Raw genomic sequence first — 57,671 nt, 5'->3', positions numbered from 1 at the left:
ATTGATCACTGAACGGCAACCTAGCAGGTTGACGGCCTGCTGGATCGAGGCGATGCGGTTGGCGAGGCCGAAGAACGGAGAGTTAACCGTTTTCAGCAAGGCGCCGGACAACCCTGGATCCTGGCTGATCAGGCGGGCAATGGCGCGCAAGTCAGGATCAGGCATGACCTGTTCCATCTGCAGGTCGACCATGATCTGGGGCTGCGGCGGCACGCTGATCCCCTGCAGCACGCTGCGGATCTGCTCGTCGGTGAGTTCAATGGACATAGAAAGCGGCTCGACCTTGTCGATAGCACAAGGCCACCAAGGAAAGAGTGCGAACTTTGGCTGAGATGGCGGTCGGATTTCAAGTAGATCAATTTGAAATCCGACGAGGAGGAAAACGAAATGGCCGATTCCCTGAAAGGCAAACGCATCGCGATCCTGGTGACAGACGGTTTCGAGCAGGTCGAGCTGACTGGGCCAAAGGAGGCGCTGGAAAAAGCCGGCGCGACCGCTGAGATCATTTCGTCATCGAACGGTGAAGTGACCGGCTGGAACCACACCACGCCCGCCACCAAGTTTCACGTCGATAAGACGTTCGACACCATTCACATGGAAGACTACGACGCCGTATTGCTTCCAGGCGGCGTAGTGAATTCCGACACCATCCGCACCGACGAGATGGCCCAGGAGCTGGTTCGCGATGCGGCCCGCACCAACAAGACCATAGCCGTGATCTGTCATGGCGCCTGGTTGCTGGCCTCCGCTGACCTGGTCAAAGGCAAGAAGATGACCAGCTGGCCGTCGCTGACCGACGATTTGAAGAATGCTGGCGCCCAGTGGGTCAACGAGCAGGTCGTAGTCGACGGCCATCTGATCAGCAGCCGCAAGCCGGACGACATTCCGGCGTTCAACGAAGCGCTGATCAAAGCCCTCGCGGCCTGACGCCAGCTAGGTAACGCCGAGGCATCGCGAATACCGGTCGACCGCGACAGGCCGATGCCTCTTCTGAGCCGCCTGCTGGGGCAACTGCTCCCAGCAGCGATGGCTAACCCCAACTCCCCTCCTCCATCCAGCCAGCGCTTTTGTCAGCCCTCTGGCCTATAATCGCGCCCTTTTCCCGGAGCCCTCCCGATGAGCCTGCCCAGCCTGCGCCTCAAAGCCAACGCCGACCGCCGCCTGCGCGCCGGCCATCTGTGGGTCTATAGCAATGAGGTGGACACCGCAGCCACGCCGCTGAGCGGTTTTGCCGCTGGTGATCAGGCCGTCCTCGAAGCGGCGGGAGGCAAGCCCCTGGGCATTGTCGGCGTCTCGCCGAACAACCTGATCTGCGCGCGCCTGCTGTCGCGCGACCTCAAGCACAGCCTGGATAAATCACTGCTGGTGCATCGCATTCAGGTCGCTCTGTCGCTGCGCGATCGCCTGTTCGATCAACCTTGCTACCGCCTGATCTACGGTGACTCGGACCTGCTGCCGGGGCTGGTGGTGGACCGCTTCCATGACCATCTGGTGGTGCAGCTGGCTTCAGCCACCATGGAGCGCAACAAGGATGCCGTGCTCGAAGCGCTGGTTCAGGTGCTCAAGCCGCGCGGTGTGCTGTGGAAGAACGACTCCAGTGCCCGCGATGCCGAAGGGCTGGAGCGCTACGTCGATACCGCGTTCGGTGTAGTACCGGAATGGGTTGCGCTGGAAGAGAACGGCGTCAAGTTCGAAGCACCCGTGTTGCAGGGCCAGAAGACCGGCTGGTTCTACGACCACCGCATGAACCGCGCACGCTTGGCGCCCTACGTCAAAGGCAAGCGCGTGCTCGACCTGTTTAGCTACATCGGCGGCTGGGGCGTACAGGCCGCCGCCTTCGGTGCCAGTGAAGTGTTCTGCGTGGACGCTTCGGCGTTTGCATTGGATGGTGTGGAGCGCAATGCGGCCCTCAATGGTGTTGCCGAGAAGATGACCTGCGTAGAAGGCGATGCCTTCGAAGCGATGAGAGAGCTGAAGAACGCCGAAGAGCGCTTCGACGTGGTCATCACCGACCCGCCCGCCTTCATCAAACGCAAGAAAGACATCAAGAACGGTGAAGCCGCCTACCGCCGCCTCAACGAAACCGCGATGCGTCTACTGAACAAGGACGGCATCCTCGTCAGCGCCAGCTGCTCGATGCACCTTGAGGAAGACAACCTGCAGAACATCCTGCTCGGCAGCGCCCGGCATCTGGATCGCAATATCCAGCTGCTCGAGCGGGGATCGCAGGGCCCGGATCACCCGGTGCATCCGGCGATTCCCGAGACGCGCTACATCAAGAGCATCACCAGTCGCATCCTCCCTAACAGCTGATAGCTGTCGCCAGACGAACGAAGCCCCACGTCAAAACGCATGCGGGGCTTCGTTAACCGCCTTACTCGATTCCCTTGCGCTGCTCCGTCCAAAGGACACTGGTGCACAACCCGCAGAAGCGACCATAGAAGGTGCTGCGCGCCGTCTCATCCTCCATCAGGTGATAGCGGAACCAGGCGGTCGACGGGCCGCGGTAGGCGCCACCGTCACCGACTGGCTCGAAGTGGCTGACATAGCGCCGCTCCCCCCAAAACACCGGCACGTTGGTTCGCGTATAAACCGGCTGCGCGTTCAGGTAGGGGAACGCGATGGTGTCGCCCCCGCCTGACATCAGGAACATCGGTCCCTTCTGATTTCGCTGGGAAGACGGGTCATGACCCAGCCCGATGGTGTAGGGCTGGATGGGCGCGGTCACGCTTACCCGATCATCCTGCCCAGCCATGATCGATCCACCGCCGCCCTGGGAATGACCTGACGTGCCGACCCGACCGGTGTTGAGCACGCCAACGTAAGTGCCATAGGTGCGATTGCTTTCTTGTACCAGATAGTCGAGGCAGGCCAGCATGTCCCGTCCAGTCCCGGCGTTGGACGTCTCCGCCGCTGCGACAACGAATCCATGGCTGGCCCAGTGCGATAACAGTCCCGAATACGCGGTCGGCCCTGTCCCGGTACCGTTACCCCAGAGAATCACCGGATGCCGGACGCCGTTCTGCCCCAAGCTACTGGGACGGTAGACGCGGCAGTTCGGGCCTTCGCTGCGACTGGTTGTGGCATAGGGGCCGGAGCGCTCGAAGTTCGATACCGCAGGAAAGGGCGCGCCGGGCGTATCCGGCAGCGGCGCAGCCAAGGCAGACCCGCAGATCGCAAGGCCCAGCGCAGCGGCAATGCCGCTAAGTTTGATGTCCAGCATGTGTGTTTCCTCTTGTTGTTCTGATCATGTGTATGGACGTTCGCACCAGCTCGCGATGTGAGTCGAACGCACTGCACCTCCTATGTTTCCCGCGTAACCATCGGCAGAGCGGGTGGCCAGTTGGCCCGAATCAACCCTAGCCAGCTGAAACCACCACGCCACCTGATGCGCCCTTGCAGCGGACGAACGGCCGCGCTTCGCCCCGGCTGAATAATTCATCATTAGCTTCGGTGTTGATGCGCCTGACTCACCGTAGGATGAGCGCCGGTAATCGTGCCGTTTGGCTCGCCAGAGGGAACGGGCGTAGAATCGGCGCATTCCTCGCCATTATCCCCCGGCGGGCCATGAGCCCAGGCCGCCCGAGCGATACCCCGCCTCGATCCGGCCCCTCCGCACGCACGGTCACCTGCCGTTGCACGCGGCACAGGTGACGCTCACCATAAGCACTATTCGAACCGCTGATTAGCCGCAGGAACCGTCATGCCCGATTACCGCTCGAAAACTTCCACGCACGGCCGCAACATGGCCGGTGCCCGCGCGCTGTGGCGTGCCACCGGCATGAAGGACGAAGACTTCAAGAAGCCGATTATCGCCATCTCCAACTCCTTCACCCAGTTCGTGCCCGGTCACGTGCACCTGAAGGACCTGGGCCAGCTGGTCGCCCGTGAGATTGAAAAGCACGGCGGCGTCGCCAAGGAATTCAACACCATCGCGGTCGACGACGGCATCGCCATGGGCCACGACGGCATGCTCTATTCGCTGCCCTCGCGCGAAATCATTGCCGACTCGGTGGAGTACATGGTCAACGCGCATTGCGCCGACGCCATCGTCTGCATCTCCAACTGCGACAAGATCACCCCCGGCATGCTGATGGCCGCCCTGCGCTTGAACATCCCGGTGGTGTTCGTTTCCGGCGGCCCGATGGAAGCCGGCAAGACCAAGCTGGCCAGTCACGGCCTGGACCTTGTCGACGCCATGGTCATCGCTGCCGATGAAAGCGCCTCGGACGAGAAGGTCGCCGAATACGAGCGCAGCGCCTGCCCGACCTGTGGCAGCTGCTCCGGCATGTTCACTGCAAACTCGATGAACTGCCTGGCCGAAGCCTTAGGGCTAGCCCTGCCCGGCAACGGCTCGACACTCGCCACGCACAGCGACCGCGAGCAGCTGTTCCTGCGCGCCGGGCGCACCATCGTAGAGCTGTGCCAGCGATATTACGGCGAGGGCGACGAATCCGTTCTGCCGCGCAACATCGCCAACCGTCGCGCCTTTGAAAATGCCATGACCCTGGATATCGCCATGGGTGGCTCTACCAACACCATCCTGCACCTGCTGGCTGCGGCTCAAGAAGCCGAGGTGGACTTCGACCTGCGCGCCATCGATGCGCTGTCACGCAAAGTGCCGCAGCTGTGCAAGGTTGCGCCGAACATCCAGAAGTACCACATGGAAGACGTGCACCGCGCCGGCGGCATTTTCTCCATTCTCGGCGAGCTGGCCCGTGGCGGCCTGCTGCACACCGATGTGCCCACCGTGCACAGCCGAACGCTGGCTGAAGGCATCGCTAAATGGGACATCACCCAGACCCAGGACGAAGCGGTACACACCTTCTTCAAGGCAGGCCCGGGCGGTATCCCAACGCAGACGGCGTTCAGCCAGTCGACCCGTTGGGACACCCTGGATCTGGACCGCGCCGAAGGCTGCATCCGCAGCGTCGAGCACGCCTATTCGCAGGAAGGTGGCCTCGCTGTGCTCTACGGCAACATCGCCCTGGATGGCTGCGTGGTGAAGACCGCGGGCGTGGATGAATCCATCCATGTCTTCGAAGGCACCGCCAAGATCTTCGAAAGCCAGGACAGCGCCGTGAAGGGCATCCTCAATGACGAAGTAAAGGCCGGCGACATCGTCATCATTCGCTACGAAGGCCCGAAAGGCGGACCGGGCATGCAGGAAATGCTCTACCCGACCTCGTACCTGAAGTCCAAGGGACTGGGCAAGGACTGCGCCCTGCTCACCGACGGCCGCTTCTCCGGTGGCACCTCGGGTCTGTCCATCGGCCACGCTTCGCCAGAAGCCGCTGCGGGCGGCGCCATCGGCCTGGTACGTGACGGTGACAAGGTGCTGATCGACATCCCCAACCGCAGCATCCAGCTGCAGGTCAGCGATGAAGAACTGTCCCACCGTCGCATCGAGCAGGACAAGAAAGGCTGGAAGCCTGCCGCTCCACGCCCGCGCAAGGTGACAACAGCGCTCAAGGCCTACGCCCTGCTCGCCACCAGCGCCGACAAGGGCGCGGTGCGCAACAAGGCGATGCTGGACGGCTGATCAGCGTCGAAGAAAGAGCCCGGCTTCCCGCCGGGCTTTTTCATGGTTCGCCGATGGCCGGTTCCAGGCGAGCACCATCGATCTCGATTGCACTGAATCGGGGCGCGACCAATTCAAATTCACCACGCTCCAGAAGCCCATCAAGCGCCTCGCCGTCCGGCAGCGCGCCTGCGGTGACGCGCAGCTGGCCGAGCCAATGCCACCCTCCTGCCGCGCCACGCCCCAGAACTGGAACAACCCTGGGTTCACCGCGAAGCAGCAGCACTTCGGATTGGCCGTCCCGGTCCAGATCCACCGCAAACAACCGGCACTCTGCTAAGCATCCCTGATTGCTGACGGCACGTGCCAATGAGCCATCTTCATCCGTTACAGGTTCGCCAATCCAGGGCACTGGCGGCGCGGTCGCGACCTCCTGCTCGCGTTTCCACGCCCAATAGTGGTCAGCCTTATCAAGCCGTTGCAGATCGGCTTGCAGACCCGTGCGCCTAGCCTCGTCTTCCCAAGGCTCGTCTAGTTGCTGACGCAGCGCTTGCAGGTATCGCCGTCCCGGCTCGCCCAGCTGAAAGCGAAGCGCGCCCATGTCGGTTCGTTCGACTGGCACTTCGTCACTCAGCAAACGCTGATACTGACTGGCCGCGCTCAGTTGCAGCGGGCTCAGCGCCGGCACATGCATGAGCACCAACAGGCAGGCGGCGAACAGTGCCAGAGGCGGGTTGCTCTGTCGGAGCCCGCTCAGCCAGGCGGCATCACGCCGGATCACTGCTCTCACCAGTGCCAGGCCGTGCACCATTGCTACGAGCGCCAGGAGCGCAGCCAACACGCGATCCGGCGTCAGCCCGTACTGGTCGATCCGCAGCCACAACGCATGCATCGCGAGGCCAGCCAGTAACGGCAGGCACAGCGAACTGGCATCCGCCAGCAACCGTAAGGGTCGCGGGTAGTGGGACCTCTGCAGCCCGTCCTGCACCACCCCGTTGAGCAGTGCGATATGCGCGAACACCAATGCCAGCAAGATCGGCGTCGCGTGGCGTGTCGCCCAGAGCGGAGCAAGGCCGGTGAAAGGCAGGAAGACCACGAACAGCAGCAGGATCACCACCGTCAACGGCAGCAGAAAACGACACATGGCCTGCAGCACGTTGCGCAACGCATCGATGACCTGGCCACGTTCCTGCCCAATGCGCAGCCCAGCAGCGACAACAGTCGCGCTGGCGACCCAGACGAAGCCGGACGAATTGAAGAGCCGCTTGAACTGATCGACCCCAAGCATGCTAAACAGGCCCGCCCAGAGCCAGATCAACAGCCAGAACACCCCGAGCATCACGAGCGCCATGAACAGCAGCAAACCGTTGTTCCAGGCGTGACGGTAGAGCGCGCTGTAGTCGAAGCGCCAGCGATGCGCAGGGTCACGAGCCTGGATGAAGGGTGTGAGGATGTAAGCCAGTGCCAGATGACTCCACAGCAGAAGCGTGCCGGTCGTTTCATCGAAGTAGTACCAGCGCGGCTGGTCGAACTGAACCCCAAGCCACGCCGCCAGCGTCGCGGGCAAAAGAATCGCCGGGAGCAGCAGCTTCCAGCGATCCGCCTCGCACAACTGCCCCCATAGCATCTGCAGCTGCCAGCCCCCCACCACGACCAACACAATCAGGGCCGAACAGAGGGACCGCCAGACAGACCCGTGCGGCCAGCTCTCGCTGGCCATCCATAGCGTCAGGCCCTGCAACAGACCCACCGCCAGATAAACCATCAGGGGTCGATGCTCACTTGCTGGTTGCATGGTTGTTCCTTCAGGAAGTCGTGACAGCGCGATCAGGCGCAGGTTATGCGGTTGGAACGTCAGAATCTCAACATACCGCGCTGCGCCCGTGAGGCTGGCAGGTAATTCAGCCGTCAGCCACTGGCCGTCCCGCTTTTCGTAGGAACGTGCTTGCTCGCGATCAGGCCTGCTGCATCAGTCGACGGGTTCAGCTGTGCTCCGTCGACGTCGCCACGTAGAATCGCGCTCTTTTTTGGAGCATGCCATGAGCGCGCTGAAGTCCTCCCCCGAAGAGCCTCGTAACGATCTGGTCTACGGCCTCGACGATCGGCCCCGCCCCTGGATCGCCTTTCTCGCCGCGCTGCAGCATCTGCTGGCGATCATCGTGCCGATCGTTACGCCTGGTCTGCTGATCTGTCAGGCGATCGGTGTATCGCCCCGTGACACCAACATCATCGTCTCCATGTCGCTGGTGATTTCCGGCATCGCCACCTTCGTCCAGTGCAAACGCTTTGGCCCGCTCGGTGCGGGACTGTTGATCGTGCAAGGCACCAGCTTCAACTTCGTTGGCCCGCTGATAGCTGGCGGCGTGTTGATGGTCAAGCAGGGCACGCCGGTCGAAGCTGTGATGGCAGCGATTTTCGGCGTGGTGATTGCCGGATCCTTTATCGAAATGGGCGTCTCACGCGTGCTGCCGTTCATCAAGCGGCTGATCACACCACTGGTGACCGGCATCGTGGTGCTGATGATCGGCCTGACGCTGATCAAAGTCGGGCTGATCAGCATGGGCGGTGGCTACGCGGCCATGGGCGATGGCACCTTCGCCAGCCGCGAGAACCTGCTGCTCTCAGGCGTGGTGCTGGCCGCCATCGTCGTGCTCAACCGGCTGCCGGTCCAGTGGATGCGCAGCTGCGCCATCATCATCGCGCTGGGCATCGGTTATGCGCTGTCCGCTTATCTGGGCCGCCTGGATTTCACCGGCATGCGCGAAGCCGAGCTGTTCGAGGTGCCGATGCCATTGCACTTCGGCCTAGGCTTCTCCTGGAGCCTGTTCATTCCGATGGTGGTGATCTATCTGGTCACCTCGCTCGAAGCCATCGGTGACATCACCGCCACCAGCAAACTTTCACGCCAGCCGGTGGAAGGTCCGCTGTGGATGCAGCGCATCAAGGGTGGCGTGCTGGTCAACGGTGCCAACTCGCTGCTGGCGGGTTTCTTCAATACCTTCCCAAGCTCGGTGTTCGCGCAGAACAACGGCATCATCCAGCTCACCGGCATCGCCAGCCGCTACGTCGGCATGTGGATCGCCGTGATGCTGGTGATTCTCGGGCTGTTCCCAGCCGTCGCAGGCGTGCTGCAGGCCGTGCCCGAGCCCGTACTGGGCGGCGCCGCGATCGTGATGTTCGGTGCGGTGGCGGCTGCGGGCATCAACATTCTCGCGGGCATCCAGCTGGATCGCCGCGCGCTGCTGATCATCTCGGTCTCGCTGGCGCTGGGCCTGGGCTTTTCTCAGGTGCCGGAGTTCCTGGCAAACCTGCCGGGCGAGCTGCGCAACGTGCTGGAATCCGGGGTTGCAACCGGCGGCATTTGCGCCCTGGTGATGAACTGGTTCCTACCCGAGTCGCCGGCAACAGAACAAGACCCGGTCTGATCAACTGGTACGCGCCTCCTGAGCGAGGCGCTGGCAGACCTCATCGGCGATCGCCAGGGCCGCGGTAAGCCCGGGCGATTCGATGCCGAACAGGTTCACCAGCCCCGCAACGCCATGCTCGGCAGGCCCGTCGATACGGAAATCCGCAGCCGGTTCGCCGGGTCCACTGATCTTCGGGCGAATGCCGGTGTACGCCGGTTGCAACGCACCATCGGGCAATCCCGGCCAGTAACGGCGGATCGTGGCGTAGAAACGATCCGCGCGGCTTTCATCCATCGTGTAATCGAGGCCGTCAACCCACTCAACGTCCGGGCCGAAACGCGCCTGACCACCGAGATCCAGGGTCAGGTGCACGCCCAGCCCGCCAGGTTCGGGCAACGGATAGACCAGATGGTGGAAAGGCGTTGCAGACGCCAGGCTGAAATAGCTGCCCTTGGCGAAGTAGCGCGCCGGCACCGATTCGGCGGCAAGCCCCGCCGTGCGCGCGGCGATCTCAGGCGCGGCATGACCGGCGCAGTTGATGACGCTGGCGGCAAGCAGCGTCATGGCCGCGTCGCCGCCGACTTCGACGCGCAACCCCGCGTCCATCACCGCCATTGCCGTGACCGGTGCATGCAGCGCCAACAGCGCGCCCGCGGCTTCAGCATCGCCTTGCAGCGCCAGCATCAATGCGTGACTGTCGACGATTCCAGTGCTCGGCGAGAGCAATCCAGCCACGGCATTGAGCTGCGGCTCCAGCGTCTTCACCTCGTCCGCATGGAGTCTGCGCAAATCGTCGACGCCGTTGGCCAGGGCATGAGCCTGTAGCGCATCGAGCCCCGCCAATTGGGATGCGTTGGTGGCGACGATCAGCTTGCCGCAGCTTCGGTAAGGGACGCCGTGACTGTCACAGAACGCATACAGCGCATCGCGCCCGGCCACGCACAGCCGCGCCTTCAACGAGCCCTGCGGATAATAGATGCCGGCATGAATGACCTCGCTGTTACGCGAACTGGTGCCCGTGCCGATGGCGGCTTCGGCTTCCAGTATCAGGACCTCGCGTCCGGCCTGGGCCAGTGCCCGCGCGACCGCCAGCCCCACCACGCCAGCACCGATGACCACGCAATCGACCTGTTCCATTCCCGCTCCCCTGCAATTAAGCGAGCGCCAGACTGCCGCAAGATCGAACCGCGGCCAAGCCTCGCTTGCCCAACATCCATACACTCATGAAAAAGGGAGCCACCATGCGCATAGGCGTCATCTCCGACACCCATGGCCTGCTGCGCCCTGAAGCCATCGCTGCGCTGCAGGGTTGCGAGCGCATCATCCATGCCGGTGACATCGGCAAACCAGAGGTGCTGGACAGGTTGCGTGAGCTCGCGCCACTGGACGTCATTCGTGGCAACGTCGACAGCGGTGATTGGGCTACAGCGGTTCCGGAGCACCTGAATATGGAAATCGGCGGGCTGCGCATCCACGTCACCCATGACGTCAAGACGATGGGGATCGACCCGGTCGCCGAGCGGGTCGACGTGGTCATCGCCGGGCATTCGCACCAGCCCAAGATCGAGCAGATCAACGGCGTGCTCTACCTCAACCCGGGGAGCGCCGGGCGTCGCCGCTTCACACTGCCGATCAGCCTGGCCCTGCTGGACATCGAGGACGGCCAGCCGCGTGCGCAGCTAGTGACGCTGGGTTAATCGCTCAGCTGACGCCCATATAGCGATCGCTGCGGTGATTGATTGCCAGCACCAGATTCAGTGCCACCGCACCCAGCACCGAGAGCGCAACCTTATCCAGCGGCACGATGAACACCGCCGCCAGCACGATCAGCGCATCGATGCCCATCTGAAAGGTCCCAGCACGCACGCCGAACCGCTCCTGCAGGAACAGCGCAAGGATGTTCACGCCCCCGAGGCTGGCGCGGTGGCGGAACAGCATCAGCAGCCCGACGCCCATGGCGAAGCCGCCGAACAACGCGGCGTAATAGATGTTCAGCTCGGCAAAGCGAATCCAGTTCGGTGTCAGTTCGGCCAGCAGCGACACCAGACCCACCGCAATGACGGTGCGCAGCGTAAAGCTCCAGCCCATGCGCCAGATCGCCAACAGGTAGAACGGGATATTGAGGGTGAAGAACACCAGACCGAAGGGCCAGCCGGCGAAATACTTGAGCAGAAAGGCCAGACCGACCGTGCCGCCAGTCAAGAGCCCGGCATGGCTGTAGAAGGCAATGCCCAACGCCACCATCGCGGTGCCCAGCAGTAGCGCCAGCGCATCCTCCCAGAGCGGATGGCGGACGAAGATCGCGGCGATGGTTTCCGCCTGCTCCGCGTCCTCGCGTTCAGCGTCACGCTGGTTGACGTCCGCGTCCGCTACACCACGTTGCACTGCGCCACGTTGCACTGCGCCCTGTTTGTCGTTCTGCATGAAAGGTGTCTCGTGAGAAGCGGAGGGAAAGCATAGAAGCTGACGCCAGGCGAGGACTTGGCGTCAGTCAAGGAAGTCTGGGGATGCCTCGGGTCAGCGACGCTGCCAGGTCTCGAAGCGATAGCCGGGCGCCTCGCCCTCGGCCGGATGTGACTGGCTCTCGGTACGCTGCCATTCGGCTTCTTCGAAGGCGGGGAAAAAGGCGTCACCTTCAGGGGCCGCATCGATTCGGGTGAGGTACAGGCGCTGAGCCTGCCCCAATGCCTGGGCGTAGAGTTGCGCGCCGCCAATCAGCATCAGCTCCTCGACACCCTGCTCGCGCGCCCACTGCTCCGCGCGAACCAGCGCAGCGTCGAGCGTAGTAAAGGTTTCGGCACCGTCGAGCTGAAGGTCCTGCTGGCGGCTGACCACCAGATTCAGCCGACCCGGCAATGGGCGGCCAAGGGAATCCCAGGTCTTGCGCCCCATGATGATCGGCTTGCCAAGGGTCATCGCCTTGAAGTGTTTGAGGTCGGCCGGCAGGTGCCAAGGCATCGTGTTGTCGAGGCCGATGACGCGGTTGTCCGCCATGGCCGCGATCATAGCGAGGGGAAGTGAGGTCTGATTCATGGCGGCGAGAATAACAGAGCGCCCGCGGAGCAGTCAGCGCCGTCAGATACACGTCAACAACATCGAACGGTCATCTTCGCTTTACCAAAGCGTCAAGCTATCGTCATTGTCACGCTTCAGGCTTACCGCTCCCCTTCCACGGAGACGCCCACAATGGCCCGCCACAGCCGCCCTACCTTGCGCCACCTGTTTGCCGCCTGCAGCCTGCTGCTGCCGATCGCCGCGTTTGCCGCCACGCCCGACGCCTCGGTCGCTGCCAAGAACGGCCGCGACGAGCCCCATCCGCTGGTCATTGCCCACCGCGGCGCCAGTGGCTACGTGCCCGAGCACACCCTTGCCTCTTACGCGCTGGCCATTCTGCAGGGCGCCGACTATGTCGAGCCGGACCTCGTCATGACCCGCGACGGCGAGCTGGTCGCCCGTCACGACAACGAGTTGGGGTTGACCACCGATGTGTCACAGCACCCCGAATTCGCCGACCGCAAGCGCACGCAAATGGTTGACGGTGTGAAGCTCACCGGCTGGTTCAGCGAGGACTTCACCCTGGCCGAGCTGAAAACCCTGCGCGCCATCGAGCGCATCCCGACGATCCGTCCCGGTAACGCGCGGCTCGACGGCAGCCTGGAAATCCCGACGCTGCAGGAGATCATCGATCTGGTGAAAACCATGCAGCTGAGCGAGCGCCGCCGCATCGGTCTGTACCCAGAAACCAAGCACCCGACGCACTTCCAGAAGCTTGGCCTGGCTATGGAAAAACCACTGGTGCGCGTCCTCCACCGCAACGGCTATGCAGGCCGCAGCGCGCCGGTCTACATCCAGTCCTTCGAAGTGGAAAACCTCAAAACCCTCAGCGGCTTGACGCAGCTGCGCCTAGTCCAGCTGTTTGGCGGTGGACAGCCCTACGATCAGAAAGTACGCGGCAGCAAACTGACCTACGCGCAGATGGCAACCGCAGAAGGCCTGAAGGCCATCTCGCGCTACGCCGCGGGCGTCGGCCCGGAAAAGAGCTACATCATTCCGCGTGACGCCAACGGCAATCTCGGCCAGCCCACCGACTTCGTGCCGAACGCCCACGCCGCTGGCCTGAAGGTGCACCCGTACACCTTCCGCGCCGAGAACGTGTTCCTTCCGGCCAATCTGCGCAAAGGCGACTCCCCAACCGAGCGCGGCAATATCGAAGCTGACATACAGGCCTTCCTCGACGCTGGCATCGACGGGCTGTTCATCGATCAGCCGGATATCGCGGTAAAAGTGCGCGGGCAGTAATACCCAGCGCTACCCCGCCCGGCCAGGATGGCCGGGCACTCCTACGTCCGGGTTGTCATGCCAAGTGATCGGCGCTGAGCGAGCGAGTCAGCCGATCACGCCCGCTTGATGCAGCTCGGCCAGTTCCGCCTCGCTTTTGCCGAGCACACGGGTGAGCACGCTATCGGTGTGCTGACCGTGCAGCGGCGGCGCCTTGGCGACAACCGTTGGCGTACGCGAGAAGCGCAGCGGGCTGCGCACCATGCGCACCTCCCCGGCGACCGGATGCTCGGCGCTGATGACGAGTTCGCGATAGCCTGCCGTTTCCGACTCCAGCGCCTGAGCGACATCCTTCACTTCACCGACCGGAATCGCCTGCGCGCGCAATGCACCGATCAACGCCTCGTTGTTCCAACCCGCAAAGGCGTCCTGAAGTATCGGGAGCAACACCTCACGGTTCTCGGTGCGGCCCTTGTTCTGGGTGAAGCGCGGGTCGCTGTACAGCTCCGGACGCTTGAGCACGTCCAGACACAGGCGGCGATACTGCTCGTCGTTGCCCACGGCCAAGGCGACGCTGCCATCGGCGGTGTTGAACAGCTGGTAGGGCACGATGCTGGCGTGGGCATTGCCGTAGCGTTGCGGCACCTTACCCGTGTTGAGGTAGCCGGACGCGACATTGGCCAAAAAGTGCAGCGCACTGTCGGATAGCGCGATATCCACCGACTGACCGAGCCCGGACTTCTCGCGCTCGAACAGCGCCGCCAGGATGCCCTGAACCGCATTCATGCCGGTGACCAGATCGATGAAAGCCACGCCCAGGCGCATGGGCTCGCCCTCCTTATCGCCCGTGATCGACATGAAGCCGCTTTCGGCCTGGATGATGAAGTCGTAGCCAGGCCGGTTTTCCATCGGGTTGCCGCGCCCGTATCCGGTAATCGAGCAATGGATGAGCCGAGGATTGACCGCTGCCAGCGTTTCGTAATCCAACCCGAGGCGCTTGAGGCTCGCCGGCAGGAAGTTTTCGACCACGACGTCGGCCTGCGCGGCCAGATCAAGGATCAGCTGACGCCCCTCGGGTTTACGCAAGTCCACCGCCAGGCTCTGCTTGTTGCGATTGGCGCTGAGGTAGTAGGTGGAGATGCCGGCCTTGGCCGGCGGCATCCAGCTGCGGGTGTCATCACCCTCCAGGCTTTCGATCTTCCACACCTCGGCGCCGAGGTCCGCCAGGGCCATGGTCGACCAGGGCCCGGCGAGGATGCGTGTCAGATCCAGTACCTTGATGCCTTGCAGAACGCTCATCGACTCTCCTTCTAATCTGAACGGGCAGTGGAGTCGAAACTGGCGCAAGCGGGTCGAAACCACAACAGATGACCTGCAAACATCTGTGCGATTACCGAACCGTTTTGCGTTCATCGGACTCCCGTCAGGGTTCGATCCTTTTAAGGTGACAGCGTCGCCTGATCGCCACCCGCGCAGTCTTACAACAACTACAAGAAGAGAACACCACCATGCCCCTGACTATGAAGCGCACCCTGAGCCTGTTCCTCCTGGCCGCCACGCTCCCCCTCGCCTCGCTGGCCCAGGCCGCCGAATGGCCGACCGACACCGTCCGTCTGGTGGTGCCCTATGCACCGGGCGGGACCACGGACGTCCTGTCGCGCAAGGTTGCCGACCTGCTGCAGCAACAGATCGGCACGGTCGTCGTGGAAAACCGTCCGGGCGCTGGCTCGACTATGGCCACCGGACAACTGGCCCGCGGCGGGCGGGGCGCCGACCACACCATTCTGATGGCGTCTCCCGGGCATACCATCGGTCCGGTGATCTACAAGAAGTTGCCTTACGAGCCAGTGAAAGACTTCAAATTCATCCGCAACATCATCGAAATCCCCAACGTGATGGTGGTTCCGGCTGACAGCCCGTACAACTCGGTAGAAGAATTCATCGAGGCGGCCAAGACCAAAGAGATGACCTTCAGCTCCGCCGGCATTGGCAGCTCGATCCACATGTCCGGCGAGTTGTTCAAGACCATGACCGGCACCCAGATGACCCACGTGCCCTTCCGTGGTAGCGGTGAGGCACTGCCTGCGTTGCTCAGCGGCGACGTAGACGTCTCCTTCGAAAACATGCCGACCGTGCTCTCGCACATCCAGTCCGGCAAGCTCAAGGCCCTGGCCGTCACCTCGAAGGAGGCATCCCCCTACCTTCCGGATGTCGAGCCGCTGTCCAAAATCGGCGCGGACCTGGGCCTGGGCGAATTCGTCACGACCGCCTGGTTCGGGCTGATCGCCGATGATCAAATGTCCGACCAGGCTGTCCAGACGCTGCAGACCGCACTGGACAAAGTCATGGACGATCAGGGCTTCAAGGATTTCGCCGCACAGATCGGTGGCGAGCCGGCGTCCGAGGAAGGCGATGATTTCCGTGACTACGTCGCCGAGGACGTTCAGCGCTGGCAGCGTGTAGCTGGTCAGGCCGAGCTGAACTGATCGGAGGCCCGTGATGACCACCGATGCTGCGGTGAGCCGCCCGCCCTGGGCCAATCTCAACACATGGCTGGGCGTGTTCTGGTTGATCGCGGCGCTGGTGTTTCTGTTCTACCTGGTGCCGAACCATATCGACGAAGCCCCCATGGTCGACAACCCCATGCAGTCGCCACGCTGGCTGCCCAGCGTGGCGGGCTGGCTGATCGCGGCGTTGTCGCTGGCATTGATCGTTGAAGGCTGTTTGCGACCGCCGGCCCGGACCGCAGCCGTCGAATCCGAGCGTGCGCCGGCCCGGCGCTGGCTGCTGATGCTCGCCGGGCTGGGCGCCTATTGGCTGCTGTTCGATCTGCTCGGCGCCATCGTCGCCGGTATTCTCGGCACGCTGCTGCTGTTTGCCGCTCATCCGGTTCGCAAGCCCTGGCTGTATCTGCTGGCGATCGCATTGCCGTGGCTGGTAAGCCTGCTGTTCATCCACGTACTGAATGTCCCGCTGCCCTCCGGCACGCTATGGAACTGACAGCGCCCTTACGCGAGTAACCGAATGGAAGGTTTTTCCGAAGTCCTGGACTTGTTTCTCAGCGTTGACAATTTCATCGCCATCTTCATCGGCGTGTTGATTGGGGTGGTCATCGGCGCGATTCCTGGCCTTACCGCGACCATGGCCGTTGCGCTAGCCCTGCCTTTCACCTTTTCGCTGGAGCCGGTGACGGCGATCCTGCTGCTAGTGGGCATCTACAAGGGCGGCATGTACGGCGGTTCGATCACCGCCATTCTGATCCACACGCCCGGTTCGCCGGCCGCCGCCTGCACGTTGCTCGACGGCTATCCGTTGACGCAGCAGGGCAAGGCGAAGAAGGCGCTGCAGATGGCGCTCTACTCGTCATGCATCGCCGATGTGTTATCGAACCTGGCGCTGATCCTGTTCGCCTCCTACCTGGCCAAGGTCGCGCTTAATTTCGGGCCGCCAGAGTTCTTTTGGCTGATCTGCTTTTCGCTGACCATCATCGTCTCCATCGCAGGCGACTCGCCGGTCAAGGGTCTGATCGCGGCCAGCTTCGGCGTCATCGTGTCCATGATCGGCATGGATGCGGTGTACGGCAGCCAACGCCTGACGTTCGATAACTACAACCTGATGGACCGGGTCTCTTTCGTGCCGTTACTGATCGGCCTGTTCGCTATCCCCGAAGTGATCGATTTCTATCTGAAGAAGGCCGGCCCGCATCTCCGCGCTGCCTCCAGCGGGGCTGGCCTGACGCTTGCCGAACTCAAGTCCAGCCTGGTCACCATCGTGCGCGGCTCCTTCATCGGCGTGATCATCGGCGCCATTCCAGGCGCCGGCGCCACCGCGGCGTCTTTTATCTCCTATAGCGAAGCCAAACGGCGCTCGGCCAACCGGGCGAACTTCGGCAAAGGCGAACTCGAAGGCGTCGCCGCGGCCGAGTCAGGCAACAATGGCGTGGCCGGCGCAACCCTCATTCCGCTGCTGTCGCTAGGCATCCCGGGCGATGTCATCACTGCGATCATCCTCGGCGCTTTCATGATCCATGGGCTGACGCCCGGCCCGGTGCTGTTTCAGGAAAACCTGACGCTGGTCTACGCGTTGTTTTGCGGGATCATGCTGAGCTCGGCGGTGCTGCTGTTCGTCGGTCACGGCGTGATCAATTATTTCTCACTGATCGCCGAGATCCCCAAGGCCATCCTGCTGCCCATCGTGCTGATGTTCTGCGTTTACGGTGCCTTTGCGGTGAACAACAGCCTGTTCGACATCGGCCTGATGCTGCTCTTCGGCGTGATTGGCTATCTGTTCAACCGTACCGGGTTCGCGACAGCGCCCTTTCTTCTAGGCTTTATCCTCGGGCCAATGTTCGAGGACAACCTCAGGCGCACGCTGTTGATCGGCCGCGGCGACCCGATGATCTTCTTCCGCGGGCCGATTACCTGGATCTTCATCGTGCTCACCGGCTTGTCGCTTTTCTTCGCCGTTCGGCGTTATTGGCAGGAGCGAATCCGGGCTCGTTGACCATTTCACCCTTGTGACCGGCAACGGTTATCCTCAGGGCCGAGCCCTTCTACGAGAAACCGTGTGCCTGCACCTCTCCCAGCCTCACCGAATCCCCTCGACCGCCTCTGGCTGACCGAAGCCGTGCGCCTGCGGGAAGAACATGCCGGCCCGCTCGATGATGCCGAGGCCAACCGGCAAGCCCGTGCGCAAGGTGGGGCACTGCCAGACCTGATCGAGCACCGGGCGCTGTGGCTGGCGCGCCGCGACGGACTGGTCGACGCGCTGCATCATTGGCGGCAGGGCGCGCGGCTGGCCGGGTATGCGCTGATGCTACTGGCGTTGGTTACCGGGGCCGGATTGGCGCTTGCGGCGCTGGGCGACGGAATACGGCCGGTCAATGTGTTCTGGGCACTGGGCAGCCTGCTCGGCCTGAATCTACTGACGCTGCTGGGCTGGTTGCTGGGCTTTCTCTTCGCGGGCGACGCTGGCGGTGCATTGGGTCGGTTGTGGCTCTGGCTCAGCGAAAAACTGGCCCGCGACGCCCGCGCGGTGCAGTTGGCGCCGGCCCTGCTGACGGTGCTGGAACAGCGACGGCTCGGGCGTTGGCTCTTGGGGCTTGGCGTGCACGGCTTATGGCTGGTTGCCATGAGCAGCGCCCTGGTAACGCTGCTCGCGCTGCTCGCCACGCGGCGTTACGGCTTTGTCTGGGAAACCACCATCCTTGGCGAAGGCGCATTCGTCGGTCTGACGCAGGCGCTCGGCGTGCTGCCGTCGCTGCTGGGTTTCAGCGTGCCGGACATCGAACAGATCCGCGCCAGCGGTGATCTGGCCAACGGTGTAGAAAGCGCGCGTCAAAGCTGGGCGGGCTGGCTGGTTGGCGTGGTGCTGATCTATGGCCTGCTGCCGCGCCTGCTGCTGGCATTGCTCTGCCTGTGGCGTTGGCGACGTGGACGGGCACAGCTGCGGCTCGACCTGCAACTACCGGCCTACCGGCTGCTGCGTGAGCGCCTTCAGCCGCCCAGCGAACACCTTGGCATCACTGACGCGGCGCCGGCAAAGTTGCATGCACCGAATGCCGGTGCGCAACTGGACGGCAGCGAGGGCGCGGTGCTGGTCGGCATCGAGCTGGACCAGAGCCAAGCGTGGCCGCCAAAGCTGCCAACGTCCGTGGCTGATGCGGGCGTGCTGGATGACCGCGAGCAACGTCGGCGATTGCTCGAGCAGCTGACCCGCTTCCCACCGCAACGCCTGGCCATCGCCTGCGATCCGCGTCGCTCGCCGGACCGTGGCACCCTGGCGTTGATCGGTGAGCTAAGCCGTTGCGCGGCCCAGAGCCGTGTCTGGTTGCTGCAACCGCCCGCTGGCGAAGCGCTGGATAGCCATCGGTTGCATGATTGGCATCAGGCGCTCGATAGCCTCGGTCTGCCTCATTCGGGCAGCGCGCCCATGACTTGGTTGGAGACTGGCCATGATTGAGTACGCGGGCAACACGCTCCAGACCGTGAGCTGCATGGGAATTATCCGTAGGGTGGATGACGCTCTTTTCATCCACCGAAATGGCGGCCTGCCCGAAGGTGGATGGGTAAAGCGCCATCCACCCTACGCCACCGGAGCGACCCCTGCGGAGCAAATCCGCTCACCCATCGCAGGGCGGGTGAAATTCGCTGATCGGGAGCTTTCGCTAGACAATCCTGGCGAGGAGCACTCGCTCCACTGCCGTGCAAACCATTACGCAGGTTGCAACCGCAGGGTGGCGGAAAACCAGACGAGACTCATCAAAACGCCCGGAAGACCACGCCCATGAGCGCACCTCTAAAACTCGCGCTGGTCGGACACACCAATGTCGGCAAGACCTCGCTGCTGCGCACCCTGACCCGCGACGTCAGCTTTGGCGAGGTCTCGCATCGGCCGAGCACCACCCGCCACGTCGAAGGTGCACGACTGTCCGTCGACGGCGAACCGCTACTGGAGCTCTACGACACGCCCGGTCTGGAGGACGCCATCGCTCTGCTCGATCATCTCGAGCGCATCGAACGCCCCGGCGAGCGCCTCGACGGGCCGGCCCGCACCGCCCGTTTCCTCGACGGCAGCGAGGCGCGCCAGCGCTTCGAACAGGAGGCCAAGGTATTGCGCCAGCTGCTGGCCAGCGATGCCGGGCTCTATGTGATCGATGCCCGCGAACCGGTGCTCGCGAAATACAAGGATGAGCTGGCGGTGCTGGCCGGCTGTGGCAAGCCGCTGTTGCCGGTGCTCAACTTCGTCGCGCAAACCGGACACCGCGAAGAGCAATGGCGCGAAGCGCTGGCGCGGCTGGGCCTGCATGCGCTGGTGCGCTTCGACAGCGTGGCACCACCGATCGATGGCGAGCGCCGACTTTATGAAAGTCTGGCGCTGCTACTGGAACAATCGCGGCCCAAACTGCAGCGGCTGATCGATGACCACGAGGCCCAGGCAGCCGCGCGGCTGAGCGAAGGTAACCGGTTGATCGCCGAACTGCTGGTCGATGTGGCCGCCTGCCGCCGCAGCGTTGCGGCGCAGCCAGACCTGGAGCGCGGCGCCCTCCGTGAATTGCACGACGCCGTGCGTTCCAGCGAGCAACGCTGCGTCGAAGCATTACTGCGGCTATACGGGTTCCGCCCACAGGATGCGGCGGCTGCCGATTTGCCTCTACTCGACGGCCGCTGGGGTGATGACCTGTTCAATCCCGAAACACTCAAGGAGCTGGGGGTCAAGATCGGCGGCGGGATGGCGGCCGGCGCGGCCGCCGGTGCTGGGGTCGACCTCATGGTTGGCGGTATCACTATGGGCGCGGCCGCACTGCTGGGAGCGCTTGCTGGCGGCGGAGCGCAAACGGCAAGACACTATGGCAATCGCCTGCTGGGCAAGCTCAAGGGACAACGCGAACTCACCGTCGATGATGCCGTGCTGCGCCTGCTCGCTGTACGGCAACGCCAGCTGCTCGTCGCCCTCGCCGCTCGTGGGCATGCCGCAATGGAGGCAATCCGTCTCGATGCACCGGACGACAAGACGTGGCGCGAAGGCAAGCTGCCCGAGGCCTTGCATCGTTGCCGCGCACACCCGCAATGGTCATCGCTGAACCCCGGTGCGCGGCTGGAGCAGGCCGAACGGCAGCAGCAACTGATGGAACTGGTGCGGACTCTGCAGCGCAGCTAAGCCGTTGCGGCAGTCCCTGATGTGCGGAGGAGCCCTGGGATTCTGGTGGGCTGAAGCCCACCCTACATGAAGAGAAGACACCACACTCGGCCGTAGGGTGGGCTTCAGCCCACCGTAGCGCTACCGCATAAGTGTTTCACTTCCCCTAATTCACGGACGCGCCTGGATGGGCGGTCTGCGCTTTGCCCTCGCCCACGACTGGCGCCGCCACGCTACCGAAACGCAACGTGCCCAGCGTCGCCAGCATGATCAGCAGCCCGCCGGACCATTCCGTCAGCGTCAACCGCTCCCCCAGCCAGAGCCCGGCGATAATCGCGCCGAACAGCGGCTCGGACCCCATCAGCAGGGACACTCGCGTCGCGCTGGTCCGGCCAAGCGCCAGGTTCTGTGCATAGAGCGCAAACAACGTGGCGAAGACCACCAGGTACAAGGTCGCGGCCCAGAATGCCGGACTCTGCGGCAACGTCGGCAAGCCACCCGGCAGTGATAGGCCCAGCAGCAGGCAACCAGACATCACGACCCCGCTTTGCACCGCCGTCAGAGCGAGCGGCGGCACCTGCTGATCAGCTGTCAGCCGTCGCGTCAGGCACACCAGCACGGCGCGCAACACTGCGGCGGCTAGCATCAGTCCATCTCCCGAATTGAGCGAGATTGCCATGCCTCCGGTCAGCAGCCAGACGCCGACCAACGACAGGGCACAAGCCACAAACAACAGAGTGCTCGGGCGCTTGCGTAACATCGCCCATTCCACGAAGGGCGTGAACACCACGCACAGGCTGATGAGAAAGGCAGCGTTACTGGCACTGGTCAGCATCACGCCCCAGGTTTCGCAAAGGAAGATCCCGAGCATGACCAGCCCCAGCGGCAGGCCCGGACGAATCGCCCGCCGCCCCTCTCCGCGCAGCTGCGGCAGCAGCAGGATGAACGTCAGTCCGAAGCGAATTGCCAGAAATCCCAGCACCGGATAAAACCATAGCGCCTGCTTGGCTACCGCATAGCTGCTGCCCCAGATGATCGCGACGACCAGCAGCATGGCATCGGCCAGCCAGAGATTGCGTTGTGTGACACCGCGCCAGTCGTGCATGCCCATCACCCCTCTTCTCAGATCGAGGCGATTGTCCATTGATACGCTGAGGTCGATAATCCAGTGATTCAGCAAAGGACTTGTTCGCCATGAGAACGAATGACAAGACAACGCTGTTACCGGGAATGGCGGTTTTCGTGCGCGTGGTGGAGGCTGGCAGCTTTTCCGCGGCAGCCCGGCAGCTCGGCACCACCGCATCGGCAGTGAGCCGCCAGATCGCGCGGCTGGAGCAGGAGTTGTCGTTGCGTCTGCTGGAGCGCACCACACGGCAGCTGCGATTGAACGAAGCCGGCAGTGAGTTCTACGCCCATTGTCGGGCGATGCTCGACGCTGCCGAGCAGGCGCTGGCCATCGGCGAACGCCTGATGAGCCGGCCCCACGGGCTGGTGCGACTGAGCGTGCCAAAAGCCTATGGAAAGTTCGTCATCAGTCCGCTGATGCCGGATTTCCTGCGCCGTTACGCCGATGTCGACGTGCAGCTGCACATCAGCGACCAGAGCCCGGACCTGATCGAGGATGGCTTCGACGTGCTGGTGAAGGTCACTGATCAACCACCCGAAGGCCTGGCCGGCAAGCCACTCGGACCAGTCCGTCAATTGCTATGCGCCAGCCCGGCCTACCTGCAACAGCACGGCACGCCGCAACACCCACAGGAGCTGCTGCGCCACAGCTGTATGTATCTCGGCGAGAACGCGGGCGATAACCGCTGGCATTTCAGCAACGATGAACAGCAGGAAGTGGTGATGGTGCGCGGTCGCTATATCAGCAACCACAGCGAAGCGCGGCTGGAGGCAGCGCTTGGCGATATCGGAATCACGGTGCTGCCGCAATTCACCGCAGCGCACGCATTGACAGAGGGGCGCTTGCGCGAGGTGCTGCCGCAATGGCGCTACACCGGTTCCTATCAGGGTGCAGCCTGGCTGCTGTGGCGGCAGAATTTGCACCTGCCACCCAAGCTGCGGGTGCTGATCGATTACCTGAGCGAGACCTTGGCGCCCCGCTGAGCACACGACAGCGGGCATGCCCTCGGTGGGCTGAAGCCCACCCTACCGGCGGGGCGTTCGGACTAACAGATAGAATGAAGCCGAGCGCCGCGCCCCATCTTTCTTTCTGCAGTCGATACGCAACCAGCCACTGGCTCAAACTCCATGTAGGGTGGGCTTCAGCCCACCCGCCAGGGCCGTCGAGCAATCGAATCAGCTGCGCGTGTTGGCCACTTCCTCGGCCATGCGCGTAAGGCCCAGGTGACGTACGTCGGTGCCGCGCACCAGGTAGATCACCATTTCAGCAATGTTGCGCGCGTGGTCGCCGATACGTTCCAGCGAGCGCAGCACCCAGATCACGCTGAGCACGCGAGAAATCGAGCGCGGGTCTTCCATCATGTAGGTGACCAATTCGCGCAGCGCGGTCTTGTATTCGCGGTCGACCGTCTTGTCGTACTGCGCCACCGACAGCGCCAGCTCGGCGTCGAACCGGGCGAAGGCATCTAGCGACTCCTGCACCATCCGACGTACCTGATCACCGATGTGGCGGACCTCGACATAGCCGCGTGGCGACTCGCCGTCTTCGCACAGTTCGATGGCACGACGGGCGATCTTGGTCGCTTCGTCACCGATGCGCTCCAGGTCGATGACCGACTTGGAAATGCTGATGATCAGGCGCAGGTCGGAGGCGGCCGGCTGACGACGGGCAAGAATGCGAATGCACTCTTCGTCGATGTCGCGCTCCATGTGGTTGATCTGGTCATCCACATCGCGCACCTGCTGCGCGAGCCCGGAATCGGCATCGATTAGCGCAGTAACCGCATCGTTGACCTGCTTTTCCACCAGGCCACCCATGGCCAGGAGATGACTGCGCACCTCTTCCAGCTCGGCGTTGAACTGCTGGGAGATGTGTTGGGTGTGGCTGTCTTTACTGATCATCTTTTCGCTCCGAGGAGGCTGCCGCTAGGCGGCTCTGGTGCGCAGCGCACCTGAAAAATTGTCGAGTTAACGTTGAGGCCCTTGGGAAATCTTCACTGGTGCGGAGGGCGCGCGCTGACAGTACGAGTAGTACGGCAAGCGCGCCCGACAAAGCCAGAGGAGATTTCCCATGGCATCAACCGTAGCGGCCGGTGATGTAGTCTTCGGTCTGCTTCTTTTCGGGATTGGTGAAAAGCGTATCGGTGTCGCCGTACTCGATCAGCTTGCCCATGTACATGAACGCGGTGTAGTCGGACACCCGCGCGGCCTGCTGCATGTTGTGGGTGACGATAACGATGGTGTACTTGGCCTTGAGCTCGTAGATCAGCTCTTCGACTTTCAACGAGGAAATCGGGTCGAGCGCCGAGCTCGGCTCGTCCAGCAGCAGCACTTCAGGTTGCACGGCGATGGTCCGGGCGATGACCAGACGCTGCTGCTGACCACCGGAAAGGCCGAGGGCCGATTCGTGCAGGCGGTCCTTCACTTCTTCCCACAGCGCGGCGCCTTTGAGCGCCCATTCGACGGTCTCATCCAGCACGCGCTTCTGCTTGATGCCCTGGATGCGCAGGCCGTAGACGACGTTCTCGTAGATGCTCTTAGGGAACGGGTTGGGCTTCTGGAACACCATGCCGACGCGACGACGCAGGTCGGCGACGTCCTCACCCTTGCGGTAGATGTTGTGGCCATCGAGGTTGATGGCGCCTTCGATACGACAGCCGTCGACCAGATCATTCATGCGGTTGAAGCAGCGCAGCAGAGTCGACTTGCCGCAACCGGACGGGCCGATAAAGGCCGTCACACGTTGGCGCGGGATGTTCATGCTGACGTTATACAGCGCCTGCTTCTCGCCGTAGTAAAGGCTGAGGTCAGGCACTTCGATGGCCACGGCTTCGTTAGCCAGGCTCAGCGCGCGCTTGTCGCGACCCAGCGCCGAGATGTCGATGGAATGCGTCTTTGCTTGTGACATGGTTGTCTCCGTATCGCTGGAGGCTAGAAGCTCGGGCTGCGATCGTTGCAGCGCCGGGCCACCAGCGGGTCTGTCGGCTATTAGTGGTCGAGCGCTTTGTATTTTTCGCGCAGATGGTTACGGAGCACGACGGCCGAGAGGTTCAGCGTCGCGATCACCAGCACCAGCAGCAGCGCCGTTGCATAGACCAGCGGCCGCGCCGCCTCGACATTAGGGCTCTGGAAGCCGACGTCATAGATATGAAAGCCCAGGTGCATGATCTTCTGATCCAGGTGCAGGTAGGGGTAGTTACCGTTGAGCGGCAGGCTCGGCGCCAGCTTGACCACCCCGACCAGCATCAAGGGTGCTACCTCGCCGGCGGCACGGGCCACGGCAAGAATCAGGCCGGTCATCATCGCCGGGCTGGCCATCGGCAGGACCACTTTCCACAGCGTCTCGGACTTGGTCGCACCCAGCGCCAGCGAGCCTTCACGGAGGATCCGCGGAATGCGCGCCAGGCCTTCCTCGGTGGCCACGATGACCACCGGCAGCGTGAGGATCGCCAGGGTCAATGATGCCCACATCAGGCCTGGAGTGCCGAACACCGGCGCTGGTGCGGCTTCGGGGTAGAAGATCCGATCAAGCGAACCACCCAGGACGTAGACGAAGAAGCCCAGGCCGAACACGCCGTAGACGATCGAGGGAACCCCGGCGAGGTTGTTGACCGCGATGCGGATGATGCGGGTCAACACACCTTGCTTGGCATATTCACGCAGGTAGACCGCAGCGATCACGCCGAACGGGGTGACGATCACCGCCATGATGATGGTCATCAGCACGGTGCCGAAAATCGCAGGGAAGATGCCGCCTTCGGTGTTCGCCTCGCGTGGTTCGTCGCTGACGAACTCCCACACCTTGGCAGAGTAGAAACCTAGCTTGTCGAGCGTCGACATGGCGTTCGGGCGGTAGGCACGGACGATCTTGCCGAGGCTGATCTCCTTTTCCTGACCGTCCATGGTGCGCATGGTGATGCTGTCGCGATTGAAGCCTGTGTAGAGCGCGACCAGCTCGCTCTCGAGCGCTTTGTATTCGGCGTCCCACTGCGCCCGCTCGGCATCGAGTTCGGCCTGTGCGGCCGCATCGAGCTTATCGTCCAGCTCCAGCTTGCGGGCCTTCAGACGCAGGCGTTCCAGGCCATGGTTGATGCGACCGATGTCGACCTTTTCCAGCTTGGCGATACCGGCATGCAGGTCGTCGATGCGGTCAATCCGCTTTTGCAGCTCTGGCCATGCGGCATCGCCCTCGGCCACCGGCTGACCGCTTTCTTTGACGTTCAACAGCTCGCCATAGAAGTTGCCCCACTCGCGGCGCTCCAGCGCCACCAGATCGGCCGGCTTGCGCGGATTGCTCAGCCACTCGCCGACAACCCAGGAAAAGTCCGCACCGTAGACCTCGCGGTTACCGACCTTGAGCAGCTCACGGGTCATGAACTCGCCGCCTTCGACGTCCACCGGCAGGCCACTGGCCGCCAGACGTGCACGCGGCACCTCTTCAGCCTGCACCACCTCGCCAGCCATCACCCGCGGCTGCGATCCCGGCACTTGGTAATCGGCCACGATCACGTCGTCCGGCCAGAAATGCTCGAGGCCGCGTACGGCGATTACCGCCAGCAGGCCGAGTGTCATGATCACGGCGATCGCCACGGCGCCCGCGTTCATCCAGACCCAGGGGCTGCCGCTCTTGATCCAGGTTTTCAGCGAATCCTTTTTCACGGATCGATACCTTTGTCGAAAACTTGTCGCAGCCGTCGCCGGCTGCGTTCTTTATTACAGGCTGGCGTACTTGCGGCGCAGGCGCTGGCGGATCAACTCGGCCAGGGTGTTCATCACGAAGGTGAACATCAGCAGCACCATCGCGGCGAGAAACAGCACGCGATAGTGAGTGCTGCCCACTTCCGATTCGGGCATCTCCACTGCGACGTTGGCCGCCAGGGTGCGCATGCCTTCGAAGATGTTGGCTTCCATGATCGGCGTGTTGCCGGTGGCCATCAGCACGATCATGGTTTCACCCACGGCGCGGCCCATACCGATCATCAGTGCGGAGAAGATGCCTGGGCTGGCGGTCAGCAGCACCACGCGGGTCAGCGTCTGCCAGGGCGTTGCGCCGAGTGCCAGTGAGCCTAGCGTGAGGCTGCGCGGCACACTGAACACGGCATCTTCGGCGATCGAGTAGATCGTCGGGATCACCGCGAAGCCCATCGCGATACCAATCACCAGCGCGTTGCGCTGATCGAACGGAATGCCCATGTCGTTGGACAGCCACAGGCGCATGTCACCACCGAAGAACCAGTTTTCCAGGTATCCGCTGATGGCCAGGGAGCCCCAGCCCACCGCAAGGATCACGGGTATCAGCAGCAGCGCTTCCCAACCATCCGGCACGCTCAGGCGAATGTTTTCCGGCAGCCGGCTCCAGAACCAACCGGCCAAGAGAATGCCCACCGGCATCAGCAACAGCAGGCTGAAGATGCCGGGCAGGTGGTTTTCCAGGTAGGGCGCAAGGAACAGGCCGGCAAAGAAACCCAGGATGACCGTTGGCAGCGCCTCCATCAGCTCGATCACCGGCTTGACCTTGCGGCGTAGCGCCGGCGCCATGAAATAAGCGGTATACAGCGCGGCGCAGATCGCCAGCGGAGCGGCCAGCAGCATCGCGTAGAACGCCGCCTTGAGCGTACCGAACGCCAGGGGTGAAAGACTCAGCTTGGGTTCGAAGTCACCGGTAGCCGACGTGGACTGCCAAACGTAGTCCGGCTCAGGGTAACTTTCGTACCAGACCTTGCCCCAGAGCGCGCTCCAGGAAATCTCCGGGTGCGGATTGTCGATGACGAAGCGCTGGAGCTGATCACCCGACTCCACCAGCAAGCGGGTGGCGCGAGGCGACATGGCGGCAACGGCAGCGCCCTCGGCGACCTGCTCGGTCAGCAGGGTACGGTGAGCGGTGCTGTGGAAAATGCCGAGCGTGCCGTCGCTGTCCAGCGCCAGAAAGCCTTTGCGGCGCTGTTCTGGAATAATCTGAGTGATCGGCTGGCCGTCCAACTGAAAGTTGCGCACGTTTTTCAGCTCGGACTGACCGTCGTCGCTGCGCACCATGAACCACTGACCAATGCCACCGGTCGAGTCGCCAACCATCAATGAGATGCCGCCAAGCAGCGAGGCGACGGTCGTGATTTCGCCTTTGCCGCCCAGCAACTTGTAACGGCCGTTGAGCTGATTACGACGCAGATCGAAAACATCCACGTTCGCCCGGCCGCTCACCGCGAACAACCACATGTGCCGCGGGTCGACGAGCAACGCCTTGATCGGATCGGACAGTTGAGGCAGCGCAACGCGCTCCTCCTCCAGGCTGGTTTCGCCCGTCATCAGGTTTTCGGTGGCGGCGATTTTCAGCGCATGCAGCTCGCCGTTCGTGGCGCCGGCAACCATCAGGGTCGAACCATTTAGGCTGATCGCGGCGTTCTCGATCGGACGCCCTTGCGGGTCGAGGCTCAGCGGCTCCTCACCGAAGGGGTAGTCCAGCTGCGGCGTGATGGTCTTCTTGCCTTCCGGGTAGCTGACTTTGTAATTGTGCTCTGCAACCAACACTTGGCCGTTGCTCAGCCCCAGCACCATGCGGCGATTGCCAGGCGTGTCCTGGCCGACCGAGACGATCTGGCTGCCAGCCGGCAGCGGCAACTCTACGGTACGCAGCAGGTCGCCAGTGGGTACGCTGAAGAAACGAACGGCTCCGTCGCTGCCCAGACGCATCGCCACCTTGTTCTGCTCTTCCACGGCCAGCAACAGCGGCTCGCCGGCATCGGCCAGCCAGGCCGGCTGCTGCACTTCACGCGCCTCCAGTTCGGCGCCCTGGAACATGGGCGCTACGACCTGCGCGAGATAGAAGAAAATCAGGGTGATGGCGCCAAGCACGGCGAGGCCGCCAATGGAGACATACCAGCGCGCCAGCTTGTCTTTTAACGCGCGGATACGGCGCTTGCGCTGCAGGGCCGGGGTGTTGAAATCCAGCCGTTGCACATCGGAATTCGCGCTCATGGTCTCGATATCGTTCATGCGAAGGTTCCTGGCCACTCAGGCCGCTTAAACTGCTGCGCCGTTGGCGCGAGTCGTTTCCTGGCTTGATGGCCGGTCGGGCGCCTAATTTAATGCAGCTGTGTGACAGAAAAATTACAGCGAGGTGACGTGACAACGCCCACCGGCGCAAGAAGCGTGGCGGGCGTCGTACTCAAGCCTTGCAGCGATCGCTGCAGGCCTGAACGCTGCTGGGTTTAGTCGTTCTGCAGACCCAGGTCGCTGAGAGTCTTGTCGACGACTTTCTTCGGCAGCGGGATGTAGCCGTCCTTGACCACGACTTCCTGGCCCTGCTTCGACAGCACAAGCTTGAGGAACTCGGCGTCGATCGGGCTCAGCGGCTTGTTCGGAGCCTTGTTGACGTAGACGTAGAAGAAGCGTGCCAGCGGGAACTTGCCAGCCAGAGCGTTCTCTTCGTTGGCTTCAAAGGCTTCGCCACCCTTGGACAGGGGCACAGCGCGGACGCTGGAAGTCTTGTAGCCGATGCCTGAGTAACCGATCGCGTTCAGGGTGCTGGAGATCGACTGCACCACCGAAGCGGAGCCCGGCTGCTCGTTGACGTTAGGCTTGAAGTCACCCTTGCACAGCGCTTCTTCCTTGAAGTAGCCATAGGTGCCGGAAACCGAGTTACGACCGAACAGCTGGATCGGCTTGCTCGCCCACTCGCCAGTCAGGCCGACGTCACCCCAGGTAGTGATGTCCTTTTCGCCACCGCACAGGCGGGTGCTGGAGAAGATCGCGTCGACCTGCTCGATGTCCAGGCTCTTGATCGGGTTGTCCTTGTGGACGAACACGGCCAGGGCGTCGATAGCGACCGGCACGGCAGTCGGCTTGTAGCCGTATTTCTCTTCGAAGGCCTGGATTTCGTTGTCCTTCATCGGACGGCTCATCGGGCCGAGGTTGGCCGTGCCTTCGGTCAGCGCGGGCGGTGCAGTGGAGGAGCCGGCGGCCTGAATCTGGATGTTGACGTTCGGGTAGGCACGCTTGAAGTCTTCGGCCCACAGCGTCATCAGGTTGGCCAGGGAGTCGGAACCGACGCTGGACAGGTTGCCGGATACGCCGGAGGTCTTCTCATAGGTCGGCAGTGCTGGATCAACCGCGGCCACTGCGTTGGCAGCGCCTACACCAGCGGCAACAAAGGTCAAGGCCGCCATCAAACGATTCAGTTTCATTCCATGCTCCTAGCAGGGGTGTGTCAGTGTTTGGAACGGGGGCCATTGTCTGCAGGCCGTGTGAACACTCTATGAACTGAATATGACAATCTGGTGACGATACTGAACTTTAGGCCTGCCCGGTCGCTGTCACTATCTACAGCCGCTATACTCGCCCCCGCCCGCACTGCTGCGAGCTTTTCGCGCAAGAAAAACAAACGCGCCGCGAGTCCGACCGATGAACGAATACGAACAGGAAGATCCAATCCCGCAGGGCGACCTGGCCTTGCAGCTGACCGCCCTGCCGCGTGAGACCAACGGTTTCGGCGATATTTTCGGGGGCTGGCTGGTATCACAGATGGATCTGGCCGGCACCGCCATGGCCAGCCGCGTTGCCGCCGGCCGAGTGGCAACGGTGTCCATCGACCGCATGGCCTTCATGGTGCCGGTGGCAGTCGGCGCGCAGCTTTCGTTCTACACCCAGACGCTGGATGTCGGCCGCAGCTCGATCCGCATGCTGGTGGAAGTGTGGAGTGATGACCCGCTGTCCAGCGAATGGCGCAAGGTCACCGAGGCGGTATTCGTCTTTGTGGCCATTGATGGCAGCGGCCGCACCCGCCCGGTCACGCCACGCCGCTAAAAGCCGTTCAGCGCACCACGTAGCGGTTCTTTCCAGCCTGCTTGGCCTGGTACAACGCCGCATCGGCGGCCTGATAGAGTTGTTCGGCGGTCTGCCCTGGCTTCCACATCGCAATGCCAATACTCGTTGTGGCGCATGCGCTCTGGGCCGATGCCGGATGAGGGATGGCACGCTCAGCGAGTGCAGACAGAAGCTGCGCCGCGATGGCCTGCGCTGAGCTCTCGTCGCAATTGAGCAGCAACAACGCAAACTCTTCCCCCCCTACCCGGGCCGCCAGATCCATCGGCCGCCGGGAGAAACGGCCCAGCAAGTCGCCGAAATCGCGGATCAGCGCATCGCCAGCCGGGTGCCCCAGGCTGTCGTTGTAGGCCTTGAAGTTATCTAGATCCAGGAGTAGCAGCGCGAGCGGCTGGCGGTCCCGACGGGCTTGTAACAGCGTCTGCCGCAGTGCTGCATCAAAGCTACGGCGATTGGCCAGTCCAGTCAGCGAGTCGTGCTGCGCGACCCAACCGAGCAGCTGGCGTACCAGGAATTGCTCACGCTGCGAGTATTCATGGATGTAGCGGCTGATCGCTCCGATCGTCAACAGCAACACGTAATAGCTGACCGAGATCCAATGCACCTGCATTTCGCTGGAGGAGAGGATGAGCGCCGCCATCAGGATATCGATCAGGATGATCGACGCCGCACTGATCAGCGCACGCCAGAAGGTGATGCCGAGAAAGAAGAATGAACAGACGATCAACAGCCCAGCACCGTAGCGGAACGCCAGCTCTGTCTGGGAGACCTCGTAATGGATATCGATGCGCGCCGCAACGATCCCAACCAGCACCAGCAGCAACGGAAACAGTCGGTTGGCAACCAGCCGGACCCGCCGATGAAAGACCGACATGACCAGGATCGCTAAACCCGGCGCCATTTCCACCAAACGCAGCAGGGTCAACTCGCGCAGCCACCTCGGGTCAGACCCGGCATACAGTTGCCGTTCGGCATAGTGATAACCGGCCACCACCACCAGCAAAAGGCAGGCACCCAGCACTTGCGCAAAGCGCGCCTGACGCCCCAAATAACGGCGAAATTCGCGCTCCAAGTCAGGCGCAAACAGCAGGCCCCGAAAGCCTGTCAGCAGTTGTCTGCCATGCGGGGTATCGCGGAAATCTTCGGCAGACTGCTGTTCTAGGGGTTGCATCGACGTTGCTCAGGTCATGGCGCGGGCAATGATATCACTTAGACATTATCCCGACGGCTTTCCCGATGAACGTGCTGCAACCGCTCTGGGGCAGAGCAATCCGCATCGCTCGTCTCTTGCCGACGCCTTCACGAGCCTCCACTATCGAGTCACCTGCACTGTTGGATGTATCGCGTGACCAGCCTTCTGCTCGCCCTATGGCCTCTGTTTGCCCTGATCATTGCCGGCTACTTTCTGCGCCTGCGCGACTTCCCCAACGAGGCCTTCTGGCCTGGCGCCGAGCGCATCAACTACTTCGTGCTGTTCCCGGCCCTGCTGTTCAGCAGTCTGGCCACCGCACCTTTGGACAACCCGGCGCTGCCCCGCTTGGCTGCTGCCGTGTTGCTGGCCCTGGGATTGGCGTGGATCGTACTGCTGATCATGAAGCGCCTGCGCGGCTGGTCGGCGGCGCGCTTCGGCGCCTTTGCCCAGGGTGCCCTACGTTTCAACACCTATCTGGGCCTTGCGGCTGTCGGCAGTCTGTTCGGCAAGGAGGGCCTGGCCATGGCCGCGCTAATGCTGGCGCTGATGGTGCCAACCGTTAATGTGATGTCAGTCTGGGCGCTGACCGCTGAGCGCGGCGTCAGCGCGCGCGCCCTGCTGCTGCCGATCGCGAAAAACCCCTTGATCGTCGCCTGCGTCACGGGCGCCCTGGTCAACCTGTCCGGGCTCGGCCTGCCTGGCGGCACTGACCGGCTGCTGGGTCTGCTGGCCGCAGCCAGTTTGCCCTTGGGCTTGCTCTGTGTCGGCGCCGCCCTGAAGCCGAAGGAACTCGGAGGCGAAATTCCCGCGTTGGGCTGGAACAGTGCTGTGCGCCTTCTGGCAGTGCCGCTACTGGCCTACGCCGTCGCTCGCCTGCTCCAACTGCCTGCCATGGAAACCACCATCATCGTCCTGTTCTTTGCCCTGCCCACAGCGCCTACCGCGTACGTGCTAACCCGGCAGCTCGGTGGTGACAGCCACCTGATGGCCGGCATCATCACCCTACAAACACTGCTCGCTGCGGCCAGCTTGCCACTGGTGCTGACACTGCTCGAACGCTGAAAACCGTGACCGACACCAGCCATCGCGGCCGTTATCGCCCTGTCGTGGGGCGGCGTTCCATTGGAACGCTGTCGGCAGCGAACGACTCGATCAAGCGCTGATAATCGCCACTGTCCTGAAGGGTTCTGAGTCCCCGATCGAACCGCTCGATCAGCTGTCCGGCGTCCGGTCGGCTGCGCGGGACGATGAGGTGAATCGTCTGACGGCTCAACACCGAATCGGAAACATGAAAACGTCGCCGATCCACTTCGGTTGATTGCACGGCGTGGACGCCCAGCAGACGATCAGCCAGAAACACATCATCTCGGCCAAGCAGTAGCAACAACGCACACTCGCTCAGGCTCGGCGGCGAATGTCGAACCAGTACACCCCGATCAACCAGTGCCTGGACTCCAGCAGGCAGCTGCCAGCCCAGCGGGTGGCACAGCCGCCTGCCGCTGAAGCCCGCGAGGTCACTGACTTCGAATGCATCCGTGGCGCGACTGAACAGGTGTTGCTCGGAAACATAGAGCGGCGCCGAGTAAAGGAAATCATGCTCGCGCTGCTCCGCACGGATGTACGGAAAAGTCGCGTCGTATTCGCCGCGAAGGGTCATCAGATAGCCCCGATTCCAGGGCTGCCAGGCAAGCGACGACGCTAATCCGCTGCGCTCGAGCGCAGCCTGTGCGACCGCCGAGAGCATGCCGCCCCGAGGCAGTGCGCGATCAGTGAGCGGGGCGTAGTCATCGCCCGTCACCAGGCGCACATCCGCGGCATGTGCCCCAAGACTGACCGCCAGGCTCAGCAGAGCGCCCCGGCTACAAAAACCTTTCATCACCACCTTTGCCATCCTTGCGAAAACGAGTGAAGCGCAACCTAGCGAATACCAAAGCCAGCAACCATCAACGCATCGGGTGCCGCTAGCGGACGACTTGGCCGCGCGACAAGCGCAACAGCAGCAGTGCCATGCCCACTCCAGCGGCGATCAACACCAGCGTCGGGCCCAGATAGCCGACCAGCTCCTGCAGCCAGGCGAGCAGTTGGCGAACGATCAGCAGGTTCAGGCTTGGCCCCGCAGCGTCCGCATCAAGCCGATAGGCGCCCGCTAGCCAGATGTCGTAGGCGGACCTCAGCGGCAGCAGCGCAAGTGGCAGCAACACCAGGCACACCCAGTAGCCGCTGCGCCGCCTTGGCCCCAACAGCCCCCAGGGCCGGTAGGCCGCGCGGATCAGCTGGAAGAAACAGAAGCTGTAATAGGCGATTAGCAACAAGACGAACGCGCCACTCCAGGATGGGGCAATCCAGAGTTCACGCACCATGACTCCAGTGAGCGACAAGCTGAGCAGGCCCCAGACCAGAAGAAAGAAGATTTTCATCGCATGTTCCGGTTGTCGGTTATCGGTTGACGGCGAAGCCACATCGGAACAGAAACCGTTAGTGGATACGCGCAACCGTTTCACGAAACTGGCTGCGATGCGCAGCGATCATGCCCGCTACGAGCAGCGGCGCACGCATCAGAACAGGCTGAGCTGATCGCCCACCGGCTCGCTGGCCGGCTTCGGCAGGCCATCCCCCTCGCCTGTGCGATTCGTGTTGCCTAGGCTCAGCCTTTCAGCAAGTCCGGCCGCACGCTCGGCGCGGGTGCTTACGGCCTCGCCCAGACGCACCGGCAGCGCCCAAATCTCCACCTTGCGCTTGGCACGGGTGATGCCGGTGTAGAACAGCGAGCGGGTCAGCAGCGGGCTGGGCTGCTCGGGCAGCGCCAGCAGCACTTCACTGAATTCCGAGCCCTGGCTCTTGTGCACGGTCATGGCGAAGGCGCTGTCATGGCTCGGCAGGCGCGCCGGGGCAAAGCCGCGATAGCCCTCGTCGCCCTCGAAGAACACCCGCAGGCCCTGCTCGGTTTTAAGGCACAGGCCAATATCGCCGTTGAACAGGCCCAGGGCGTAGTCGTTCTGCCGGACCATCACCGCGCGGCCGGAGTACCAGCGTTCGCGCGCCGGCACGCCGAGGCGACGCTTGAAGCGCGCTTCCAGTGCCTCGTTGATGCCGGTCACGCCGAAAGGCCCTTCGCGCTGGGCGGTCAGCGCGCGGAAGCCGTTGAAGGCCTCGAAGGCGGCGGCTGGATCGGCCTGGCGTGCGCCCTGCAGATAGGGCGAATAGCCCTGCTCCAATCGTTCGATCAGTGCGGCGGACGTTGGCGTGCCATTCCAGGCAAGATCGGCGCGCCCTTCCTGCAGCAGTGCAATCGTGCCCTTGGCGTCGCCGCCATTGATTCGCCGCGCCAGCTCACCGATGCCGCTGTCGCCGGCGAAGCGGTGGCTGTAGGTGAGCAGCACAACCGCATCGCCGAGGCGCGAGCGCGGCGGTTCGACCGATACGTGCTGCCCGGTAATGCGTTGCAGATCGGCCGCGGCCTGGCTATCGAACCCTCGGCCTTCACAGAGTTCGGCGAACACCGCGCCGGCTTCCACGGCGGCCAATTGGTCTTTGTCGCCGAGCAGAATCAGCCGCGCTTTGGGCGGCAGCGCAGCGACCAGCTTGGCCATCAGCGCCAGGTCGACCATGGATGCCTCGTCCACCACCAGGACGTCCAGCGCCAACGGGTTGGCCGCATCGTGGCGCACCTTTGGGCTGTCGCCGCGGCTACCGAGCAGACGATGCAGGGTGCGCGCCTCGTCCGGCAGGGCGTCCTTGACGGCATCGCTGACCGGCAGCTCGGCTTTGGCATTACGGATCGCCTCGGCCATGCGCGCCGCCGCCTTGCCGGTGGGGGCCGCAAGGCCGATGGCCAGGCGTTCGCCGCCGGGCTGCTCCAGCAATGCCGCCAGCAGGCGCACCACAGTGGTGGTCTTGCCGGTGCCGGGACCACCGGAGATCACAGCCAGTCGCCGGCGTACCGCCTGTGCTGCCGCGAGGCGCTGCCAGTCGGGGCTTTGCTGATTGAAGGCGAACAACCGCGCCAGGCTGTCGCTCAGCTGAGTTTCATCGACATCCGGTGCGTCCGCTGCGCGAGTCAGCAGCTGTTCGGCCAGTTGCTCCTCGTAGGCTTGGTAACGGGCCAGGTAGAGGCGGTCACCGACAAGAGTCAGTGGCGCGTAATCGTCCGGTCCGCCGATCAGTGGCGAGGCCTCAAGTTGCGTCCGCCATTGCGCCAGCGACGGCAAAGCCAGGTCGACTTCAGGCCAAGGTCGCTTGCCGGCGAATCGCTGAAGCGGCAGGCAGACATCCCCTGACGCCAGGGCTTCACAGCAGAGTGCAGCGGCGAGCAGCACCGGCTCGGGCGCATCCGGTTCGAGGCGTTGCAGGCTGGCGACGAAGGCGCGCTCCAGGGGGCCGAGGGGTAACTCTGAACGAAGCGTCATCGGATTGGCCTCGATACAGAAGGTGCCAGACGACGATCCCGACGGTGGGCTGAAGCCCACCCTACGAGCGGTGCGCCCGGATATCTCCGTAGGGTGGGCTTCAGCCCACCGATATGCCCGGCAGGATAAGCGCGTTCAACGGACGCAAGCTGCCTTTCTACAAACTCCACGTGCATCACTTGCCCTCCTCGAACAATCGATCCAACGCATCGAGCAGCGCATCGTCCGGCCGCGCGAAGTAGACACCGGCATCGGGCATGCCGCGCAAGAACAGGTAGAAGGCGCCGCCGAGCTGCTCGTCTTGAAAGTCCGCCAGCCGCTGGCGCAGGAAGCGGCGCAGCGCCACCAGGTAGATCAGGTATTGCAGGTAGTAATGCTCGCCTGCCAGCGCTTGCAACAGCCGTTCGCCGCCGTAGTAACTCGCGTCAGGTCCGAGCCAGTTGGATTTGTAGTCGGCGATGTACCAGCGGCCGTCGTGCTCAAAGGTCAGGTCGATAAAGCCCTTGAGAAAGCCCTTGAGGCTGTCGAATTCCAGCCGCCCCGCCGCTTCGCGCAGAGGGGCAGCCAAGCCGTTGGCCGGATCGACCAATAGGCTGCGCAGCCGCGCCACGTCGAGTTCCTGTACCGGGAAGGTGAAGCCCAGCTCGGGCAGGCGCCTGGCCGATTGCAATGCAGCGAGCGTCAGGCCGGAGCCATTCATATCGGTGTCGAGCACCTTTTGCAGATGGCTGGTGGCGATTTCGTTCCACTCCAACGGCAGGCCATAGGCTTGCAGCGCAGGTTCGACCAGCGCTTCTAGTTCGCCTTTGCCCCGCGCCCAGTCTTCGAGGATGGCGTGCAAGCATGTCCCGGCACGGGCTCCTCGGGGAAAGGCGAAAAAGCCGCTGCCCGGTTCGCCAGCATCGGGGATGGCCAGGGCGTCGCGGTCGGGTGCTTCCATGTGCATGCCGGCCGCAAGGCCGGAAAAGCTGCCGATCCGCCAGGCGCTGTGCAGGCTGCGATTGAGCTGCGACAACTGCTGAGGCGCCGCCGCACGGCCGGGCCCTTGGGCACTGGCTTCACGCAGCTCCAGCGGCACGCAGGCCATATGACCGTCGCTCCCCTGCACCAGCCGCTCGATGGCCAGGCGCAGGCTGCCGCCGTTAAGGTCGGCCAGATGATTGCCCAGCTCGGTCAGCGGATGCTCGCCAGGCAGTTCGCGGCCGTGTAGCAGCCAGGCCAGGGCGCTGCTGTGCAGACCCTCGTCCGCTAGGCTGCCATCCTTTTTTGGTTTGCAGAGATTCACAGGCCCCCAGTGCAACCAGAGACGATCGCGGGCGCGGGTCAGGGCCACATAGGCCAGGCGTAGCTGCTCGGCGAAGACTTCCTGGCGGGCGCGTTCGAGGTTGTCCTCCAGCTCGCCGCTGCCCAGGTCCAGCAGCGGTTGGCCGCTGGCATCGTGGCAGCGGGCGCTGTCGCGGTTCTTGCCGAGCAGCTTGCCGTCCCAGAGGAAGGGGCAAAACACCAGTGGGTATTCCAAGCCCTTGCTGGTGTGGATGGTGACGATCTGCACCCGCTCGGCATCGCTTTCCAGGCGCAGCAGGGCTTCCTCGCCGGCGCCTTCGCTGCCGCGCTGCAGGCTGAACCAGGCGAGCAGCGGCTCAAGACCCGGGCGCAGCAGGCTTTCGGCTTGCAACAGTTCACCCAGGTGCAGGAGGTTGGTCAGACGACGTTCGCCATCGACACGCGCCAGCAGCCGTTCGGCCACCGCCTGCTCGTCGAGCCAGGCCCGGAACACGCGCATGAACCCCTGCTGCTGCCAGAGCTGGTGATAGCGCTCGGCGGCTTCGCGCTCGGCGTCCCACTGCTGCTGATCGTCCTGGCAGCGGGCGAGATCGGCAGCGCTGCGGCCCAGTAGGCGCGTGGCCAGCGCATAGCGCAGCAACCCTTCGCGACCGGGCTCGGCGTAGGCGGCGAGCACCGCGGCCAGCTCAGCCGCCTCCTCACTGCGCCAGACGCTGTCACGCCCGCGGCGCACGCTGGGCACACCGCGCGCCGCCAGCTCGTCGGCGATCATCCCGGCCTGGCGGTGATTGGCGACCAGCACGGCAATGTCACCACCCTTGAGCGGTGTGAACTCGCCGTCCTTGTCGAAACCAGCACGGCCCTCTGCGGCGCCCGCCAGTTGCAGGGCGATACGACGGGCGGTGTCGCTGGCCGCCAGTTGCGCGGCCTCGCCCTTGCCCAGCGGATCGTCGCCGAGCCAAACCAGCGAAAGCGGCGCGGCGCGGCCTTCTTCAACCAGACGCAGGCTGGCCCGTGGCTTGTCGGCGGCACCCACCGGTGGATAGCGCAGATCAGGTTGGGCGAACGGCTGCGGATGGTCGAACAGCTGGTTCAGCGCGGCAATCAGCTCGGGCGTCGAGCGGTAGTTGGTGGGCAGGTTGAAGGGTTCGCGATCGGCCTGCTGCTTGGCCGTCATATAGGTCGCAAGGTCCGCCCCGCGGAAGGCGTAGATCGCCTGTTTGGGATCGCCGACAAAACACAGCGACGCCTCGCCCGCCTTGGCATAGATGCGGTTGAAGATGGCGTACTGGATCGGATCGGTGTCCTGGAATTCGTCGATCAGCGCCAGCGGGTACGTGGCGCGAAGCGAAGCAGCCAAGTCCTCGCCGACAGGGCCTTTCAGCGCCAGATCCAGCCGGTTCAGCAGATCATCGAAGGCCAACAGCCGCTGCGCCGCCTTGCGTTCCGGCAGCTCACGGTTGAGCCGCTCCAGCAGCGCGACCTGCAGGGCGATCAACCGCTGCTTGCCCGCTGGCAGCGCCTCGGCGACCTGATCGGCCAGTTCATCCAGCGCATGGGCCAGTTCGCAGACGGGCGCGTCATGGCCCTTCTTGCAGGCCTTGCTCAACGCTCTGACACCGAACTTGGCCGCGCCCTCGGGTAGATCGAACATCACAGCCGGGTCGGCAAAATAGGCGTCGAGCTCGCTCCGCCAGGGCTCAAACTTGATCCCTTTGTGGGTACTTTGGCTGAGCCCACCGTGGGCCTGGAGCTCGGCGATCCAGGCGGTACCCGCTTCCCTCCACAGATCGGCGGCGCGTTGCCAAGCGGCCTCGACCGGACGCAGGTCCGCGGCGACCGGCGCACCCTGCGGTTCGACCCGCAAGTACGGCTTGCCCAGATGACTGCGCAGCCGCTGGCGCAGCCACACCGGCGTTATCCGGCTCTTGGCCAGGAAGCGCGCCCAGGCCGGATCGGCATCGGCCAGCTCGCTGCGCCAGGCGTCGGCGAGCAGCGCATCGATGATCTCGCGGTCATCGGCGGTCAGCTCGCTGTCGAAATCACCACCGGCCTCGAACGCGGCATCCTGCAGGGCGCGCTGGCAAAAGCCGTGGATGGTGAAAATGGCCGCCTCGTCAAAACCGTGCACGGCCAGCAACAGGCGCCGCCGCGAGGCTTCGTCGGGATAGCGGGCGTGTAGGCGGTTGAGGAAATCGTCGCTGCTCGGGGTGCCGTCGTAGACCGCCAGCAGGTCGGCCAGCCGCGCCCGGATGCGCTCGCGCAGCTCGGCGGTGGCGGCGGTGGTATAGGTGACCACGAGGATCTGCCCCACCGACAGCTGCCGCTCCAGCAGCAGACGCGCATACAGCGCGGTGAGCGTCCAGGTCTTGCCGGTGCCGGCGCTGGCCTCGATCAGAGAGCGGCCGTCGAAGGGCGAATCGAGCAGGTCGAGTTTCATGGCTTGATCCTCAGAGCCGGAGTTAACGTTGCTTTGCTGGCTATACCCTTCGATGCCTGATACCAGCTGCAGTTGAAAATCAGGAAGCCAATGCCAACGCCGAACGCACGGATAAGCAGATAAGCTAGCGCCGCGGACCGGGGCCCCTCAGGAGGCCGAGCGGAATTGATGCGCAGGGGGTTGAGCGGCATGGATGCCGCGAGAGCAGCGATGGGCCAGGGATGGCCCTTCGCTGCGTGCCCCCGGAGCGTCGATGGAGCGAGGGAACCCCGGCGCAGCCGGGGCCGGATGCGGGGTGTGCTTTCTCTTTGGTTACTTTCTCTTTGCACACGCAAAGAGAAAGTAACTCGCCCGTCAGGGGCGAAATCCTGGCCGTCGAACAGGCATGGCACCATGTGCAGACACAGTGCTTCAGACGTCATCACTCTGCTCCTTCTCATCCTCCAACGCTTCCAGCGCCGGGCCTATAAGCTGTTGGGCCAGTGCCTCAAACCGCTCATCCAGCGGATCACGATCACGATACGCCAATGCATTCCACGCATCCTCGCACTCGGCAGCTATAGGGCTGAACTCGGCGCCGAGCCAGGCTTCGCGGGCGCGCTTGCGGCCGCAATCGATTGGTTCACTGCCGCGGGCCGGCTTGCGGTAGCCCTTGGCGAACGCATGGCTGCTACGCGGCAGCAATGGCAGCGGCTCACGAATCGCACAGCGATAGGCGTCGAGCCAGGGTTCGAGCAGCTGCGCGGCGTTGGCCAGCGGCCCAAGTTGCCAGTCACCAGCTGGCGACAGCATCAGGCTGTGGCGCTCGATTCCCGGCGAGGCGGACAGGTTGAGCAGCAGATGGCGCAGCCAGAACGGCGGCAGGTCCCATTCGCCGAGTTTGCCAAGCTTCCAGCCGAACAGCCCGGCCGGGGTTACGCCGTCGAGCCAGCCATGCACGCGCACGCCGCCCAGGGTGATATCCACCGGCAGCGGCTCGGGCACCGCGTCCGGGCGCAGTTCGAACAGGCGCGGCGCGAAGGCACGCACCGGCCCGCGCAGCTTGCCCCACAGCGCCTGGCCCAGCTCGCCCGTCGGCAACCATCCGGCGGCGCAGGCCATGCGCCGTTCATCTTCGTCACTCCAGCCGTGCTCCATGGCCTGCAGTGACAGCCGACGCAGGCCATTCCAGGCCGGCATCTCCAGGTCGAACGGCTCGTCACTGGCGAGCGATTCCTGATCGTCAGCCAGACGCAAACCGAGGCGCTGTTCGAGTAGGAAGCGCGCCGGGTGGCGGAAACACTGCAACAGCTGCGACGGCTCGATGGTCAGCCAGGCCTCATCGGGCTCTGCAAGCAGACTGGCGAACGGCTGCGGCTGGGTCTGTGGTGGCTCGGCCAGACGCCCGGCGGCCCGAAACCAGGGCGAGGAAAAACCGGCGCACAGCCCGTCGCCGAAATTACGCGGTGAGAACGGCTGCAGCGGGTGGGCGACGAGAATTTTCTGGCTGGCCGTCTTGGGTGCGGACTCGCCTGTATGCTCGGAAGCCTGCGCGGTAGGCGGCAGCACGGCGGTCATGTCCATTGCCTCCAGCACTTCGCTGAGCAGCACCGAAGGCGGCAGCACGGCGTTGTCGCGCGGGTCGCGGCCGACATAGGACAGGTACAACGCCTCGCGCGCCGAAAGCAGGGTTTCCAGCAGCAGGTAGCGATCATCCAGCCGCCGGGCACGGTCGCCGCGGCGTGGATGGCGACCGATCAGATCGAAACCCGAGGGCGGCGTACGCCGGGGAAAGGCCCCATCGTCCAGCCCAAGCAGGCAGACCACGCGGAACGGCAAGCTGCGCATCGGCACCATGGTGCAGAAGGTCACCGCACCGGTAAGAAAGCCCGAGGCGCCGCCGCCCTGCTGCAAGGCGGCGCTGAGCTGCTGGTGCACCAGTTCCAGTTCGATGGGGCGTGTCAGGTCCGCGGCCTGGGCCTGATCGCGCAACGCCGCGCAGGCTTGGGACAACAAGAGCAGCGTGTCGCCGGCTTCGCGCTCATCGAACAGGGTGTCGATCAGCACCTGCAGGTCATCGGCCCATTCGGCCAGCGGACGCGGCCGGGCCAGCTGATCGGCCAGGCTGCCGAGCCGCTCGACAAACTCCACCAGCCGTCCCAGCAGTTGCGCTCGGGCACCTTCGAGCGCATCCAGCGGCCAGTGCTCGCCGAGCAGCGGTGCGTTGTGGCCAGCCAGTTGCGGCGGTGCGGCAAAGCCCAGCAGCAGCCGGTCCAGCCCCTGGCGCCAGGTAAAGGCCGACTCGTCGGGCAAGCCCAAGCGAACACGCTGGCTGCCGTCGCGCCCCCAGCGCACGCCGGCTTCGCGCAGCCAGTCGCGCAGCAGCGGCAGGTCTTCGCTTTCGATTCCGGCGCGGCGGGCGATGGCCGGCTGCTCCAGCCAGGCGAGGATTTCCTCGGCGGCGAAACGGCTCTGCGCCAGCATCAGCAATTCGAGGAACGCCTCGATCAGCGGCATCTCGGCGCGCAGGCTGCGGTCGGCCAGGCTGTAGGGTATCCGCGGGCTGCCCTCGCGCGGCGCGAATACGGCTTCGATAAAGGGCGCGTAGCGCTCGATATCCGGGGTCAGCACCACCACCTGATCGGGTGTCAGGCCCGGATTGGCAGCGAAGCGCGCCAGCAGCTGGTCATGGAGAATCTCCACCTCACGCAGCGGGGAATGGGCGATGTGCACTTCAAGCGAGCGGTCGCCCTCGGCCAGGGTGATGCGCTCATTGGGCTGGCGGGTGCGCAGGCGCAGGATGTCGTTCTGCAGCGCATGCAGCAGGCTGTCATCGCGCAGGTCTTCGTCCTCGGAATACAGACCGAATTCCTGGCTTCCTTCGCTGGCGGTCAGGCTGAACAGCGAGTCGAAGAAGTCGCGGCCCTGCTTGCCGAGACTGGCCAGCAACGGATGGCCTACGTCCAGATACCAATCATCGGCGCCACTCTCCGGCTGGCGCGCCAGCTCACGGATATCTCGAATTTCGCCCCAGGCCTCGCGGCTCGGGTTGAGCGCGCAGACCACCACATCGATATGCCGCGCCAGCCCGTCGAGCACGCGCAGGTGGTGCGGCGGCAGGCTGCTGATGCCGAACACCAGCAGGCGCTCGGGCAGGCCGGGCAAGGGTTCGTCGCTGTAGAGGCGTTGCAGCAGATCGCCTAGTAGGCGCGCGCGGTGCGGGTGGCCATCCTTGGTCAGCTCGCGCCACAGCAATGCCTGCCAGGCCTCGTCCGGGCCGAGATCGAAGGTTTCGCCACGCTCCCAGGCGGCCAGCCAGTCGTCGCGATAAAGCAGGTACTGGTCGAAGACATCAGCAATCTTGGCCGCCAGACTTAGCCGCCGGCGCTCGTCACCGCCGTCCAGATACTGCGCCAGACGCGGTGCGAGTTCGAGGTTGCCCGGATCGCAGAGCCAGCCGTACAAGCGCCAAGTCAGGGTGGTCGGGGAGAACGCCGATTGTTCGGGCAGGCTGCCGAGCACAGTGCGGCTCAGGTCCCAGACGAACTTTGCCGGCAACTGCATCTCCAGCTGCATGGCGATGCCCTGCTTGCGCGCCAGCTCCAGGGTCAGCCAGCGCCCCATGCCCTGGCTCGGCACCATCACCAGTGCCGGGGCGAAGGGGTCGCTGAGCGGCTGTGCGAGCAGGCGCGTGGCCAGTTCGCCGAGGGTTTCGAGGTCAGGGGCGTGGTAGAGGCTGAGCATGGCGGCGGCTTCGACTGGATCAGCGGCCAAGGGTAACAAGTTCCGGTTGCGCAGCGGTGCTGCAAAGGCATGCGTAGATAGCCGGTGCGGCGTTCCTTCCTACTCCTTTCGCAGGAACTCAACGGTTCTTGTGTTCAATATCAATCCCCTACCCGCCATAGGATATTCCATGACAGGCAGTCCCAATGCCCCCAGCAACCTGTCGCCTGCCTCAGGCTAGGAGCAATCGATGAAATTGAACAACCGGAACCTGCTGACTCTCATGTTGGGCGCGGCCATCAGCGCGAGCCCGCTGGCCTACGCAGTGACCGACAACGCGCCTGCCAAAGGCTCAGTGGAGCGCAGCCATGCGCGCCAGGCCAGTGCGCTGCTTGAGCGCGCCACCGCTCACCTGAAGGCGAACGGACCCGAGCAGGCGCTGGCCGCGTTCAATGACCGCCAGGGCAGCTTCGTCGATGGCCAGCACTATGTGTTCGTCCTGGACCCGAGCGGCACGATGCTGGCCAGCAACGGTGCGTCGCGCGCGCTGGTTGGGCTCAACGTGATGGACCTCAAGGACGCCGCCGGTAAACCCTTCATCCGCCAGATCGTCGACGGTGCCCGCACCGCTGACAGCGGCCAGGTGGACTACCACTGGCTGAACCCGGCCGACAATAAGGTCGAGAACAAGACCAGTCTGTACCGCAAGGTCGGCGATCAAATCCTCGCGGTGGGGTATTACATCCCGCGCTCTTCCGCCGAGCACGCGCAGAAAATGCTGGATGAAGCCGTAGCGCTGATGAAACGTTCGGGTGGCGAGGCTGCGTTCAAGGCCTTCAACGACCCCCAGGGCGGCTTCGTGATGAATGACGAGTATGTATTCGTTATCGGCCTGGAAGACGGCCAGTACCGCGCCAGCGGCGCTTCCCCCAACCTGGTGGGTGTCGATGTTCGCGAAGTCACCGATGCCGCCGGTACGCCGCTGTTCAAGCAGATGATCGAACTGGCCAAGAACAAGGGCAGCGGAACCGTCGACTATGTCTGGCGCAATCCGGCGACCAATGCGGTGGAGAAAAAGCACTCGCTGATCCGTCGGGTCGACGACGTGCTGCTAGGCGTGGGCTACTACTCGCCCAACTGATGCAAGCGCAGCGGTTCATGACGATTTCGTGAACGGGCGGCTGCCGACCATGGTCAACCGGATATAACCCACAGCGGAACTCCCGCCTTTGGCGAGACTGGCTGTGTCTGTTGATCATTCTGTCGCCGGAGACCCTGCCCGATGTTGACGCTGCTGCATCTGCTGTCCTCCATCGCGCTGCTGGTCTGGGGCACGCACATCGTGCGCACCGGAATCATGCGGGTGTATGGCTCGCACTTGCGCAGGTTGCTCGGCCACAGCATGGCCAACGCGCCCATGGCATTCACGGCTGGAATCGGCGTCACCGCGCTGGTACAGAGCAGCAACGCCACGGCCCTACTGGCCATCTCGTTCGTGGCGCAGGGCTTGATGGCGCTGCCGACCGCCTTGGCGATCATGCTTGGTGCCGACGTCGGCACCGCATTGATGGCCCGCGTGCTGACCCTGGACCTGTCGTGGCTATCTCCGCTGTTCACCCTGGTCGGGGTCAGCCTGTTCCTCTCGCGCAAACAGACCCGTGCCGGCCAGCTCGGTCGCGTGCTGATCGGCCTTGGCCTGATCATTCTGGCGCTGCAGCTGATCGTTGCGGCCGCCGAACCTATCACCGAAGCGCGCGGAATGCGCGTGCTGTTCTCCTCTCTGGCCGGCGACACCCTGCTGGCCGTGGTGGTCGGCGCGTTGTTCGCGGTGCTGTCGTATTCCAGCCTTGCCGCCGTTCTGCTCACCGCAACGCTGGCCAGTGCCGGGCTGATCAGCCTGCCGGTGGCGCTGGGTGTGGTCATTGGTGCTAACGTCGGTAGCGGTGTGCTGGCCTGGCTCAATGCGACGCCGCAACCGGTGCCGGCCCGTCGGGTAGCGCTGGGCAATCTGCTGTACAAGCTCGCAGGCCTTGTGGTGCTGCCGTTCCTGCCGATGGCGGTGGAATGGATGGCGACGCTCGGCTTCAGTGCGCAAACCCAAGTCATCGCCTTCCACCTGGCGTACAACTCGCTACGTTGCCTGGTGCTACTGCCAACGGTCGGCCTGATGGCCAGGCTCTGCGAGCGGGTGCTGACGGAACGGCCTCTGGATAACGGCATTGCGCAGCCGCGCCATCTCGATCCCACTGCGCTGGACACCCCCTCGCTGGCCCTGGCCAACGCCACACGCGAGACGCTGCGCATCGGCGATCTGGTGGAAACCATGCTGGTACACCTGCTCGAAGCCCTGCGTGAAGACCGGCCGGAGCCGGGCGAGGACATCCGCCGCCTGGACGACGATGTCGACGCGCTCTACAGCGGCGTCAAGCTCTACCTGGCGCGAATGCCGCGCGAGGACCTGACCGAACAGGAAAGCCGGCGCTGGGCCGAAATCATCGAGTTGGCAATCAACCTGGAGCAGGCCGGCGACATCATCGAACACATGCTGGGCAAGGTGCAGAACCTGAAGATTTCCAAGCGGCGCTCGTTTTCCGACAGCGGGCTGGACGAGCTCGGTCAGCTGCACAGCCTGCTCAGCGCCAATCTGAGCCTGGGTCTGTCGGTGTTTCTCTCCGGTGATTCCCACAGTGCGCGCCAGTTGCTGCAGCAGAAGCGTCAATTCCGCAAGCGTGAGCGCGAACTGGCCCACGCCCATGTCCATCGGCTGCACCAGCAGGTGGTGGAGAGCATCGAGACCAGCGCCGCCCATTTGGAGCTGATTGCCGACATGAAGCGGCTGAACTCGTTGTTCTGCAGCGCGGCCTACCCGGCACTGGAGGGCTCCGGCAGCGGAAAGCCGCGCGTCTCGGGCGAAAGCCAGGCAGTGCGAGAAGCGCGGATCAAGCAGCAGCTGCCGCCGGGCAAGCCGGCCTGATCCCGACGGGTCCGATGGTCGGTGCGGGCAAGAAAAACCCCGGCGATGCAGAGCATGGCCGGGGTTGAAGTCAGCGTCGCGAACGGGTCAGTCCCGCTGCCGACGCCGCTGCATCCACACCACCAGTCCGAACAGCAACAGAGCGGGTAGCCACATCCACTCCTTGGCCCAGCGGTCGGTCGGCGCGCGCACGGCCAGAATTTCCTGATCGAACTGCAACCCGAGCTCGGCGGCAGGGCTGCCGAAGGTCACGCTGTCGATCAGCACCTTGCCGTCTTCCTCATAGGTCATCACGCCCAGCTTCTCCAGCTTTTCCGCCCCGGTCTCGCCGTTCGGGATGGCTATCAGCAGGCTGAACTCACGCATGTCACCCACGGCGTCTTCACCCCGGATGCGCAGGCGCAGCTGGCTGTCTTCCTCGACTGCTTCCAGCGCCTGGACCAACTGCGTAGGCGGAATGTCACGGTAGGGGTCATGCACGATGTCCATCCAGAAACCCGGACGGAACAGCGTGAAGGCGATCAACAGCAGCAGCACGTTTTCGTACCAGCGGCTGCGCACCAGGAAGTAGCCCTGGGTACCGGCTGCGAATATCAGCATGGCCAGTGTCGCGATGACGAAAATCACCATTCCGTGCCAGAACGACACATCGATCAGCAACAAGTCGGTGTTGAAGATGAACAGGAATGGCAGCGCGGCAGTACGCAGGCTGTAGTAGAAGGCCACCACACCCGTCTTGATCGGGTCACCCTTGGACACGGCAGCCGCAGCGAATGAGGCCAGCCCCACCGGCGGCGTGACGTCAGCCATGATGCCGAAGTAGAAGACGAACAGATGCACCGCGATCAGCGGCACGATCAACCCGCTCTGCGCCCCCAGCGCCACGATCACCGGCGCCAGCAGACTGGACACCACGATGTAGTTGGCAGTGGTCGGCAGGCCCATGCCGAGGATCAGGCTGAGGAATGCCGTGAGCAGCAGCATCAACATCAGGTTGCCCATGGACAGCAGCTCGACCAAATCGGCCAGCACCAAGCCCACGCCCGTTTGCGAGACGGCGCCGACGATGATCCCTGCCGCTGCGGTGGCGATGCCGATTCCGATCATGTTGCGTGCACCGGCGATCAGCCCTTCGCGCAGGTCGATCACGCCGTCCATGAAGTTGCCGTGCGCGTGAGTACCGTCGCGGCGCATCCAGGTCAGAAGCGGTCGCTGGGTCAACAGGATGATGACCAGGATGACCGACCCCCAGAATGCCGACAGGCCAGGCGACAGGCGCTCGATCATCAGGCACCAGACCAGCACCACCACCGGCAGCAGAAAGTGCAGGCCGGACAGCAGCACCGGCCGAGTCTGTGGCAGTTTTTCCAGCGGCGCGTCGGGGTCTTCGGCCGGCAGCGGCGGATTGCTTGCGGCGATTTTCAGCAGGCCCAGATAGACCGCCACCAGCAGTGCTCCGACCACCCAGATCGCTGCGTCGCCCAGCGCAGGCTTGAGCCAGCCAAGGCCGTAGTAGACGGCGAGCGAAACGCCGGAAATCAGCGCAACGCCAAAGGCAAAGCCGATCAGCCGCTGCATCCAGGGCTTGGCTACGTTGGCCCGAGGCAGCGCCGTGAGACCGAGCTTGAGCGACTCCAGATGAACGATGTAGACCAGTGCGATATAGGAGATCAACGCCGGCAGAAAGGCGTGCTTGATCACTTCGACGTAGGGGATGCCTACGTACTCGACCATCAGAAATGCCGCCGCGCCCATCACCGGAGGCATGATCTGCCCGTTGACAGATGAGGCCACTTCCACCGCGCCGGCCTTCTCGGCGGAAAACCCGGTGCGTTTCATCATCGGGATGGTGAAGGTCCCGGTGGTCACCACGTTGGCAATGGACGAGCCCGAGATCAGGCCGGTCATGCCGGACGCAACCACCGCCGCCTTGGCCGGGCCACCGCGGAAATGACCAAGCATGCTGAACGCCAGCTGGATGAAGTAATGCCCGGCGCCCGCACGCTCAAGCAGCGCGCCAAAGAGGACGAAGAGAAACACGAAGCTGGTGGAGACACCCAGGGCGATGCCGAACACACCCTCGGTGGTGATCCACTGGTGATTGGCGAGCGCAGTGAAACTCACCCCACGGTGGGCTAGCAGGCCTGGCATGTATGGGCCGGCCAGGCTATAGCCGAGGAAGATCAGGGCAATCACCGCCAAGGCAGGGCCGAGTGCGCGGCGCGTCGCTTCCAGCAACAGCGGAATGCCGATGCACGCCGTGATCAGGTCCATGGTGGTGAGGTTGCCGGGACGCTGGGCCAGCTGCTCATAAACGATGAACAGGTAGCCTGCGCTCGCGGCGGCAATCAATCCGAGCGCGATGTCGATCAGTGGCACCCGGTCGCGCGGCGAGCGCTTGAATGCGGGATAAACGAGGAACGCCAACAGCAGGGCGAACGCCAGGTGAATCGAACGCGCCTCGGTGTTATTGAACACGCCGATGCGCAGCATGAAGGGCAACGGCGAGGCGATCCACAGCTGGAACAGTGACCAGAGCAGCGCAAGGCTGGCGATCAGCTTGGCCATTGCGCCGCTGGGCAGCCGAGCACCGACGTCCTTGGCAATCTGCTCTTCAGTAGAAGGATGGTTGTCTTGCATGAAATCTGGCCTGTTTTTTCAGGGAACGGAAACCGCGAAAACCCGCGGCACGAAGCACACGGGTTTTCAGGCAAATGCTGTGGACGGACCGTCCACAGCGATGCAACGAGCCGTAAAGGCCGTTACATCCAGCCTCGTTCCTTGTAGTAACGCACGGCACCGTCATGCAGCGGCGCAGACAGACCGACCTTGATCATGTCTTCCGGCTTCAGATCCTTGAATGCAGGATGCAGGCGCTGGAAGCGCTCGATGTTCTCGAAGACCGACTTGACCAGCTTGTAGACCACTTCGTCATCGACCTTGGACGTAGTTGAAAGCACGGCCTTGCCGCCAATCGACTGAGTGGCGCTGTCGTTGCCCTTGTACATGCCACCTGGGATTTCAGCCTTGGTGTAGTAGCTCTTCTCGGACAACAGCTTGTCGATCTCAGGACCGGTGATCGGTACCAGAACAGCGTCGACAGTAGTGGTGGCTTCCTGAATCGCGCCATTGGGGTGACCGACGAAGTAGGTCATGGCATCGATGTTGTTGTCGCCCAGGGCGCTGGCCTGCTCGGCCGGCTTGAGTTCGGCGGCGAGGCTGAAAGCCGACTTGTCCCAGCCCTTTTCCTTCATGATCTCTTCAAGAGTGTCACGCTGACCGGAACCTGGGTTGCCGATGTTGACGCGTTTGCCTTTCAGATCATCCAGGCTCTTGATGTTGGCATCACGGCGCGCCAGGACGGTGAACACCTCGCTCTGCAGCGAGAACACGGCACGGATGTCTTCCATGGCGCCTTCGCTCTTGAACGGCTCCAGGCCTTTCATCGCCTTGTACTGGTGGTCCGACTGCATGATGCCGAAATTGAATTCGCCGCTGCGCAGGCCGTTGACGTTCGCCACGCCGCCGCCACTGGCCGGCGCGTTGCACTTCAGGTCCTCGGCGTTACGGTTGACGAAGCGGCAGATTGACTGACCGGCAACGTAGTAGACGCCCGTCTGGCCGCCGGTACCGATAGTGACGAATTGCTCTTGCGCCTGAGCCATACCGCTCAGACCAGTCCCCGCCAATGCGGCGGAAAATATCCATGCCAAGGATTTGCCTTTCATGGATCCACTCCTTATTGGTTGTTTTGGAATTGTCCTGCAGGCCTCGTGAGCCACGCGGGAAGTTTGGAGTCTAGCAGGCCGCTGCCTCGGTAACAGCTCGGACCTCAACCTCACGGCTATGGGCGCCCTGTGACCATGGCTATGACCCATTTAGGGATGGGGGGTTGCTCATCTGCGGAATAAACCTGAAATACCTATACAAATATCTGTACATAAATATTTATATGTATAAGATCGCCTCATAGCACAGAGCCATTACCCGACTAAAGGGTAGGTCTTTTGGTCGGATTGCTGACCAGCAGCCGATATAACAATGACGTCACTCGGTGTAGTGCGAGTGCGCCCTACAAGCAGAGCAATGTGCAGGCCGAAGCACCAACAAGGTCGTTTAAAGGCTCGGTTTAGCAAGCCCGAATAGGAACCGTTTGGAAGTCCGAGGATTTCACCGCAAGGTGGATAGCAGGGTTGCGCGATGTCCAGTCTGGGCATCGGTCAAGACGTCCGTGGCGGAAAAATAATCTAGTTTCAGAGAATTCCACCATGCGCTTGAACGTACCGGTCACCGGACGCGACGTGTCCTTCAGTGAGACAGCCAACATACTGTCCACCACCGACCTCAACGGCGACATCACCTATGTAAACCCCGATTTCATTAAGATCAGCGGTTTCGAAGAGCGTGAGTTGCTCGGTCAGCATCACAACATAGTCCGCCATCCCGACATGCCCCCCGAAGCATTCGGTGACCTCTGGTCCAGCGTTCGTGCTGGCAGGTCATGGATGGGAATGGTGAAGAACCGTTGCAAGAACGGGGATCACTACTGGGTCAGCGCCTTTGTCACCCCCATCAGCCGCAACGGGAAAGTGGTCGAGTACCAATCGGTGCGGACCAAGCCGCAGGCCGCACAGGTAGCGGCAGCCGAAACGTTGTATGCGCAACTGCGCGAAAAGCGGCCACCTGCCGCTCTGCGCCGCTCCCCCTTGGGCGTGCGTAGCCGCGTCGCCCTACTCGTCGCCCTGGGTGCTGCTTCCTGCGCTATCGGAGGGGCACTGTTAGGCGGAGCAAGCCTCGTGGCGGCGGTAGCGGCTGCAGCTGCGGCTACCCTGGGCGCGAGCGTCTTTGCACACATGGCGCTTGCGCCTCTGCAGCGTCTTGCTGCACAGGCCCGGCAGGTGGGGGATGATGCGGTCGGTCAGCTGGTCTACACGGGGCGCCGCGACGAGTTCGGCCAGATTAGCTACGCCATGAAACTGCTCGAAACCGAAGCCGGGGCCATGGTGGGCCGAATCGGCGATGCCTCACGCCAGCTGAGCATGCATGCACGGGAGCTGGTGGGTGCCATGGACAGCAGCGCACAGAGCGCATCGCGTCAGCAGAGCGAAACCGATCAGGTTGCCACCGCGATCAACCAGATGGCGGCGAGCGTGCAGGAAGTCGCCAACAACGCCCAGCGCACCGCCGAGGCAGCCAGCCGAGCCAACAGCGAAGCTGCAACCGGTACGGATGTTGTCAATAAGACCGGGGCGGCTATCGGCCGGTTAGCTCAGGATATTCAGCACGCCGGTGATGTCATTCTCGAACTGGAAGCGCACAGCAACGACATAACCAAGGTGCTGGATGTCATCCGCGGCATCGCCGAGCAGACCAACCTGCTCGCCCTTAACGCTGCCATCGAAGCCGCCCGCGCCGGCGAACAGGGGCGTGGCTTCGCTGTAGTTGCAGACGAGGTTCGTAGCCTGGCGTCTCGAACCCAGCAGTCCACCCAGGAAATCAACTCGATGATCGCGGCTTTGCAGGGCGGAGCACGTCAAGCGGTGCAAGTGATGCAACGTAGCCGAGATCAGGCCATGGAAAGTGTCGAGCAGGCTGAGCAAGCGGCACGCTCGCTCCAGGACATCAACAATCGAGTGAACGAGATCAGCGACATGAGCATGCAGATTGCCTCGGCCGTCGAGCAGCAAAGTGCCGTCAGCGAGAACATCAATCAGAACATCGTGAGCATTCGTAGCGGCTCCGATCAGCATGTAGAAAGTGGGCTGCGCAGCCGGGAGACCGCTTCGGGTGTCGCTCAGTTGGCTGACAGCATGGAAATGCTGGCGCAGCAATTCTGGACACGGCGACGCGGTTAGCCGGTCAAGAAGGCTCCGATTGACGTTCCGATGGATGGGCGAGCCGTTAGTAGCCTAGCAGTGGTATCAAAACGACATTAGCCGTATCGTTTCGATGGCCAAACCACTGCCTGACCCTCACGGCTGCCTATGCGTCGCGACGGGTCGTTAGACGAGACCTCTCACCTGATGCGATTCCGCCGGCTCTTGCTCTGCTGCCTGTTAACCGCCTTTGCCGGCCTCATGTCGGGCCAGGCCATCGCGGCTTTTGTTCCAAGCGTCGTCAGCAAAAGCGGTGCGGAACTCCACATGGGCCCGGTGGAGTGGCTACCCGGACATCCCGATGCCGACTTCACAGCCGCTCACACTGCCCCTTGGCAGTGGCAGCCGCTAGCCAAGCCCAATCTCAAGAAACAGCGGGACGGCGCATGGGTGCGCTTCGAAGTTGATAGCAATGCCACAAGCGCCGAGCGCTGGTACCTGAGCCTGAAATGGCCTGTCCTGGATAAGGTGCGTGTACGTCTGTTCTACCCGGCCGAAGGCGAGTGGGGTCCCTTGATGCAGGCTGGCGATCACATTCCCAAGCGTGATCAACCGCTAGCAGACCACAACCTGGTCTTCCCGCTGGAGTTGCGTGGCAATGAACGCGCCGTGGTGTACATGCAGGTACAAGCCCATGAACTCATGGCGTTGCCGTTGAGCATTTACGATGAAACGGCGTTCGCAGCCGAAAAAATTACTGACGTCGCGATGATCAGCCTGTTTTTCGGCGGCATGCTGGTGATTCTTCTCTACAACAGCAGCCTGTTCGTGTTCACCCGGGACGTGGCCTATCTGCTCTATGTTGCCTATCTTCTCAGCGCGCTGTTTTACGTCCTCACGATAACCGGCTTCGGCCAGTTATTCCTGTGGCCCGACACGCCTGTTTTCGCCCGCCGCTTCTATGCGCTGTCGGCAGCCTTGTGTTTTTTCACCCCGTTGCTGTTCGCCAGTCGCTTTCTCAGGGTCCGAAGTTATGGCGGCTGGCCCTGGCTGGTCACCTGGGTGCTGATGGGCTACTGGGGCGGGGTGATTCTGGTCACCTTGTTCGCACCCTCGCTGGGTCGTTACTTGATGGCCGAACCGGTCGCCCTGGTTCACTGCATCCTGACGATGGCCGCCGTCATCAACCTATGGATTCGAGGCAACCGTTCAGCACGCCTGTTCACCATCGCCTGGTCGACATTGTTGGTCGCCACCATCGCCCACCTGCTGGCGCTGGAGGGACTGCTGCCGCTGAATGCACTGACCCTGCATGGCCAGCTGATCGGTATGTTCGCTGAGTTCGTGCTGCTGTCGATGGCATTGGCCGAGCGCATCAATCACGAGCGTGACCGACGGATCCTGGCGCAGCAGAGTGCATTGCAGGCCTCCGATGCATTGGCGCAGGAGCGCGAGTCACGCCTCCAGGCGCAACAGCAGGCGCTAGAGATGCAGATCCGCAACAACGAGGCGCTCGAGGCGCGGGTCTACGAACGGACTCGGGCGCTGGAAGAAGCCAAGCGCGGCCTGGAGAGGGTCAACGAGCAACTGACCCGTATGAGTGTTACCGATGCGCTGACCCAGCTGTCGAACCGGGGGCATTTCGACCTGATGATCGACGAAGAGATCCGCCGCGCCCAACGCACCGAGACGCCATTGTCGGTACTGCTGCTGGACATCGATCATTTCAAGCGGGTCAACGACACCTACGGGCACGCGTTCGGTGACGACTGCCTGCGGCTGGTAGCCGATACGCTCAAGCAACACGGCCAACGGGCCGGCGACGTGGTTGCGCGCTATGGCGGCGAAGAGTTCGTCATCGCGCTGCCAGGCATGAACAGCCGCGAAGCCGGCGAACAGGCCGAACGAGTCCGCGCAGCCGTGGCAGCGCTACGGCCCGCTCATGGCGAGCAGCGGCTGGAACTGACCATCAGCATCGGCGTGGCGACCCTGCAGCCGCCTGCGAACTGCGCCCCTTCACACTTGCTGGCGTGTGCCGATGCGGCGCTCTATCGGGCCAAACACAACGGTCGCAATCAGGTGGCAATTGCCGAGGCCGATGAGGCTCTCGAGCCGTCAACTAGCTGAGTCGGGAGCCGGTGGCGGGAAGCGCACCTTTACCAGCAGCCCGCCCAAGGCGCCCTGATCCAGCTCGATAGTCGCCCGGTGGGCACGAACAATTTCGCCAACGATGGCAAGGCCAAGCCCGGCGCCCCGCCCTTGCTGGTGCACACGATAGAAACGGGCGAAGACCTTGGCGCGCTCCGCCTCGGGAATCCCCGGACCGTCGTCTTCCACTTCCAGCACAGCCTGGTCCGTCACCCGCAGCACCACATTGCCGTCACTTGGCGTATGCGCCAGTGCATTGTCGAGCAAATTGCTGAGCAGCTCAGTCAACAGTGTCGGCTCGCCGTCGATCCATACCGGCTGCTCGGCTTCCAACGCCAACGCGACGCCCCGTTTGTGGGCCAGCGCAGCCATGGCAAGGCCCAGTTCCCGCGCTAACTGGCTGAGGTCCAGGCGCTGGGCACCGCCTTCGGCAATCGACTGCGCGCCGGTTTCGATACGCGCCAGCGACAACAACTGGTTGGCCAGATGAATCACCCGGTCGGTATGGGCTCCGGCTTCTTCAAGCGTCTCCTGCCAACGCTGCGGCTGCTGTTCACGCTGGCCGAGTTCGATACGCGCCTTGAGCGCCGCCAATGGCGTGCGCAGTTCGTGAGCGGCGTCGGCAATGAACTGGGCCTGCCGCTCGAATTGCCCGCGCAGCCGCTCGGTGAAGTGATTGAGCGCTGCCACCAGAGGTTTCAGCTCGCGTTGCACGGCCACCAGCGGTAGCGGCCGCAGATCGTCAGGCTGGCGCTGTTCGACCGCCTCGCTGAGTTTGCCCAGGGGACGCAACGCCGCGCTGACCGCCAGCCACACCAGCACCAGCGCAGCAATGGCCAGTGATCCGACACGCCACAGCGTATCCACCAGCAGGCTGCGGGCCATGCGCTCACGAGCGCCCAGCGTTTCGGCGACGCGGATTTCAGCAATGCCGTTGAGCTCCGGCTCGCTCACCGGCTGCAAAAGGCTCACCAGCCGCACACCTTCGCCCCGGAATTCCCCGTCGTAAAAGCGCGCCAGCGCGGGATAGTCATCGGTGCGACGGATGTCAGCGCCAGGCGCTGGCAGATGCTCATAGCCGCTGACCAGCCGGCCTTCGGTATCCAGCACCTGGTAGTAGATGCGCCCGGCGCTGTCGTAGGCAAAGGTGTCCAACGCTACGTAGGGCACATTGGCGCGGAGCTGCCCATCATTGGCAACCAGGCCATCGGCAATGGCGCGGGCCGAAGCCAGCAACGTCCGGTCGTAGGCAGTGTCGGCGGCGGCGCGCCCGTTCCAGTAGGCGCTCCAGCCACTGAACAGCATCAGCAGGGTCAGCAGCATCGCCAGCCTGCGCAGCAACCCACCGCGCAAACTGCCAGCGCGCGGCTGTATCGCTTCAGGCATCCGCTGCCTCCAGCAGATAGCCCAAGCCACGGAACGTGACGATACGCACCGCGCTGCCTTCGAGTTTCTTGCGCAGCCGGTGGATGTAGATTTCGATGGCGTCGGCACTGGCGTCCTCGTCGAGGCCGAATACCTGCGCCGCCAGTTGATCCTTGCTCATGACCCGACCGGGCCGAGTGATCAATGCCTCGAGAACCGCCTGCTCCCGTGACGTCAGGTTGAGCGGCTGCCCCTGGAGGCTGAAGCGCCGCGCATCCAGGTCATACACCAGCGAACCGCAGCGCTGCTGGCGCTCGCCAGCAGCCACGCTGCGCCGCAACAACGCTTTGACGCGCGCCTCTAGCTCTGAAAGCTCGAACGGCTTGGCCAAGTAATCATCAGCGCCAAGATTGAGCCCATGGACCCGATCAGTGACCTCGCTGCGGGCGGTGAGCATGAGCACCGGCAGCGTCTTGCCCCGTTCACGCAGCCGCGACAACACCTGAAAGCCGTCAAGCCTGGGCAGGCCTACATCGAGAATCGCCAACGCGTAGTCCTCGGTCGACAACGCCAGGTCGGCGGCGACGCCATCGGTGAGCAGGTCGACCGTCCATCCAGCCGCGCGCAACGCCTGCGCCACACTTTCAGCCAGCTGGGGGTGGTCCTCGACCAGGAGAATCCGCATAGCCTGTCCTCTGCCACACACGGAACGGGCCGCCAGTGTAGCGGCAAGGCACATCACACGCCGCTTTCGCCGGTGAAAGCCTGGCGAAAGTTTCGCCGCCTAGGATCGGGATCAGGTGGCTCGATCCACCTGGCGCGGCATAACGCCGCCACAACAAAAACAATAGTGGAGATTGAAGGATGCTGACTGCCGTCAGAATTAAACCCGCCCCTGCTCGTCTTGCCCTCGCCGTCGCGGCTGCCTCCCTGGCGCCCATAGTCCAGGCCGATTTCATCGAAGACAGCAGCGCGACCCTGCAAACCCAGAACATCTATCTCAATCGCGATTACCGCGAGGGCACCGGCCAGTCCAAACGCGAAGAATGGGCGCAAGGCTTCCTGCTCAACATCGAATCAGGCTTTACCGAAGGCACTGTGGGCTTCGGCCTAGATGCCATGGGGATGCTCGGCGTCAAACTGGATTCCGGCGGTGGCCGCACCAACACCGATCTGCTGCCAGTGCGCGACGATGGCAGCACGCCGGACGAGTTCAGCCGCCTCGGTCTGACGGCCAAGGCGAAGTTCTCGGAAACCGAACTGCGTTACGGCAGCCACATCCCGGAAACGCCGGTGGTTACCGCCAGCGACAGCCGAACCCTCCCCCAGGTATTCGAAGGCACCCTGGTGGTGTCTCAGGACGTGACCGGTCTGACCCTGACCGGCGGGCGTCTGGACAAGGTCATCGACCGTGCTTCGACCAACTCTCAGGAGCTGCAGGTCAACAACAAGAACGGTCGTTTCGACAGCGCTGCCGAGGCCGATCACCTGACCTTTGCCGGCGCGCGCTATGACTTCACGGAAAAGCTGATCGGCACCTACTACGCCGCCGAGCTGG

Annotated in this window: 42 protein-coding genes (2 of these 42 only partly in view); 19 read left to right on the top strand and 23 right to left on the bottom strand. The window is 63.4% G+C overall.

What is annotated here, in order from left to right:
• On the bottom strand, nt 1-213 hold the 5' portion of the coding sequence (locus ACIGHL_RS14375) for an HDOD domain-containing protein (protein WP_181690000.1). The gene continues 597 nt to the left of window position 1, outside the view; the window shows 213 of its 810 coding nt (coding positions 1-213); its start codon is at nt 211-213; its stop codon lies off the left edge, out of view.
• 174 nt (nt 214-387) lie between these two features.
• Between ACIGHL_RS14375 and ACIGHL_RS14370 the strand changes: the two genes are divergently transcribed.
• Together ACIGHL_RS14370 and ACIGHL_RS14365 are read left to right on the top strand one after the other, a co-directional pair.
• Nucleotides 388-927: a type 1 glutamine amidotransferase domain-containing protein gene (locus ACIGHL_RS14370; protein ID WP_128120423.1), complete on the top strand. Its 540-nt coding sequence runs from the start codon at nt 388-390 to the stop codon at nt 925-927.
• 189 nt (nt 928-1,116) lie between these two features.
• Nucleotides 1,117-2,313, top strand: coding sequence for a class I SAM-dependent rRNA methyltransferase (locus ACIGHL_RS14365; protein ID WP_128120424.1), 1,197 nt, complete (start codon nt 1,117-1,119; stop codon nt 2,311-2,313).
• A gap of 61 nt (nt 2,314-2,374) precedes the next feature.
• On the opposite strand, the gene ACIGHL_RS14360 is transcribed toward ACIGHL_RS14365, so the two are convergent.
• Complete coding sequence (locus ACIGHL_RS14360; protein WP_128120425.1) at nt 2,375-3,223, bottom strand: poly(ethylene terephthalate) hydrolase family protein; 849 nt, start codon at nt 3,221-3,223, stop codon at nt 2,375-2,377.
• A gap of 480 nt (nt 3,224-3,703) precedes the next feature.
• Here ACIGHL_RS14360 and ilvD point away from each other — a divergent pair, with 480 nt between their 5' ends.
• On the top strand, nt 3,704-5,542 hold the full coding sequence (gene ilvD, locus ACIGHL_RS14355; RefSeq protein ID WP_128120426.1) for a dihydroxy-acid dehydratase: 1,839 nt from the start codon (nt 3,704-3,706) through the stop codon (nt 5,540-5,542).
• Between the two features lie 40 nt (nt 5,543-5,582).
• Here ilvD and ACIGHL_RS14350 read toward each other — a convergent pair whose 3' ends face one another.
• Nucleotides 5,583-7,316: a DUF4153 domain-containing protein gene (locus ACIGHL_RS14350; protein ID WP_216707051.1), complete on the bottom strand. Its 1,734-nt coding sequence runs from the start codon at nt 7,314-7,316 to the stop codon at nt 5,583-5,585.
• 244 nt (nt 7,317-7,560) lie between these two features.
• Between ACIGHL_RS14350 and ACIGHL_RS14345 the strand changes: the two genes are divergently transcribed.
• On the top strand, nt 7,561-8,946 hold the full coding sequence (locus ACIGHL_RS14345; RefSeq protein ID WP_128120427.1) for a uracil-xanthine permease family protein: 1,386 nt from the start codon (nt 7,561-7,563) through the stop codon (nt 8,944-8,946).
• Here the strand turns inward: ACIGHL_RS14345 and ACIGHL_RS14340 are convergent, their stop codons facing one another.
• The gene (locus ACIGHL_RS14340) at nt 8,947-10,065 is read right to left on the bottom strand and encodes an NAD(P)/FAD-dependent oxidoreductase (protein WP_128120428.1); all 1,119 of its coding nucleotides are present in this window, start codon (nt 10,063-10,065) and stop codon (nt 8,947-8,949) included.
• 104 nt (nt 10,066-10,169) lie between these two features.
• Here ACIGHL_RS14340 and ACIGHL_RS14335 point away from each other — a divergent pair, with 104 nt between their 5' ends.
• Nucleotides 10,170-10,625, top strand: coding sequence for a metallophosphoesterase family protein (locus tag ACIGHL_RS14335; RefSeq protein WP_128120429.1), 456 nt, complete (start codon nt 10,170-10,172; stop codon nt 10,623-10,625).
• Nucleotides 10,626-10,629: 4 nt separating this feature from the next.
• Here the strand turns inward: ACIGHL_RS14335 and ACIGHL_RS14330 are convergent, their stop codons facing one another.
• Both ACIGHL_RS14330 and ACIGHL_RS14325 read right to left on the bottom strand, forming a co-directional pair.
• Nucleotides 10,630-11,352 carry a YitT family protein gene (locus tag ACIGHL_RS14330; RefSeq protein ID WP_128120430.1) on the bottom strand — a complete coding sequence of 241 codons (723 nt, stop codon included), beginning with the start codon at nt 11,350-11,352 and terminating at the stop codon, nt 10,630-10,632.
• 93 nt (nt 11,353-11,445) lie between these two features.
• The gene (locus tag ACIGHL_RS14325; protein ID WP_064480858.1) at nt 11,446-11,961 is read right to left on the bottom strand and encodes a dihydrofolate reductase; all 516 of its coding nucleotides are present in this window, start codon (nt 11,959-11,961) and stop codon (nt 11,446-11,448) included.
• A gap of 153 nt (nt 11,962-12,114) precedes the next feature.
• Here ACIGHL_RS14325 and ACIGHL_RS14320 point away from each other — a divergent pair, with 153 nt between their 5' ends.
• Entirely contained in the window at nt 12,115-13,227 is a 1,113-nt protein-coding gene (locus ACIGHL_RS14320) for a glycerophosphodiester phosphodiesterase (protein WP_045423594.1), read from the top strand.
• 87 nt (nt 13,228-13,314) lie between these two features.
• On the opposite strand, the gene ACIGHL_RS14315 is transcribed toward ACIGHL_RS14320, so the two are convergent.
• On the bottom strand, nt 13,315-14,505 hold the full coding sequence (locus ACIGHL_RS14315; RefSeq protein WP_128120431.1) for a CaiB/BaiF CoA transferase family protein: 1,191 nt from the start codon (nt 14,503-14,505) through the stop codon (nt 13,315-13,317).
• Nucleotides 14,506-14,714: 209 nt separating this feature from the next.
• On the opposite strand from ACIGHL_RS14315, the gene ACIGHL_RS14310 reads away from it, so the two are divergent.
• The 5 genes from ACIGHL_RS14310 (at nt 14,715) to ACIGHL_RS14290 (ending at nt 20,865) form a co-directional block, all read left to right on the top strand.
• Nucleotides 14,715-15,692: a Bug family tripartite tricarboxylate transporter substrate binding protein gene (locus ACIGHL_RS14310; protein WP_196766719.1), complete on the top strand. Its 978-nt coding sequence runs from the start codon at nt 14,715-14,717 to the stop codon at nt 15,690-15,692.
• A gap of 13 nt (nt 15,693-15,705) precedes the next feature.
• A complete protein-coding gene (locus ACIGHL_RS14305; protein WP_128120432.1) occupies nt 15,706-16,206 on the top strand; it encodes a tripartite tricarboxylate transporter TctB family protein in 501 nt (166 codons plus the stop codon).
• 24 nt (nt 16,207-16,230) lie between these two features.
• On the top strand, nt 16,231-17,709 hold the full coding sequence (locus ACIGHL_RS14300) for a tripartite tricarboxylate transporter permease (protein ID WP_128120433.1): 1,479 nt from the start codon (nt 16,231-16,233) through the stop codon (nt 17,707-17,709).
• Nucleotides 17,710-17,772: 63 nt separating this feature from the next.
• Complete coding sequence (locus ACIGHL_RS14295; protein ID WP_128120434.1) at nt 17,773-19,167, top strand: DUF2868 domain-containing protein; 1,395 nt, start codon at nt 17,773-17,775, stop codon at nt 19,165-19,167.
• 324 nt (nt 19,168-19,491) lie between these two features.
• A complete protein-coding gene (locus ACIGHL_RS14290; RefSeq protein WP_128120435.1) occupies nt 19,492-20,865 on the top strand; it encodes a GTPase/DUF3482 domain-containing protein in 1,374 nt (457 codons plus the stop codon).
• Nucleotides 20,866-21,010: 145 nt separating this feature from the next.
• Here the strand turns inward: ACIGHL_RS14290 and ACIGHL_RS14285 are convergent, their stop codons facing one another.
• Nucleotides 21,011-21,949, bottom strand: a complete 939-nt coding sequence (locus ACIGHL_RS14285) for a DMT family transporter (protein WP_128120502.1) — start codon at nt 21,947-21,949, stop codon at nt 21,011-21,013.
• Nucleotides 21,950-22,038: 89 nt separating this feature from the next.
• Between ACIGHL_RS14285 and ACIGHL_RS14280 the strand changes: the two genes are divergently transcribed.
• A complete protein-coding gene (locus ACIGHL_RS14280) occupies nt 22,039-22,953 on the top strand; it encodes a LysR family transcriptional regulator (protein ID WP_128120436.1) in 915 nt (304 codons plus the stop codon).
• A gap of 192 nt (nt 22,954-23,145) precedes the next feature.
• Here the strand turns inward: ACIGHL_RS14280 and phoU are convergent, their stop codons facing one another.
• The 5 genes from phoU to ACIGHL_RS14255 form a co-directional block, all read right to left on the bottom strand.
• Nucleotides 23,146-23,871 (bottom strand): phosphate signaling complex protein PhoU, encoded by a 726-nt coding sequence (phoU, locus tag ACIGHL_RS14275; protein WP_128120437.1) that lies wholly within the window; start codon nt 23,869-23,871, stop codon nt 23,146-23,148.
• Between the two features lie 175 nt (nt 23,872-24,046).
• The gene (gene pstB, locus ACIGHL_RS14270) at nt 24,047-24,877 is read right to left on the bottom strand and encodes a phosphate ABC transporter ATP-binding protein PstB (RefSeq protein ID WP_045423577.1); all 831 of its coding nucleotides are present in this window, start codon (nt 24,875-24,877) and stop codon (nt 24,047-24,049) included.
• A gap of 80 nt (nt 24,878-24,957) precedes the next feature.
• Entirely contained in the window at nt 24,958-26,574 is a 1,617-nt protein-coding gene (gene pstA / locus ACIGHL_RS14265) for a phosphate ABC transporter permease PstA (RefSeq protein ID WP_181690002.1), read from the bottom strand.
• A gap of 108 nt (nt 26,575-26,682) precedes the next feature.
• Nucleotides 26,683-28,959, bottom strand: coding sequence for an ABC transporter permease subunit (locus ACIGHL_RS14260; RefSeq protein WP_128120439.1), 2,277 nt, complete (start codon nt 28,957-28,959; stop codon nt 26,683-26,685).
• A gap of 215 nt (nt 28,960-29,174) precedes the next feature.
• Nucleotides 29,175-30,149, bottom strand: coding sequence for a PstS family phosphate ABC transporter substrate-binding protein (locus tag ACIGHL_RS14255; RefSeq protein WP_045423571.1), 975 nt, complete (start codon nt 30,147-30,149; stop codon nt 29,175-29,177).
• 217 nt (nt 30,150-30,366) lie between these two features.
• Here ACIGHL_RS14255 and ACIGHL_RS14250 point away from each other — a divergent pair, with 217 nt between their 5' ends.
• Nucleotides 30,367-30,768 carry an acyl-CoA thioesterase gene (locus ACIGHL_RS14250; RefSeq protein ID WP_045423569.1) on the top strand — a complete coding sequence of 134 codons (402 nt, stop codon included), beginning with the start codon at nt 30,367-30,369 and terminating at the stop codon, nt 30,766-30,768.
• Nucleotides 30,769-30,775: 7 nt separating this feature from the next.
• Here ACIGHL_RS14250 and ACIGHL_RS14245 read toward each other — a convergent pair whose 3' ends face one another.
• The gene (locus ACIGHL_RS14245) at nt 30,776-31,957 is read right to left on the bottom strand and encodes a GGDEF domain-containing protein (protein WP_128120440.1); all 1,182 of its coding nucleotides are present in this window, start codon (nt 31,955-31,957) and stop codon (nt 30,776-30,778) included.
• Between the two features lie 165 nt (nt 31,958-32,122).
• On the opposite strand from ACIGHL_RS14245, the gene ACIGHL_RS14240 reads away from it, so the two are divergent.
• Nucleotides 32,123-33,040, top strand: coding sequence for an AEC family transporter (locus tag ACIGHL_RS14240; protein WP_181689998.1), 918 nt, complete (start codon nt 32,123-32,125; stop codon nt 33,038-33,040).
• Between the two features lie 31 nt (nt 33,041-33,071).
• Here the strand turns inward: ACIGHL_RS14240 and ACIGHL_RS14235 are convergent, their stop codons facing one another.
• The 5 genes from ACIGHL_RS14235 to recC all read right to left on the bottom strand — a co-directional run bounded on the left by ACIGHL_RS14235 (nt 33,072) and on the right by recC (nt 43,831).
• Nucleotides 33,072-33,854, bottom strand: coding sequence for a substrate-binding periplasmic protein (locus ACIGHL_RS14235; protein ID WP_216707050.1), 783 nt, complete (start codon nt 33,852-33,854; stop codon nt 33,072-33,074).
• 85 nt (nt 33,855-33,939) lie between these two features.
• Nucleotides 33,940-34,395, bottom strand: coding sequence for a hypothetical protein (locus tag ACIGHL_RS14230; protein WP_128120443.1), 456 nt, complete (start codon nt 34,393-34,395; stop codon nt 33,940-33,942).
• Nucleotides 34,396-34,533: 138 nt separating this feature from the next.
• Nucleotides 34,534-36,384, bottom strand: a complete 1,851-nt coding sequence (gene recD / locus ACIGHL_RS14225; protein ID WP_128120444.1) for an exodeoxyribonuclease V subunit alpha — start codon at nt 36,382-36,384, stop codon at nt 34,534-34,536.
• Nucleotides 36,385-36,559: 175 nt separating this feature from the next.
• Entirely contained in the window at nt 36,560-40,108 is a 3,549-nt protein-coding gene (gene recB, locus ACIGHL_RS14220) for an exodeoxyribonuclease V subunit beta (RefSeq protein ID WP_128120445.1), read from the bottom strand.
• Between the two features lie 411 nt (nt 40,109-40,519).
• Nucleotides 40,520-43,831, bottom strand: coding sequence for an exodeoxyribonuclease V subunit gamma (recC, locus tag ACIGHL_RS14215; RefSeq protein ID WP_128120503.1), 3,312 nt, complete (start codon nt 43,829-43,831; stop codon nt 40,520-40,522).
• Nucleotides 43,832-44,060: 229 nt separating this feature from the next.
• Here recC and ACIGHL_RS14210 point away from each other — a divergent pair, with 229 nt between their 5' ends.
• Both ACIGHL_RS14210 and ACIGHL_RS14205 read left to right on the top strand, forming a co-directional pair.
• Entirely contained in the window at nt 44,061-44,951 is an 891-nt protein-coding gene (locus tag ACIGHL_RS14210; RefSeq protein WP_128120446.1) for a cache domain-containing protein, read from the top strand.
• Between the two features lie 141 nt (nt 44,952-45,092).
• Nucleotides 45,093-46,784, top strand: coding sequence for a Na/Pi cotransporter family protein (locus ACIGHL_RS14205; protein WP_128120447.1), 1,692 nt, complete (start codon nt 45,093-45,095; stop codon nt 46,782-46,784).
• Nucleotides 46,785-46,871: 87 nt separating this feature from the next.
• On the opposite strand, the gene ACIGHL_RS14200 is transcribed toward ACIGHL_RS14205, so the two are convergent.
• Both ACIGHL_RS14200 and ACIGHL_RS14195 read right to left on the bottom strand, forming a co-directional pair.
• Entirely contained in the window at nt 46,872-49,424 is a 2,553-nt protein-coding gene (locus tag ACIGHL_RS14200) for a TRAP transporter permease (protein ID WP_446697613.1), read from the bottom strand.
• Between the two features lie 122 nt (nt 49,425-49,546).
• Nucleotides 49,547-50,512, bottom strand: a complete 966-nt coding sequence (locus tag ACIGHL_RS14195) for a TAXI family TRAP transporter solute-binding subunit (RefSeq protein ID WP_128120449.1) — start codon at nt 50,510-50,512, stop codon at nt 49,547-49,549.
• A gap of 540 nt (nt 50,513-51,052) precedes the next feature.
• On the opposite strand from ACIGHL_RS14195, the gene ACIGHL_RS14190 reads away from it, so the two are divergent.
• Together ACIGHL_RS14190 and ACIGHL_RS14185 are read left to right on the top strand one after the other, a co-directional pair.
• Nucleotides 51,053-52,639: a methyl-accepting chemotaxis protein gene (locus ACIGHL_RS14190; protein ID WP_128120450.1), complete on the top strand. Its 1,587-nt coding sequence runs from the start codon at nt 51,053-51,055 to the stop codon at nt 52,637-52,639.
• Nucleotides 52,640-52,807: 168 nt separating this feature from the next.
• Nucleotides 52,808-54,727, top strand: coding sequence for a sensor domain-containing diguanylate cyclase (locus tag ACIGHL_RS14185; RefSeq protein ID WP_128120451.1), 1,920 nt, complete (start codon nt 52,808-52,810; stop codon nt 54,725-54,727).
• On the opposite strand, the gene ACIGHL_RS14180 is transcribed toward ACIGHL_RS14185, so the two are convergent.
• Both ACIGHL_RS14180 and ACIGHL_RS14175 read right to left on the bottom strand, forming a co-directional pair.
• Complete coding sequence (locus tag ACIGHL_RS14180) at nt 54,716-56,134, bottom strand: sensor histidine kinase (RefSeq protein ID WP_128120452.1); 1,419 nt, start codon at nt 56,132-56,134, stop codon at nt 54,716-54,718. The two genes, ACIGHL_RS14185 and ACIGHL_RS14180, sit on opposite strands and share 12 nt — an antisense overlap.
• Complete coding sequence (locus ACIGHL_RS14175) at nt 56,127-56,798, bottom strand: response regulator (RefSeq protein WP_128120453.1); 672 nt, start codon at nt 56,796-56,798, stop codon at nt 56,127-56,129. The genes ACIGHL_RS14180 and ACIGHL_RS14175 overlap by 8 nt, the downstream gene beginning before the upstream one ends.
• Before the next feature lie 179 nt (nt 56,799-56,977).
• Here ACIGHL_RS14175 and ACIGHL_RS14170 point away from each other — a divergent pair, with 179 nt between their 5' ends.
• Nucleotides 56,978-57,671, top strand: the 5' portion of a protein-coding gene (locus ACIGHL_RS14170; protein WP_128120454.1) for an OprD family porin. Its footprint extends 569 nt past the window's final position; only the first 694 of its 1,263 coding nucleotides appear in the window; the start codon lies at nt 56,978-56,980; its stop codon lies off the right edge, out of view.

The sequence above is a fragment of the Pseudomonas sp. NPDC077451 genome (assembly GCF_044543345.1).
GTDB lineage: Bacteria > Pseudomonadota > Gammaproteobacteria > Pseudomonadales > Pseudomonadaceae > Stutzerimonas.
Note: the sequence above shows the minus strand (reverse complement) of the source record. Positions and strands in the feature narration are given on the sequence as shown.

Coding starts and splice junctions, on each gene's coding strand:
- phoU (WP_128120437.1), bottom strand. CDS start 23,871: ATGATCAGTAAAGACAGCCACACCCAACACATCTCCCAGCAGTTCAAC.
- ACIGHL_RS14350 (WP_216707051.1), bottom strand. CDS start 7,316: ATGCAACCAGCAAGTGAGCATCGACCCCTGATGGTTTATCTGGCGGTG.
- ilvD (WP_128120426.1), top strand. CDS start 3,704: ATGCCCGATTACCGCTCGAAAACTTCCACGCACGGCCGCAACATGGCC.
- ACIGHL_RS14260 (WP_128120439.1), bottom strand. CDS start 28,959: ATGAACGATATCGAGACCATGAGCGCGAATTCCGATGTGCAACGGCTG.
- ACIGHL_RS14325 (WP_064480858.1), bottom strand. CDS start 11,961: ATGAATCAGACCTCACTTCCCCTCGCTATGATCGCGGCCATGGCGGAC.
- ACIGHL_RS14310 (WP_196766719.1), top strand. CDS start 14,715: ATGCCCCTGACTATGAAGCGCACCCTGAGCCTGTTCCTCCTGGCCGCC.
- ACIGHL_RS14255 (WP_045423571.1), bottom strand. CDS start 30,149: ATGAAACTGAATCGTTTGATGGCGGCCTTGACCTTTGTTGCCGCTGGT.
- ACIGHL_RS14370 (WP_128120423.1), top strand. CDS start 388: ATGGCCGATTCCCTGAAAGGCAAACGCATCGCGATCCTGGTGACAGAC.
- ACIGHL_RS14360 (WP_128120425.1), bottom strand. CDS start 3,223: ATGCTGGACATCAAACTTAGCGGCATTGCCGCTGCGCTGGGCCTTGCG.
- ACIGHL_RS14345 (WP_128120427.1), top strand. CDS start 7,561: ATGAGCGCGCTGAAGTCCTCCCCCGAAGAGCCTCGTAACGATCTGGTC.
- ACIGHL_RS14240 (WP_181689998.1), top strand. CDS start 32,123: ATGTATCGCGTGACCAGCCTTCTGCTCGCCCTATGGCCTCTGTTTGCC.
- ACIGHL_RS14315 (WP_128120431.1), bottom strand. CDS start 14,505: ATGAGCGTTCTGCAAGGCATCAAGGTACTGGATCTGACACGCATCCTC.
- ACIGHL_RS14285 (WP_128120502.1), bottom strand. CDS start 21,949: ATGCACGACTGGCGCGGTGTCACACAACGCAATCTCTGGCTGGCCGAT.
- recD (WP_128120444.1), bottom strand. CDS start 36,384: ATGACGCTTCGTTCAGAGTTACCCCTCGGCCCCCTGGAGCGCGCCTTC.
- ACIGHL_RS14235 (WP_216707050.1), bottom strand. CDS start 33,854: ATGAAAGGTTTTTGTAGCCGGGGCGCTCTGCTGAGCCTGGCGGTCAGT.
- ACIGHL_RS14365 (WP_128120424.1), top strand. CDS start 1,117: ATGAGCCTGCCCAGCCTGCGCCTCAAAGCCAACGCCGACCGCCGCCTG.
- ACIGHL_RS14200 (WP_446697613.1), bottom strand. CDS start 49,424: ATGCAAGACAACCATCCTTCTACTGAAGAGCAGATTGCCAAGGACGTC.
- recB (WP_128120445.1), bottom strand. CDS start 40,108: ATGAAACTCGACCTGCTCGATTCGCCCTTCGACGGCCGCTCTCTGATC.
- ACIGHL_RS14305 (WP_128120432.1), top strand. CDS start 15,706: ATGACCACCGATGCTGCGGTGAGCCGCCCGCCCTGGGCCAATCTCAAC.
- ACIGHL_RS14330 (WP_128120430.1), bottom strand. CDS start 11,352: ATGCAGAACGACAAACAGGGCGCAGTGCAACGTGGCGCAGTGCAACGT.
- ACIGHL_RS14245 (WP_128120440.1), bottom strand. CDS start 31,957: ATGCAACCCCTAGAACAGCAGTCTGCCGAAGATTTCCGCGATACCCCG.
- recC (WP_128120503.1), bottom strand. CDS start 43,831: ATGCTCAGCCTCTACCACGCCCCTGACCTCGAAACCCTCGGCGAACTG.
- ACIGHL_RS14340 (WP_128120428.1), bottom strand. CDS start 10,065: ATGGAACAGGTCGATTGCGTGGTCATCGGTGCTGGCGTGGTGGGGCTG.
- ACIGHL_RS14210 (WP_128120446.1), top strand. CDS start 44,061: ATGAAATTGAACAACCGGAACCTGCTGACTCTCATGTTGGGCGCGGCC.
- ACIGHL_RS14335 (WP_128120429.1), top strand. CDS start 10,170: ATGCGCATAGGCGTCATCTCCGACACCCATGGCCTGCTGCGCCCTGAA.
- ACIGHL_RS14230 (WP_128120443.1), bottom strand. CDS start 34,395: ATGAAAATCTTCTTTCTTCTGGTCTGGGGCCTGCTCAGCTTGTCGCTC.
- ACIGHL_RS14195 (WP_128120449.1), bottom strand. CDS start 50,512: ATGAAAGGCAAATCCTTGGCATGGATATTTTCCGCCGCATTGGCGGGG.
- ACIGHL_RS14250 (WP_045423569.1), top strand. CDS start 30,367: ATGAACGAATACGAACAGGAAGATCCAATCCCGCAGGGCGACCTGGCC.
- ACIGHL_RS14280 (WP_128120436.1), top strand. CDS start 22,039: ATGAGAACGAATGACAAGACAACGCTGTTACCGGGAATGGCGGTTTTC.
- ACIGHL_RS14205 (WP_128120447.1), top strand. CDS start 45,093: ATGTTGACGCTGCTGCATCTGCTGTCCTCCATCGCGCTGCTGGTCTGG.
- ACIGHL_RS14320 (WP_045423594.1), top strand. CDS start 12,115: ATGGCCCGCCACAGCCGCCCTACCTTGCGCCACCTGTTTGCCGCCTGC.
- pstA (WP_181690002.1), bottom strand. CDS start 26,574: ATGAACGCGGGCGCCGTGGCGATCGCCGTGATCATGACACTCGGCCTG.
- ACIGHL_RS14300 (WP_128120433.1), top strand. CDS start 16,231: ATGGAAGGTTTTTCCGAAGTCCTGGACTTGTTTCTCAGCGTTGACAAT.
- ACIGHL_RS14190 (WP_128120450.1), top strand. CDS start 51,053: ATGCGCTTGAACGTACCGGTCACCGGACGCGACGTGTCCTTCAGTGAG.
- pstB (WP_045423577.1), bottom strand. CDS start 24,877: ATGTCACAAGCAAAGACGCATTCCATCGACATCTCGGCGCTGGGTCGC.
- ACIGHL_RS14175 (WP_128120453.1), bottom strand. CDS start 56,798: ATGCGGATTCTCCTGGTCGAGGACCACCCCCAGCTGGCTGAAAGTGTG.
- ACIGHL_RS14180 (WP_128120452.1), bottom strand. CDS start 56,134: ATGCCTGAAGCGATACAGCCGCGCGCTGGCAGTTTGCGCGGTGGGTTG.
- ACIGHL_RS14290 (WP_128120435.1), top strand. CDS start 19,492: ATGAGCGCACCTCTAAAACTCGCGCTGGTCGGACACACCAATGTCGGC.
- ACIGHL_RS14185 (WP_128120451.1), top strand. CDS start 52,808: ATGCGATTCCGCCGGCTCTTGCTCTGCTGCCTGTTAACCGCCTTTGCC.